General features: G+C 67.9%; 41 protein-coding genes (1 of these 41 cut by a window edge). 14 read left to right on the top strand and 27 right to left on the bottom strand.

Annotated features, from left to right (window positions below):
• The 3 genes from BCL79_RS02040 to BCL79_RS02055 form a co-directional block, all read right to left on the bottom strand.
• The coding region (locus tag BCL79_RS02040) for a leukotoxin LktA family filamentous adhesin (protein ID WP_183073639.1) at positions 1-15,172 on the bottom strand (15,172 nt) is incomplete at its 3' end.
• 99 nt (positions 15,173-15,271) lie between these two features.
• Positions 15,272-16,027: a SapC family protein gene (locus BCL79_RS02045; RefSeq protein ID WP_121036942.1), complete on the bottom strand. Its 756-nt coding sequence runs from the start codon at positions 16,025-16,027 to the stop codon at positions 15,272-15,274.
• A gap of 291 nt (positions 16,028-16,318) precedes the next feature.
• On the bottom strand, positions 16,319-17,080 hold the full coding sequence (locus BCL79_RS02055; protein WP_121036943.1) for an SDR family NAD(P)-dependent oxidoreductase: 762 nt from the start codon (positions 17,078-17,080) through the stop codon (positions 16,319-16,321).
• Positions 17,081-17,183: 103 nt separating this feature from the next.
• Between BCL79_RS02055 and BCL79_RS02060 the strand changes: the two genes are divergently transcribed.
• The 3 genes from BCL79_RS02060 to BCL79_RS02070 all read left to right on the top strand — a co-directional run bounded on the left by BCL79_RS02060 (position 17,184) and on the right by BCL79_RS02070 (position 20,209).
• Positions 17,184-18,092 (top strand): LysR family transcriptional regulator, encoded by a 909-nt coding sequence (locus BCL79_RS02060; RefSeq protein ID WP_121036944.1) that lies wholly within the window; start codon positions 17,184-17,186, stop codon positions 18,090-18,092.
• A 177-nt stretch (positions 18,093-18,269) separates the two neighbouring features.
• The gene (locus BCL79_RS02065) at positions 18,270-19,049 is read left to right on the top strand and encodes a DeoR/GlpR family DNA-binding transcription regulator (RefSeq protein ID WP_121036945.1); all 780 of its coding nucleotides are present in this window, start codon (positions 18,270-18,272) and stop codon (positions 19,047-19,049) included.
• An 11-nt stretch (positions 19,050-19,060) separates the two neighbouring features.
• A complete protein-coding gene (locus BCL79_RS02070; RefSeq protein WP_121036946.1) occupies positions 19,061-20,209 on the top strand; it encodes an MFS transporter in 1,149 nt (382 codons plus the stop codon).
• 22 nt (positions 20,210-20,231) lie between these two features.
• On the opposite strand, the gene BCL79_RS02075 is transcribed toward BCL79_RS02070, so the two are convergent.
• Entirely contained in the window at positions 20,232-20,432 is a 201-nt protein-coding gene (locus tag BCL79_RS02075; protein WP_121036947.1) for a hypothetical protein, read from the bottom strand.
• 174 nt (positions 20,433-20,606) lie between these two features.
• Between BCL79_RS02075 and BCL79_RS02080 the strand changes: the two genes are divergently transcribed.
• Positions 20,607-22,784 carry a TonB-dependent receptor family protein gene (locus BCL79_RS02080; RefSeq protein ID WP_121036948.1) on the top strand — a complete coding sequence of 726 codons (2,178 nt, stop codon included), beginning with the start codon at positions 20,607-20,609 and terminating at the stop codon, positions 22,782-22,784.
• Positions 22,785-22,883: 99 nt separating this feature from the next.
• Positions 22,884-23,708 carry an isocitrate lyase/PEP mutase family protein gene (locus BCL79_RS02085; protein ID WP_121036949.1) on the top strand — a complete coding sequence of 275 codons (825 nt, stop codon included), beginning with the start codon at positions 22,884-22,886 and terminating at the stop codon, positions 23,706-23,708.
• Positions 23,709-23,714: 6 nt separating this feature from the next.
• Here BCL79_RS02085 and BCL79_RS02090 read toward each other — a convergent pair whose 3' ends face one another.
• Positions 23,715-24,035 (bottom strand): DMT family transporter, encoded by a 321-nt coding sequence (locus tag BCL79_RS02090; protein WP_121036950.1) that lies wholly within the window; start codon positions 24,033-24,035, stop codon positions 23,715-23,717.
• A complete protein-coding gene (locus BCL79_RS02095; protein ID WP_121041074.1) occupies positions 24,032-24,403 on the bottom strand; it encodes a DMT family transporter in 372 nt (123 codons plus the stop codon). The genes BCL79_RS02090 and BCL79_RS02095 overlap by 4 nt, the downstream gene beginning before the upstream one ends.
• A 109-nt stretch (positions 24,404-24,512) precedes the next feature.
• On the opposite strand from BCL79_RS02095, the gene BCL79_RS02100 reads away from it, so the two are divergent.
• Positions 24,513-25,379: a LysR family transcriptional regulator gene (locus BCL79_RS02100; RefSeq protein WP_121036951.1), complete on the top strand. Its 867-nt coding sequence runs from the start codon at positions 24,513-24,515 to the stop codon at positions 25,377-25,379.
• Here BCL79_RS02100 and BCL79_RS02105 read toward each other — a convergent pair.
• The 3 genes from BCL79_RS02105 to BCL79_RS02115 form a co-directional block, all read right to left on the bottom strand.
• Complete coding sequence (locus BCL79_RS02105; RefSeq protein ID WP_121036952.1) at positions 25,352-26,278, bottom strand: M14 family metallopeptidase; 927 nt, start codon at positions 26,276-26,278, stop codon at positions 25,352-25,354. The two genes, BCL79_RS02100 and BCL79_RS02105, sit on opposite strands and share 28 nt — an antisense overlap.
• A gap of 86 nt (positions 26,279-26,364) precedes the next feature.
• Positions 26,365-27,021 carry an SDR family oxidoreductase gene (locus BCL79_RS02110; RefSeq protein WP_121036953.1) on the bottom strand — a complete coding sequence of 219 codons (657 nt, stop codon included), beginning with the start codon at positions 27,019-27,021 and terminating at the stop codon, positions 26,365-26,367.
• Between the two features lie 78 nt (positions 27,022-27,099).
• On the bottom strand, positions 27,100-27,564 hold the full coding sequence (locus BCL79_RS02115) for a (R)-mandelonitrile lyase (protein WP_121036954.1): 465 nt from the start codon (positions 27,562-27,564) through the stop codon (positions 27,100-27,102).
• A 202-nt stretch (positions 27,565-27,766) separates the two neighbouring features.
• On the opposite strand from BCL79_RS02115, the gene BCL79_RS02120 reads away from it, so the two are divergent.
• On the top strand, positions 27,767-28,660 hold the full coding sequence (locus tag BCL79_RS02120) for a LysR family transcriptional regulator (RefSeq protein WP_121036955.1): 894 nt from the start codon (positions 27,767-27,769) through the stop codon (positions 28,658-28,660).
• 15 nt (positions 28,661-28,675) lie between these two features.
• Here BCL79_RS02120 and BCL79_RS02125 read toward each other — a convergent pair whose 3' ends face one another.
• Positions 28,676-29,653, bottom strand: a complete 978-nt coding sequence (locus BCL79_RS02125; RefSeq protein ID WP_121036956.1) for a zinc-binding dehydrogenase — start codon at positions 29,651-29,653, stop codon at positions 28,676-28,678.
• A gap of 52 nt (positions 29,654-29,705) precedes the next feature.
• Complete coding sequence (locus BCL79_RS02130) at positions 29,706-30,476, bottom strand: hypothetical protein (protein ID WP_121036957.1); 771 nt, start codon at positions 30,474-30,476, stop codon at positions 29,706-29,708.
• Between the two features lie 110 nt (positions 30,477-30,586).
• Between BCL79_RS02130 and BCL79_RS02135 the strand changes: the two genes are divergently transcribed.
• Together BCL79_RS02135 and BCL79_RS02140 are read left to right on the top strand one after the other, a co-directional pair.
• Positions 30,587-31,933, top strand: a complete 1,347-nt coding sequence (locus BCL79_RS02135; RefSeq protein WP_121036958.1) for an Nramp family divalent metal transporter — start codon at positions 30,587-30,589, stop codon at positions 31,931-31,933.
• Between the two features lie 84 nt (positions 31,934-32,017).
• On the top strand, positions 32,018-32,851 hold the full coding sequence (locus BCL79_RS02140; protein WP_121036959.1) for a class I SAM-dependent methyltransferase: 834 nt from the start codon (positions 32,018-32,020) through the stop codon (positions 32,849-32,851).
• A 46-nt stretch (positions 32,852-32,897) separates the two neighbouring features.
• On the opposite strand, the gene BCL79_RS02145 is transcribed toward BCL79_RS02140, so the two are convergent.
• The 7 genes from BCL79_RS02145 to cyoA are packed head-to-tail and all read right to left on the bottom strand — an operon-like array spanning position 32,898 to position 39,350.
• Positions 32,898-34,385, bottom strand: a complete 1,488-nt coding sequence (locus BCL79_RS02145; protein WP_121036960.1) for an MFS transporter — start codon at positions 34,383-34,385, stop codon at positions 32,898-32,900.
• Positions 34,382-34,963 (bottom strand): SCO family protein, encoded by a 582-nt coding sequence (locus BCL79_RS02150; RefSeq protein ID WP_121036961.1) that lies wholly within the window; start codon positions 34,961-34,963, stop codon positions 34,382-34,384. Before BCL79_RS02150 ends, BCL79_RS02145 begins: the two co-directional genes overlap by 4 nt.
• Complete coding sequence (locus BCL79_RS02155) at positions 34,960-35,442, bottom strand: copper chaperone PCu(A)C (protein ID WP_121036962.1); 483 nt, start codon at positions 35,440-35,442, stop codon at positions 34,960-34,962. Before BCL79_RS02155 ends, BCL79_RS02150 begins: the two co-directional genes overlap by 4 nt.
• Positions 35,439-35,762 carry a cytochrome o ubiquinol oxidase subunit IV gene (gene cyoD, locus BCL79_RS02160; protein WP_121036963.1) on the bottom strand — a complete coding sequence of 108 codons (324 nt, stop codon included), beginning with the start codon at positions 35,760-35,762 and terminating at the stop codon, positions 35,439-35,441. The genes BCL79_RS02155 and cyoD overlap by 4 nt, the downstream gene beginning before the upstream one ends.
• Positions 35,759-36,397, bottom strand: coding sequence for a cytochrome o ubiquinol oxidase subunit III (cyoC, locus tag BCL79_RS02165; protein ID WP_121036964.1), 639 nt, complete (start codon positions 36,395-36,397; stop codon positions 35,759-35,761). The genes cyoD and cyoC overlap by 4 nt, the downstream gene beginning before the upstream one ends.
• Positions 36,394-38,373, bottom strand: coding sequence for a cytochrome o ubiquinol oxidase subunit I (cyoB, locus tag BCL79_RS02170; RefSeq protein ID WP_121036965.1), 1,980 nt, complete (start codon positions 38,371-38,373; stop codon positions 36,394-36,396). Before cyoB ends, cyoC begins: the two co-directional genes overlap by 4 nt.
• A gap of 2 nt (positions 38,374-38,375) precedes the next feature.
• Positions 38,376-39,350 (bottom strand): ubiquinol oxidase subunit II, encoded by a 975-nt coding sequence (cyoA, locus tag BCL79_RS02175; RefSeq protein WP_121036966.1) that lies wholly within the window; start codon positions 39,348-39,350, stop codon positions 38,376-38,378.
• A gap of 190 nt (positions 39,351-39,540) precedes the next feature.
• Here cyoA and BCL79_RS02180 point away from each other — a divergent pair, with 190 nt between their 5' ends.
• Entirely contained in the window at positions 39,541-40,905 is a 1,365-nt protein-coding gene (locus BCL79_RS02180) for a PLP-dependent aminotransferase family protein (protein WP_121036967.1), read from the top strand.
• 19 nt (positions 40,906-40,924) lie between these two features.
• On the opposite strand, the gene BCL79_RS02185 is transcribed toward BCL79_RS02180, so the two are convergent.
• Positions 40,925-41,194, bottom strand: a complete 270-nt coding sequence (locus BCL79_RS02185; RefSeq protein ID WP_121036968.1) for a hypothetical protein — start codon at positions 41,192-41,194, stop codon at positions 40,925-40,927.
• A gap of 173 nt (positions 41,195-41,367) precedes the next feature.
• Between BCL79_RS02185 and BCL79_RS02190 the strand changes: the two genes are divergently transcribed.
• Positions 41,368-41,967 (top strand): TetR/AcrR family transcriptional regulator, encoded by a 600-nt coding sequence (locus BCL79_RS02190; protein WP_121036969.1) that lies wholly within the window; start codon positions 41,368-41,370, stop codon positions 41,965-41,967.
• Positions 41,968-42,062: 95 nt separating this feature from the next.
• Positions 42,063-42,755, top strand: coding sequence for a type 1 glutamine amidotransferase domain-containing protein (locus BCL79_RS02195; protein ID WP_121036970.1), 693 nt, complete (start codon positions 42,063-42,065; stop codon positions 42,753-42,755).
• Positions 42,756-42,869: 114 nt separating this feature from the next.
• Here the strand turns inward: BCL79_RS02195 and BCL79_RS02200 are convergent, their stop codons facing one another.
• The 6 genes from BCL79_RS02200 to BCL79_RS02225 all read right to left on the bottom strand — a co-directional run bounded on the left by BCL79_RS02200 (position 42,870) and on the right by BCL79_RS02225 (position 49,073).
• Positions 42,870-43,064 (bottom strand): heavy-metal-associated domain-containing protein, encoded by a 195-nt coding sequence (locus BCL79_RS02200; protein ID WP_070473916.1) that lies wholly within the window; start codon positions 43,062-43,064, stop codon positions 42,870-42,872.
• A 114-nt stretch (positions 43,065-43,178) separates the two neighbouring features.
• Positions 43,179-43,679, bottom strand: coding sequence for a Cu(I)-responsive transcriptional regulator (gene cueR, locus BCL79_RS02205; protein WP_121036971.1), 501 nt, complete (start codon positions 43,677-43,679; stop codon positions 43,179-43,181).
• Positions 43,676-46,216 (bottom strand): heavy metal translocating P-type ATPase, encoded by a 2,541-nt coding sequence (locus BCL79_RS02210; protein WP_121036972.1) that lies wholly within the window; start codon positions 46,214-46,216, stop codon positions 43,676-43,678. The genes cueR and BCL79_RS02210 overlap by 4 nt, the downstream gene beginning before the upstream one ends.
• A 117-nt stretch (positions 46,217-46,333) precedes the next feature.
• Positions 46,334-47,650, bottom strand: a complete 1,317-nt coding sequence (locus BCL79_RS02215; protein WP_121036973.1) for a PQQ-dependent sugar dehydrogenase — start codon at positions 47,648-47,650, stop codon at positions 46,334-46,336.
• Positions 47,647-48,063 carry a DUF2231 domain-containing protein gene (locus BCL79_RS02220; protein WP_121036974.1) on the bottom strand — a complete coding sequence of 139 codons (417 nt, stop codon included), beginning with the start codon at positions 48,061-48,063 and terminating at the stop codon, positions 47,647-47,649. The genes BCL79_RS02215 and BCL79_RS02220 overlap by 4 nt, the downstream gene beginning before the upstream one ends.
• A gap of 80 nt (positions 48,064-48,143) precedes the next feature.
• The gene (locus BCL79_RS02225; protein WP_121036975.1) at positions 48,144-49,073 is read right to left on the bottom strand and encodes a LysR substrate-binding domain-containing protein; all 930 of its coding nucleotides are present in this window, start codon (positions 49,071-49,073) and stop codon (positions 48,144-48,146) included.
• Between the two features lie 148 nt (positions 49,074-49,221).
• Here BCL79_RS02225 and BCL79_RS02230 point away from each other — a divergent pair, with 148 nt between their 5' ends.
• Entirely contained in the window at positions 49,222-50,379 is a 1,158-nt protein-coding gene (locus BCL79_RS02230; protein WP_121036976.1) for an alkene reductase, read from the top strand.
• A gap of 73 nt (positions 50,380-50,452) precedes the next feature.
• Here BCL79_RS02230 and BCL79_RS02235 read toward each other — a convergent pair whose 3' ends face one another.
• Positions 50,453-52,024, bottom strand: a complete 1,572-nt coding sequence (locus tag BCL79_RS02235) for an arylsulfatase (RefSeq protein WP_121036977.1) — start codon at positions 52,022-52,024, stop codon at positions 50,453-50,455.
• 102 nt (positions 52,025-52,126) lie between these two features.
• Positions 52,127-56,905 (bottom strand): ATP-dependent helicase, encoded by a 4,779-nt coding sequence (locus BCL79_RS02240; RefSeq protein WP_121036978.1) that lies wholly within the window; start codon positions 56,903-56,905, stop codon positions 52,127-52,129.
• A gap of 249 nt (positions 56,906-57,154) precedes the next feature.
• Between BCL79_RS02240 and BCL79_RS02245 the strand changes: the two genes are divergently transcribed.
• Positions 57,155-57,671: the start of an FAD-dependent oxidoreductase gene (locus tag BCL79_RS02245; RefSeq protein ID WP_121036979.1), read on the top strand. It continues 1,271 nt past the right edge of the window; the window shows 517 of its 1,788 coding nt (coding positions 1-517); it begins with the start codon at positions 57,155-57,157; its stop codon lies off the right edge, out of view.

Here is a 57,671-nt window from a genome sequence, read left to right on the forward strand (position 1 = left end):
CGCCGATGGCGAGCAGCCCACCTGCCGTGGCGGCCAGATCGCCCCCGCTGCGCAGCTGCTGCACATCCATCGCACCCGACGCCTCCAACTGCATCGCCGCGCCGGAAGACAGCGTCTGCGCTACCAGCGCAGCACCGCTAGCCGCGTTTATTGCGCCCTGCGCCTGCAGTTCACCAATGCCCATCGCCCCGGTACTGCGAAGCTGCGCATCGCCACCGATCCTGCCTTGGCCCAGGGTAAGTCCGCCGGCGCTGGTCACGACGGCATCCGCGCCAGCCTCCAGGTAACCGATGTCGGCGGAGGCCGTCGCCAGCCGGACATCGGTTGCCGCATCCAGCAGATCCGCCTGCAGGTGCGCGTCACTGTGCAGCAACAGCGCACCCGATGCGGCAACCACGTCACCCACAGCACCCCCGTTGGGGAGGCGCAGGTGGATGTCACCGTGATCGCTGCGTGCCACGACAAGCCGGCCGACATCGACCGTGAGGGCCTGCGCGTCACTGCCGATTCCGTCGCCCGCCTGCAGGCTGGCCAGCACGTGACTGCCGCCACCGATATTGACCGCGGCATCCCCATTGGAGTGGATACGACCGTCCGCCTCGAGCATCACGTTGCCGGTGGCCGCGGTACCGGTCACGGCCATCTGGCCCACGCTGATATCCGCGCTGGAACGCACCGCGACCACCCGGCCAGCACTCAACTGGCTTCCGGCGCCCATCGCGAAGCCGCCCGCGTCGATCTGCACGCTGTCGCCGGCGCTGACCTGCGCGCCTGCCGCCAGCGATGTGGCCTGCAGCGAGAGCAGCTGCAGGACCTGGTCAATGGCGGCGTCCCCCAACTGCAGGCCGCCACCGGCGGCGACATTGGCGGAGGCAGCGCGCAGGTTGCCGATGCGGACATCCCCCATCGGGGCGCTGACAATCGCGTCGCCCGCCGCCTGCACCGAACCCAGGTCGGCACCGTTGTACCCGGTGGCGCCCAGATCGCCACCGGCCTGCAAACGCACTGCGCTCAGCTTGCCCGCCGTGCTCAAAAGCTGCAGGTCGCCCCCTGCGGTAAGCGTGCCGATCGGCATATCCACGTCGCTGGAAAGACGCACCTCGCCCCCTGCCGCGCCATCCAGCCGACCGCCGGCAACGATGCGCAAGGCCAGCGAACCGCCGTCCTCGTCGCGGATGTCGTCGCGCACGGCGAGCTGGATGTCGCGCCCGGTCAGCGTGCTCACGCCCTTCAGGTACGACAGCAGGCTGCCGCCGCCGACGTCCAGTACGACGTCCTGGTTCGCCCTCACCAGGCCGATACGCAGGTTCCCGTTCTGCTGGGCCAAGCGCACGTGTTCACCGGCGTTGGCCAGCAGCAGGCGGCCGTTGATCTGCACACGCAGCGGCTGACCATCGTGGCCCATGATGCTGCGCAGGGCGCTCAGGCTGAGGTCCTTGCCGACCCTCAGAGTCGCACCGGCCGCACTGCCACCGGTATCGGTGATATCGCCGTCACTGCCGATACGTACATCGCCACCGGCGTCGAAGCTGTTCAGCGCCAGTGACGTGCTGCCATGCAGGTAGGCATCGCCCCCCACATCGGCCTCGATCCCGCCCGTGGCTGCCAGCACCACCGGAGCCGTGCTGCGGATGCGCAGCGAGACCACCACGGCACCGCCGCGCACCTGATCGGGCGTGAGCACATTGCCGGCCGCGTCGAGCATCTGCACATCGCCCGGCGTGGTCGCAAGCCGCATGGCCAGCATCGCCTCGGCACTGAGGTTGCCGCTGTTCACGTCGGCCAGGCTGACCGTGTATTCCTTGTCCAGGCGGCCCAGGTCATCGCGGGCATGCAGGCTGACATTGCGCCCGATGATCACCGGTTCGGCATTCAGGGCTGAACCGGTGGAGGGTTCCAGCGCATTGGCGTTGAACACGTAGCGCAGCTGGTCCTGGCTCCACTGAGAGTCAGCCGTCATGCCATCAAGAAGTGCCGCCTTGCGTGCCGCGACCATCGCGCTGTCGCCACCGCTGGCAGCCAGCTCATAGCGGTACCCCGCGTTGAAGGACGCGAAGATCGCTTCCTGCTGCCAGCCGCTGCCGAAGGCGTCGGTGAACACCGTCCCCAGACGGTTGAAGCGCTCGGCGAGGTAGTCACTTACCCCTGCATCGTCCAGGCTGCCGCCCCGCGCGGCTTCTGCCATGGAGCGGAACAGGTTGATGGCAGTGCCACCGGCCAGGTAGCGCCCATCGACGACACTGCCCAGCGCGTGGAGCTGGAAGTACTCGGCGTAGCTGGCGTCGACCTGGCTCTGGTAGCTGACGATCGACTGCTGGCCGCCGCCCTGGAACAGCTTGAGGTTGTCGCGCAGGCTGGCCAGCTGTGCTTCGTTGAGGAAGCTGGACGAGGCGCGCTGGGCACCGCTGTAGATCGAGCCCGAGGGGGCCTCGATCAGCACGTCACCGGCCAGCGACTCGATGCGCTGTACCCAGAAGTCGCCGCCGAGGTCGCGCAGCGCGATGTCACCGGTCGCCCGCGCCGAGATGAGCCCACCCTCCAGCGCGCCGTCGCTGCGGGTACGCTCGCCGGCATCGACCACCAGGGGCCGGGAGAGCGAGCCGATGGCGCCGTAGACGCTGTCCAGGGTGATGTCGGCACCGATGATCGACGCAGCATTGCCGGTGGCCGCACCTTCGATGTCGTACTTGGCGCGCAGCCACACATCGCCACGGCCGGTGCCACTGCCGGCGCTGATCAGCACCTTGGCTGCCGAATCCACGTCCAGTGCAATGTCACCGCCCGCACGGGCCACCAGGTTGCCGGCAGCCACGGTAGCGCCGTTGGCATTGGTGTAAGACACCATCTGGACATCCAGCGGGTTGGCGGCTTCGCCGGCCTGTGCGCCGACAATGCTGCCGATGCTGCCGGCCGCGTCGAGGGTAAGCTGGTTCGTGATGATCCTGGCGTCACGCGATGCGCTGACGATGCTCCCGTTCTCGCTGGTCAGGAAGGTCCGGCCATCGGTGTTCTTCAGAACACCATTGATACGGATGGTCTGGCCGGAGTCGACGTCGAGCAGGCCTGCATCGTTGGCGCTGAAGCTGATGCCGATCCGGTTGTCGGCCTTGGCCGTGTTGGTGACGACCAGCGTGCCACTGCGCGGGGCGCGCTGGTACCAGCTCGTGCGCCACGTGCCGCCGTCATCGAACTCATTACTGCCGGGGAAGCCGTAGTTGTAGCGGCAGCCACTTTCGTTCTTCTTTTCGCAGCGGTAGTTGACGCGCGAATTGAGGTTGCTGCCGAAGTCGCCGGTCAACTGTGACTCGAACACCGCCACGCCGCCTGCCTTGTTGCCGTACGTGACGCTGGACGTTTCCCACTGCTGGCCGTTGAAGACGGTGTTGTTGTCCCTGTCCACCCAGCGCCAGTTCTCAGCAGTAAGCACGCCGTTGTCGGACTGGATGTTGCGCGCGATGCGGGCCGTCTGTGTCCAACTCGCAAACATGCCGGCGCGCGGGTCATACGCGGTCGTGTTGCTGAGGGCCGATACTCCGGGGGCATCCCAGTTCAGGGCATTCACTCCGCCCTGATAGCCCTTCACGTTGCCGTTGCCGTCGCGCAGATACCACGACGCGGTATTGAGCTCACGGTCGCGGATGGTGATCTGCCCGGGCGCCCCGTTGCCGACCAGGATGTTGCCAAGCTGCAGGCCCACATCGGCCAGGCCATTGTTGATGACCACCGAGCCCTTGCCACTGACCACATTGAGCGAGCCGGCGGTGGATGTGCTGACGATGCGGCCATCGAGGTAGATCGAACCGCCACCGTTGGCCGAAATGTCCGGCACGATGAACTGGCGGTTGAGCGAATCGTATTTCAGGGCGATGCGGGAAGAACCTGCGCCGGATTTCGCCACGAACATGGCAGGCACATCGAAGATGCCCTTGCTGGCCTGGTTGTCCTTGCCGTCGATCCAGGCGCGCAACGCGCTGCTTTCGACCAGGATTGCCGAGTAATCCACCGGCCGGCCGGCCTTCAGCGCGACATTGACGTCGATGTAGTTGGCCGTGATCTTGATGCCACTGCCGGCGTTCACACCGCTGCCCGTGCTGGGCACCTGGCCAAGGCTGGCGTTGCTGACGTCGTCGGGCTGCGTGGTGAGAAGGGTGCGCAGATTCCGGGCATTCACCTTTGGCAGGTAATTGGTGTCCTTGTGGCTGTACCGCGATACCACGCCACCGTCGTAATACTGCCCACCCAGCGCTGAAGCGGTGCAGTCCTTGTCGCCGATGCGATAGCGGCATGCACCAAACACCAGGATGCTGGGGTTGTTGACGTCGTTACCGGTGCCATACAGCAGATAGTCGGTCAAGCTCATGCCAGCGGCGGCGGCCGCTGCGCCGTACTTCGCGTTGGCGATGTACGCCGCGGCATCGTCGGCATTGGTGATGCCAGATGCCACGCTGTGGCGTGCCCACAGCGCGCTCACCACACTGCCGTACCAGTTTTCCGAGCCCCGGTTGTAGCCGACCTCACCGTTGGGCGCATTGATCGTCACGCTTTCGGCGAGCTGCTCGCCCCAGCTCTGGATGTTGCCGAGCGCGTTGTACATGTCCAGCTCGCCGCCCGTGACCGAGATCAGCCCGCCCGCACCGATCGCAGCGGTGCCGGTGGTCGCCTCGTTGCGGATGCTCACCAGCGCATTGCTCTGGCCCGGGTTCTGGCTGACGCCGATGCCCAAGGCCTGGTTGCTGTTGCCGGTGAACAGCACGTTGCCGCCGCTGTACTCCGGTACCAGGATGTCCCCGGCCAGCAGCAGGTTGTCGGTACTGCGGTTGGTGATGGTGATCTTCGGCGCGCCCTTGGCGGTGACCGAGCCGCCACCGCGGATGTTGCGGCCATACAGGATCACATCGCCGCCGGCCGCATACAGGTCGCCGATGGTGTGCGTGTAGAGCGCGTTGCCGGCGATGGCATCGAAATCGTGGATGCCCGACGCGTTCAGTCGCGCCTTCAGCGCGCTGCTGAGCTCGCGCTGGGTATCGAACGGCAGCACATCGCCGCCCGCGCCGCTGCTGGTCAGCTTGCCATTGGCATCGATCAGGATATCCAGCACGTTGTAGCGCCCGGCAACGACGCGGCCATCGATCAGCACATCACCGCGGGTGCTGCCACCACTGCGGCTGTCGCGCACGGTGACGGGAATGAACCCCAACTGGTAGCCGGTGGCGGCGCCATCGGCGTTGCGGAAGACATTTTCACCGTAGGCACCGAGCGACACGAATGCGCCGCTGAGCAGCTCACTGCCCGCGGCCAGAGCGGTGCTCGCGTTGCTGTCCACCGTGGAGGACGCCGAGGAATCCGGCACCGCGATCAGCCCGCGGCTGTACCCCTGCGAGACCGCATTGGCGGCCAGGCGTGAGGTCCAGCCATTCATGCCGTCCTGGCCAGCGGAGACGAAAGCGTTGTGCAGCGATTCCAGCTTCGCGCCGCGGCCGACATTGACCTGCTGGTCCATTGCCAGCGCCACGTCCGCGTCGGAGATGCCGACCGCGGCCAGCACACCCCAGGTGTTCACCAGCGCGGTGGCGCCGATGTCGGTCGCGGCGTAGGTGCCGACGTTGAGCATGTAGCTGCTCTGCAGGCGCGCATCATCGCCGATGTTCACGCGGTTGCCGAGCACCGCATTGGTGCGGGCTTTGACCACGGCGGCATTGATCGCCCCGCCGGTGGTCAGCCCCGCCCGGTCATCGGTGTTCGCACGGGTGTTTGCCACGATGTCCAGCGCGCCACCATCGCCCGGCGTCGGTGCGACACCGGCACGCAGCAGGGCGCCCTTGCCGATATCGATGGTGCTGCTGCCATCCAGCCGGGTGACCACCTGTGCGGCACTGCCACTGAGGACACCGCCGCCGGCCGCGCTGGCGGCAAGCTCGCTGCCCAGCGTGCCGGTGTAGTTGTTGTCGGTGCGCAGCACCAGCGATCCGGCCGAGACAATCTGGGCATCCTCGTCCACCAGCAGCCCGACGGTCGCGTCCGCACGGTTGCTCACGTTGGCGCCACTGGCGTTGAGGACGCCTGCGCTGGTGCTGTTCGCGCTGCCCGCGTAGTGGCTGTCGTGCAGCGCCCGGGCGTCAAGGCGACTGACATCCAGCACGGCGTTGCGGCCGATGGACAATTGCGTGGTGCTGCCGGTGTGCGTCGCTGCCAGCGCCGCGTTGCCCGCAATGAGCCCGCCGGTGCCCGCCGTGGCGTTGGCGCGATTCTCGTCCTTGCCGCTGGCGGCGAGCGTGGTGTTGCCTGCGTACAGCAGGCTCCCGGCCCCCACGGTGACGCCGGTGGTCGCCGCGGAACGCGCGTTGGCATCGACGACGCCAGCGGCCAGCAGCCCCGCCACGCTCAACCCGGTGGCATCGGCATGCTGATTGCTGTTGTTGACTGCGCGCATCGCGATCGTGCCGCCGCGCGCGTAGTCGGTGATGTTGTTGATGGAATAGGCCTCACCCTGCACCACCACGTTGGACCCAAGCGCTGCCTGCACCGCGTTGGTACTGGCAGCGGTGGCGAAGGCGCCGGCGCCGGCCAGATACAGGCCACCGGAACCGGCGACCGCGCGTGCATCCACGCTCCCGCCGTGGACGCTGGCCAGGACATCCAGCCCACCGCGGTTGGACAGCACCACACCATTGCCTACATGGGCGTCCACCTTGGCACGGGAGGTGGCATCAGCGACCGCCGCACCGACCGCCAGCCCGCCGGCCAGTGCAGCACCGAAGGCCTCGGCCGAGACCTGCGGGGTGGCCTCGGCATGCACCTCAATGCTGCCGCCCACCCCGGATACGCGTGTCCGCTCGCCCAGCCAGGCGCGCACGTCGGAGCCATCGTCGGCCAGTGCGACGGCGGCGCTGACGCCGGCCAACACGCCACCGGCCGCACCCCACGCGCCCGCATGCGCGCCGCCCAGCGAGCTGGCGGCGAAGGTCACGTTGCCAAAGCCGGCCAAGGTACTGTCGTTGTGCAACCACGCCTGGACGTTGGCGTTGCGTGCCGCGGTTGCAACGACCGCACCGGCCGCGAGTGCACCGGCCGCCATGCCGGTGGCTGTCACATCCAGCGTGCTGGCATCGCTGGCACGGACCGCAAGACCCTGGCCCTGGCTGCCTGCCTGCAGGTCACCGGCCACCGTGGCCGATACCGTCTGTTCCAGGCGCGCCAAGCCGATGGCCGCACCGGCGCCCACCAGGCCGGCACCGCCGGCATAGACGTCCAGACCTGCGGCCTTGCCTGCGCTGCCGTCGCCGGCGTTGGCGAGCACCGCGATGGAACCGGCCCGCGTGGTGTTCGCCGCCAGCACTGCCTCGGTTCTGCCATACAGGCCGGTCATGCCGAATGCGCCGCCCACCCCGAGGCCACCGGCGCCGAGGCCACCGACCGTGTTGCGGCTGCTCATCAGGGTCTGCGCGCTCACCTCAAGCGCGCGTGCCTGCACGCTGCCGCCACGGATGCTGGCGCTCACCAGGTCCCCACGACCCTGCAGACTGCCGATGTCCACCTGGGCGCGGCTGTTCAGCGCGCCCGCGCCCTGCCCCCCCAGGGTGCCGTCCAGCGCGGCGGCGTCGATCTTCTGGCCATTGCCCAGCTGCTTCAGGCTGGCAAAGGTGCCACCCAGTTCCGTATCACTGTCACCGCGGTCGCCAATGCCGGCCAGCAGCAGCCCGGCAGCGCCGCCGATGCCGGTGGTGGCGCCCACGCCAGCCGTCACGGTGACCATGTCCACCGCACGATCGGAGACGGCATTCACATCGATGCTGCCCGTGGTCGACAGCGTGCTGTCTTCCACGGTGGCCTTGACGGTGCTGCCAAGAATGGCCACCGAGGCGCCCGCACCTACACCGCTGCCGGCGATGCCCACGCCCACCGCACCGGAGTACGCGGACAGCCGCAGAATATCCTCGGCCACCACCGCCATATCGGTGGCATCCACCGAGGCCTGGGTGACCAGCGCACGGGTGTCGTTCTGCAGCAGGTGCACCTGTGCCATGCCGGCGATGCCGGCGGCGCCGGCACCCGCGCCGCTCACCGCCACGCCGTTGAAATCGGAGCGGCTGCGCGCGTTCACGTCGAGGTCGCGTGACACGAAAATGTTGGTCGCGCGCCCACGTTCGCCCACCTGCGCCAGCGTGGTTGCGGTGCCCATGTTGACCAGCGCGGTGCCGGCCACCGCCGCGCCACCCCCGACGGCGCCTGCGCCGCCCACCAGCGAGGCGGCGTTGTCGCTGTTGGCGTTGACCGCCAGGGAGCCCGCCCGCAGGGTGCCGCCCAGCACGCTTGCGCGGGTATCGGTGGTGAAACTGTTGACCACGCCGGTGGCGGCGCCGCCGGTCAGGCCTGCGGCCGCGCCGACCACGATCGCCAGCGCGTTCTGGCTTGCATTGGCCTCCACGGTCACCGCGTCGGCGGCCGACAGGGTGGCGCCCTCGATGCTGGCGCTGGCATGGCTGTCGAACAGGTTGGTCGAGAGCGCGCCCGCCCCCGAGAAGACGCCCGCGCTGGCAGCGATGCCGGCCACATAATTGGCCGAGGCCACGTGATGGCTGGCGCGCACATCCACGCTCTGCTCCGCTGCGGCGAGACCTGCGCTGTCCTGGTCGGGGTCGCTGCTGGTGCCCAGCCCATGCTGGTTGATCCGTGCGTCCTTGATGATCGCGGTGGTACTGCCGGCGATGTCGTTGACGGCCGCCATCACCGCCACCGCACCACTGGCGATCGGGGTGGTACCCAGCGCGCCACTGACGCCGATGGTCCTGACCTGCTGGCGCGTGGCCGCATTGACCGCGATGCCATGCACGTCGATATGGCCGGTGCCCAGGTCCACGGTGTCGAAGGCCATGCCGGCGGCGTCGGTACGGGTGCTGTGGGTATTGCCCGCCGTGCGCCGGCCACTGTCCACGCCTGCCAGCGCATCTCCCAGGCCCAGCGCGGTCACGGCAGTTCCGGCACCGGTGATCGCCGCCTCGGTGCTGCCATCCACCAGGTTGACGACGGTCCCCAGGCCGATGCCCGCGTTGACGCCCCCGCCGACGCTGCCGGCGTACACGTCAATCTGCTGCGCCTGCGCGGCGAGCACGCCGACGTTGTCCTGTGCGAGGACATTGGCGCCTGCTTCAATCCGTGCCGAGACGGCGCCCTTCATCCGGTTGACCGCCACCGAGGCTGCGCCACCGACCGCGCCGCCGCCGCCCAGGCCAGCGGCCACGGTGCGGATGCGGTTGCCCTGTCCGCCGGCCGCACCGGACGCATCTGCCTGCACCAGTAGATTGCGGACATCCAGCTCCAGCGCGCTACCGGACACCACCGCCGAGGTAGTGCCGCCGATATCGTTGTAGGCCACTGCCGCGCCCACGCCCACGCTGCCGCCGACCGCTGCGCCACCCGCCAGCGAATCGATGCTGCGCTCGTCACGGGCGCTCACCTTCACATCGGCCAACGCGTTGTGCAGGCTGCTGTCAGTAAGGCTGGCCTGGGTATCGGAATGGATCAGGTTGGTGGTGACACTGCCGGCCACCGCGGCCGTGCCCGCCCCCGCACCGGACACGGCCGCGGTACGCACCAGGCTGCGGTTGGCCGCATCGATGCTCAGCGCACTGGCGCCGCCCAGCGTGGCATTGTCCACCACGGCACGGGTACGGCCGCCGATGTCGTTGACGCTGCTGGCTGCGCCGATGCCTGCCGTCCCCCCGGCCGACAGCGCGCCCCCCAACGAATAGGCCGCACCCGAGGTGTCGGCGCTGACGGACACTGCACCGGTGATGCCACTTCCCTGCCCGGTGACACCCCGCAGGCGGGCCTCGGTGAGGGTGTCGATCAGGTTGGTGGTGTTGCTGCCGGCAATGGACGCGGTGCCCCCCAGCGCACCGGCGATGGCCAGTGTCTTGGTGGTGGCGGCCGACGCCGCACTGACATCCAGCGCAGTACTCACCTCCAGCGCGGTTCCATCCACCTCGCCCAGCGTGGTATCGCCGATGGTGGCCACGTTGATCGCCGCGCCGATGGCGGCGGTGCCGCTGCCGGCGACCGCACCGGCCAATGTGTGGATACGCGATTCGTTGCTGGCGGCCACCTGCACGATGCCTGCCTGCACGCTGCCTTCCCGCAATGCGGCCTCGGCATGGTTGTCGATCATGCTCCAGCCCACCGAGCCTTGAATGGCGACATTGTTGGCTGCGCCTGCGGCAACCGCACCGGACAGGATCCTGGCGGCATTGGCGGCCTCGACATCGACCCGGCCAGTGCCAGCGGTCAGCTGCGCATCATCGACCAGCGCCAGCGTGGTGTTGCCGATGTCATTGATGGTCAGCGCCGCACCCACGGCGACCTTGGAGCCCAGCGTTGCCGCCCCCGCCAACGAGCCGATGAAGGATTCGTCGCGTGCCTGCAGCTGGATGCTGCCTGCGTTGAGCTGTGCGCCATCCCGCGGGACCTGGCCCTGCGCGTCCGCCAGGCCACGGCCGACCAGCACCGAGGTGGTGTTGCCGATGGCGTTGTAGGACGCACTGCCCACCCCGGTGAAGTTGCCGGTGCTGCCGCCGATACCGGCACTCACTGCCAGGATGTCGGACTGGTCGGTGGCCGTGAGCGCAATGCGCCCGGCATTGAGCGTGGCATCGTTGACCGAGACGGTATGCGTGTTGTTGATGGTGTTGTAGGCGAAGGCCACACCGGCATTGTTGCCACCCACCTGGACCATGCCGGCAACGGCGATGATCGAGCTGCGGGCATTGTTGCGACCCGCCGCATCTACCCGCGTATCGTCAGTGCTGGCGGTATCGGCATTGGGGTCGACCTCGATGGGGCCGATCCCGGCGCCACAGTAATCGACCGCAAAGCCCGAGCCGCAGCCGTCGCTGGTGCCACGCAGGTCGTCGATCGTCGCCGTCCCGGCGAAGGCTTCGATGTCACCACTGGCAGTGATGCGGCTGCCGCCGTCAATGCTGGCGGCGGTCTGGCTGGCGATCTGGTTGACCAGCACCGAACCGGCGATCGCCACGCCGTCGCTGCGCGTGGACGCGCCCCCACTGGCAGCCGCCGCCACGATCCGCGATGCATCGGCCGCACGCACGCGCACGTCCTGTACGCCCTCGATGTCGGCACCACTGACTGACGCGCGGGTGCTGTCGCCCACTTCGGCATACGTCACTGCCGCCCCCAGGCCGGCCTTGCCACCCGCATACAGTGCACCACCCCCGTTGGCGATCTTCGAGGCGTTCACGGCCTTGACATCGACATCGGCGGCCGCGCCGCTCATGCCGCGGATGGTGCCCCCGACGATGCTGGCGGCCGTGTCGTTGTGGGACATCGCCACGGTCGCCGAGATCGCGCCGGCACCGGCCGAGCTCTGGTTGGAGGAGGCATTCACGCCCACGCTCAGCCCGACGTTGACCTGTTCGCTTTCGTTGCGTGCGGTCACCGTGACGGTGCCGGCATCCTCCACGGTACTGTCGCGCAACTGCGCGGTGGTCGTGTTCTGGATGTCACCATAGGCCACGCCACCGGCCAGCGATGCGCTGCCCTGGGTGTTGTCCGACCCGGCCGCGGCCACCGACAACGCGCCGCTGACGCTGACCAGCAGCGTCTGGTTGGTCGCGGCAAGATCCAGCTTCAGGCCCTTGCCGCTGTTGTCCTTGACCACGGCCGAGCTGATGTCCGCCTTGGTGTTCTGCCGGGCACGATTCACCGTCGCACTGCCGGACAGGGCGATGCCGAACTTGGGTTGCGGCGTCTGCGCGCCCTGCCCCTGCCCCGGTGCTGCATTCCCACTGCCCAGCAGGCCCTTGGCCTTGTCGAAGTACGCGGTCAGCCCGGCGCTGCCGTTGCTGTCTGCCTTGTTGGCCATGCCTTCCAGCGCCGTGACCTTGCCGAGCGCACGGGTCTTGAGTGAATCCAGGAAGCCAGGATTCTCCGCATTCTGCTTCGCCGCCAGCTCATCCTGGGCCTTCTGCAGCTGCTCGGACGAGCTCTTGGCGACTGCGCCGGCTGCGGCCACTGCACCGGCCAGCCCGCCGCTGGTGGCGTTGACCGCCAGCTCACCCGTGGTGACCGCGCCTACCGGCCCCGTGCTGCTGCCGGTGGCGAAGGCTGCAGGCACCGCACCGATGAAGGCGCGGGTATCGGTGTCCAGCTGCTGGTAGGCAACGCTGGCCCCCACCGACACACTGTCGCTCATCGCAACCGCGCCGGCCACGGACCACACGAACAGGTCTTCATCGGCACGCACGCCAACCGTGGCGGCACGGATGTCGGCACGGTTGCTGATACCGGCCAGCGTGGTGCTGTCCAGGTCGAGCGCGGTGGCCGTTCCGCTGACACCGATGCTGCCGCCCTGGCCTGACTGCAGCGCCAGCGCCACCACGGTTTCTTTGTTGTCGGCCTGCACTGCCAGGCTGCCTGCACCGGCATCGACGCGGACGCCATCATGGATGATCGCCGCCGCCGTGTTCTGGTAGTCGATATAGCCGACGCTGCCGCCCAGGGCAGTTCCACCCTTGCCGACGTTGCTGTCCTTGAGGTTCTTCAGGGCAAGATCACCGGCCGCGTGCAGCCCGGTGACGTCGGTGTTGGCGCGCACGGTGGTGGTGGCGTCAAACGTCCGGCTGCGCGCAGCGCCGGCATGGTCCTCACCCTCCAGCGCGGCGCTCCACGCCGCGGTGCTGGTGTCGCGGGTGGTCAGCGAGGCACCAGCGGCGACATCGGTACGTGCGCTGTTGGTGGCCTTGAACCAGCTGACCGCGCCCCCGATGGCCACTTCCTCGGCCGAGCCCCGCGCCGCCGCGTACGAGGCGAACAGCTCCGATGGGTCGGTGATCAGGTCCTTGGCGGCGGAGATCGAGGCCTTGAACGCGTCGAAGCTGCTGAAATCCGGGACGGCACCGGTGAGCGCACTGAAATCACGCGGCAGGCGTACGTCCGACGACAACCCGATGCGTTGCGCCGCGAGCTCGGCCGAACTGCCCACCAGGGTCCGTGCCTCATGGGTGAGGTTGGCGATATTGACCGCCCCGGACAACGCGAACGCTGAACCATCCGCGCTCTTGCCCTTGGCCAGCACATTGCTCATCGCATGGTTGCCGATCTGTGCATCGGTTACCTGGCTGTCGACCACGATCGCGCCGGCGCTGTCGACCTTGGTGCCCGCGCCGATGCTGGCGGTGGCCGCATGGTCGCCGTCGACAACGCTGATCGCCCCGCCGAGGCGGAAGGGCGACGCCGTGGTCGGGGTCGTCGCCGGCGGCGTGCTGCCACCGTCCTCGCTGCCGCTCAGCTTGGCGATGGCGCCGCCAATGCCGGCGCCGGCCAGCGACTGCGCCACACTCATCAGCCCATCGCTGCCGCTGCTGATCGCTTCCACCTGTTCCTGGCCGGGCAACGGCTCGCTCTTCGGGCCGGTAATCAGCGTGCTGGTCTTGTTGAGGCGGGTGATGCTGGCCGCCTGCACGGTGACGTCGCCCGCCGTGGTGCGGGTATCACGGTCCAGGCGTGCTTCGGCCGCGATATCCTGCAGGCTGATCGCGCCGGCCAGGCCGACCGCGCCATTCTTGTCGGCGCGCGCCGTGGCGGAGGTGTCCAGAGAGACTGCGTTGACCGCCGAAACGTTGACCCTGCCGGCCTGCAGCAGTGGCCCACCGGCTTCAATCACCGCGCGGGTGTCAACGTTGACGTTGCTGATCGCCGCCGTGAACGCAGCGGTCGTGTTGTTCACCGCGAACGATTCGGCCGCAAGCTTCAGCGTCGTATCGGCATCGGCCTTCACCGCCACATCGCCGCCCGCCACCAGCGTTGCGCCCGAGCGCACGATGGCTTCCGTGGTGGCGTTGATCTGCGCGTATGCCGCGCCCAGGCTGAGCAGGTGCTTTTTCGGAATGGGGTTGCCATTGGCATCCTTCACCGGGTCGCCGTTGGCATCGGTCACCACATCGCCCTTCTCGTACGTCTTTCCGGCGGCCGAATTGTCGATGGCCTGCCGGGTGCTGGCGTGCAGCGTGATGTCATCGCGCGCGGTCAGCGCCGCGCTGTCCTTCACTTCCACCCGCGCCGTGGTGGCGCCGTGCAGGAACGAGATCTGTTCCCCCAGCAGCTTGTCCGCCCCCAGGTTCACCAGCGCATCGCCGAGGTCCGTGAGGTTGCTGGAGTCGGTGACGCTGTTGACGAGGTCGGCCTTGATCTCGTCGAATACCGCACCGTCCTTGTCGTAGCCGGAATCAATGACCGCAAGCGCGGTCAACTCGATATCGTCCGCCTCCAGACGTGCGTTGCCGCCCACCGTCACCGAAGCATCGGCACTGCGCACGCCCAGCCCGGTATCGGAGATCGCCGCCGCGCGCAGCTGAATCCGGCCGCCCTCGTTGACCAGGACCAGCGGCTGCGAGGCGCCGGTATTGACGGCCGCCTCGATGCCCTGCAGATCGCCATTGGCATCGCGCGGGCCGGCCGGCACGTACAGCGTACCGGTGACATCAATGGCCTTGGCCTGTACGCGGATGCCGTTGCGTGCGTTCACCGTCCCGTGCAGCTCCACCGTCTTGTCGGTGAGCTGTCCCGGCGTCAGCGTGCCGTACATCAGGGCATCCAGGCTCTCTCCGGCGCCGAGGATGTCGCTGGCCGTGGCGCGGTTGGCCGTGGCCACCGACAGCGAGCCGACATTGAGCACGCCACCGTTGCCGACCACCAGGCCATCCGGGGCGACGAAGAACACCTTGCCGCCCACCGCATTGGTCGATTCCAGCACGCTGTTGAGGTTGCCGTTGATGTACGCACGCGCGTCGGTGACCAGGTTGACCAGGTTGTGCACCTGTTGCTGACCCTGGGTGGGTAGCACAAGATCAACGGTCTGGCCGAGTTCCACGCCGAACTGCCGGAAGGAGTTGAAGGCGACCTGATTGCCGGCCGCGCCCTTCACTGTGCCGGTGGTCACCTTCCAGTGCGGATCGTTGCCCTGCCGCGTCACGTGGGTGTCGGTGCGACCATCGGTGACCATCGCACTGCCGTCATCGCCGGCGATCACGCTGCCTGGCAACGCCAGCCCCAGCACGGAGCCGATGGCCACGGCCAGTCCGGCAGGGCGCAGGCGATGGGGACCCAGCTGCGCGTTACGCACGGCGGAGGACAGGCAGGACGAAGGGTCGCGATGGTTCATGGCAGGCTCCGGGCAGTGGCTGGCGGGGCAACCGCGGGCCAGCAAGGGTCGCGGCAAGGCATGCATGCCTTGCCGCTCGGTGGCGTTACTGGGAAGGGATCAGTGCGTTGCGGCAGCGGCTGGACGGCTGTCCAGCGCGCGGCTGAGCAGCTCGACATTGCCCAGCGAAAGCAGATGGGCGTAGATCAGCCCAAGATCGCCCGAACGCGCCAGATCCTGGAGCGCCTTGCCCTTCAATTCGCGCAGCTTCTGCTCATCGACCACAAAGAAGCCATCCAGCGAGAAGCCCTCGCCCAGCGCGGTCTGCACGTTCACCTGCCGCGGCACCAGCAGCCCATGGCTGGCCAGCGCCGTACTGAAGGCACGCGTGCGCGCCAGGTGTACCTGGTATTCCTCCAGGAACTGCAGTGCGTTGCTCAGCAGCGGGCTGTCCTTGCCCTCGTCATCGAACAGCGGCGCACCTTCCTCACCACCTTCGCGGATACCCGCATAGGCCTCATCCAGGCACACGGTGAAGTCGCTGCCCTTCTCATCGCGTTCGGCAAGCACGAAGGGATAGCGGCGCAGGAACGCCGGGACATAGGCCCCTTCGGCCCAGCTGCCCTGCTCATCGACCATCAGGTTCTGGCCGACACGCAGGCCCAGCAGTGCGGCCGGCACCACCGCGTCGGCGCTGTTGCCGGCGAACAGGATCGGGTATTCGCGGGCGACCGGCGCGAATTCCACGCAGGCCAGCGGCACGGAGTTGAGCGCGGCGGCGAAGGCGAAATCGCCCGGAGTGGCCACCACCCGGTGGTGGCGATGGGCGACGCGGTTGAGCTGGATCGGACGTTCGTAGATGAGCAGCTGCTTCATGGTGGTTCCCCCTGGAGTGCAAAAAGTGCCCCTTTGCCTAACAACCGTGGAAAGCAGCGCCGTCCCGTCAGTCAGCAGGCAATTCGTCACACTTTTTTAATGAACGCGTTCACAAACCCCCAGGCGCCACGCGCCATCGGACCTATGCGCCTTCCCGCCCCATGAGACCCATCCCCATCCCCATCCCCATCCCCATCCCCATCCATCGCAGCGCGCGCCGTCGTGGCGCGCGCCTTCTTCCGGCCCGCCGCTGCCGGCACGGCCACGGCGCGTCATCCTGGTGATGCGCCCTCAGACGAACATGCCGCCCGACGCCTCCACCCGCTGCGCATTGATCCATGCCGTCTGCGGCGACAGCAGCGCCACCGCCACCGGGCCGATGTCATCGGGCTTGCCGGGACGGCCCATCGCGGTCACCGAGGACACCATCGCGTTGACCTGCGCATCGTCGCGCACCCGGCCGCCGCCGAAGTCGGTCTCGATCGCGCCGGGGGCCAGGGTGTTGGCACTGATGCCACGGGCGCCCAGCTCCTTGGCCAGGTAACGGGTAAACACTTCGATGCCACCTTTCATCATCGCGTAGGCCGAACTGCCCGGCAGCGAGAACCGCGCCAGCCCGCTGGACACGTTGAGGATGCGACCGCCGTCGGCGATCAGCGGCAGCACCGCCTGGGTCAGGAAGTACGGCCCCTTCAGATGCACGGCGACCAGTGCATCGAACTGCGCGACCGTGGTGTCGGCGATCATCGCGTGCAGGCCTTCGCCGGCGTTGTTGAGCAGCCCCTGCAGATGGGACTCGCCCCAGCCCTCCAGCACGCTGCGAACCTGGCCGGCGAAGGCACCGAAGCCGGCGCTGTCGGCCATGTCCAACGGAATCGCGGCGGCACGGCGCCCCAACGCGTTGATGCGGGCGACCGCCTCCTGAGCGGCCTCGGCCTGGCTGCGGTAGGTGAGGATGATGTCGGCGCCATCGGCCGCCAGTGCGAGGGCGGCGTTGCGGCCGAGGCCACGGCTGCCGCCGGTGATCAGAACGACTCGTGTTGTCTTGCTCATGTCAGTGCACCTGCCTGGGGAATGGGAGACCAGCGTATTGGTGTTGCAGGGCTGCATAAATCGGCAGATGCTGATTTGACTGTCCATACATCACGAACAATCAATGGATCGCCTCGATCAACTGCGCTGCTTCCTGCGGGTCGCCGAACTGGGCTCGTTCACCGGCGCGGCCGACAGCCTCGGCCTGCCCAAGGCCAGCGTATCGCTGGCGGTGCAACGTCTGGAGGCGGAGGTCGGCGTACAGCTGCTGCACCGGACCACGCGCCGGGTGCAGCTCACCGCCGATGGTGCCCAGTTCCAGACCCGCGCCCACGATCTGCTGCATGACATGGACGACCTGCAGGGCATGTTCCGGGTCGATACCAGCCAGTTGAAGGGCCGCCTGCGGGTGGACATGTCCAGTGGGCTGGCCCGGCAGCTGGTGATCCCACGGCTGCCGGGCTTCCTCGCGCAGCATCCGGGGGTGGAGATCGAGCTGAGCGGTACCGACCGCCGGGTCGATCTGATCCGCGAGGGGTTCGACTGTGTGCTGCGGGTCGGGCCGCTGGATGACAACACGCTGGTGGCCCGCCCGCTGGGACGGCTGCTGATCGTCAACTGCGCCAGTCCCGCGTACCTGGCCGCGCGCGGTATACCGGTCACGCTGGATGATCTGGCCGGCCATGCCCTGGTGCACTACGTGGGCACACTAGGCCAGCGCTCGCCCGGCTTCGAGTACCACGATGGCGAGGGCTATCGCAGCCTGCCGATGCGCGGCGCGGTAACGGTCAACAGTGGCGACGGATATACCGCTGCGGCGCTGGCCGGGCTGGGGATCATCCAGGTCCCCCGGCTGGGCGTCCGACGCGCGCTGGCGGACGGCACTCTGGTGGAGATCCTGCCGGACTGTCTGGCCGAGCCGATGCCGGTCTCCCTTCTGTACGCCCAGCGCCGCCATCTGCCGCGCCGGGTCGCGGCGTTCATGGAATGGGCGGCCACAGTGATCCGGCCGGAGCTGCTGCCGCAGGCGTGAGAGCGTGGTGCGCACCCGATCTGAATGAACCCGCGCATTCGCGCACATTCGTGCACACATTCGCACGCGAATCGTCGTTTCATGCTAAGGTTCGCTCCAGATACAGGCGCATACGTGCACTTTCGTGCATGTTCAGGCAAGCCGCCGCCGCGCCTCCGCCCTGACCCGAGGTTACCCATGACTACCCAGGACGCCCTGCCGGGCGAGCGCCAACAGACCATCCTTCGCCTGCTGCGCGAACACGGCCGCGTGATGTCGGCCCAGCTGGCCGTCGAACTGCAGGTCTCGGAGGATTCGATCCGCCGTGACCTGCGTGAGCTGGCCGCGCAGGGTCTGTGCCGCAAGGTGCATGGCGGCGCACTGCCGGCGGCCCCGGCGTTTCCGGCGCTGGCCGAGCGCCACGAAAAGAACCATGACCGCAAGCTCGCGTTGGCCCGGATCGCCGCCGCGCAGGTGCTGCCCGGTGAGCTGGTGTTTCTCGACGCCGGTTCGACCAACAGCGTGATTGCCAGTTGCCTGCCCGCGGATCAGGGCGTGCGCGTGGTGACCAACGCCCCGGATATCGCGCTGGCCTTGATGGCGCGTCCGGGCATCGAGGTCAGCCTGGTCGGCGGCCGCATGGACCCGCGCATCGGCGCGACGGTGGGCGCGCAGGCGCTGGAAGCGGTCGCCGCGCTGCGCGTGGACGTGTGCTTTGTCGGCACCTGCGCGGTGGATGCCGACGCTGGCATCTGGGCGGTGGATGGCGAGGAAGCAACGCTCAAGCGCGCCCTGCTCGCCGCGAGCAGCCGCTGCGTGGTGGTGGCCACGAACGACAAGCTGGGTGCGCAGGCCTCGCACCGGATCGGTGATGTGGACCAGATCGATCTGCTGGTCGTCGAGGCCGACGCGCCGCCTGCACAGGTCGCCGCGTTCGAGCGTCGTGGCGTTGCTCTCCAGCGCGCCGCGCAGCACTGAGGTCCGGACCCATGTCGACACTTTCCGCGCCCTCGTCCCTCCTCGCCCGCGGCCAGCAGCACGCCACCCGCGCCGCCTTCTTCCTGCCCGGCTTCGCCACCGCCGCCTGGGCGCCGCTGGTCCCGTTCGCCAAGAACCGCACCGGTCTGGATGAAGGCTCACTCGGCCTGGTGCTGCTGTGCCTGGGCGCCGGTTCGCTGCTGGCGATGCCGATCGCGGGCATGCTCGCCGCACGCCACGGCTGCCGCGCCGTCATGATCGCCACGCTGGTGATGGTGATCGCCACCCTGCCCCTGCTGGCCATCGCGCCCTCGCCAGTGACCCTGGGCCTGGTGCTGTTCGTGTTCGGTGCCGGCGTCGGCGCCTGCGACTGCGTGATGAACATGCAGGCGATCATGGTGGAGCGCGACAGCGGCCGGCCGATGATGTCCGGCTTCCATGCCTTCTACAGCATCGGCGGTGCGGTCGGCGCCGGTGCGATGACCGCCCTGCTGGCGCTTCACCTGCCGCCGTGGCTGGTGTGCCTGCTGGCCTCGGCGGTGATGGCCGGGCTGCTGGCCATCTCGCTGCCGTACTGGCGGACCGACAAGGCACCCAGCGATGCGCCGATGTTCGCGGTGCCGCACGGCGTGGTGCTGGCGATCGGCGTGCTGTGTTTCGTGGCGTTCCTGGCCGAAGGCTCGGTGCTGGACTGGAGCGCGGTGTTCCTGCATGAAGTGCAGCACGTAGATCCCTCCCGCGCCGGCCTCGGTTATCTGGCCTTTGCCATCGCGATGACGATCACCCGGCTGGTCGGCGATGGCGTGGTGGCCAAGCTCGGCCGCCATCGTTCGATCCTGATCGGCAGCCTGGTGGCGGCATCCGGCTTCGCCCTGGCAACGTTCGCCACCTGGATGCCACTGGCACTGTGCGGCTATGCGCTGGTCGGCCTGGGCTGCGCCAACATCGTTCCGGCGCTGTTCTCGATGGCCGGCAACCAGAAGGTCATGCCAGAGAGCCTGGCCATCCCGGCGATCACCACACTCGGCTATGCCGGTGTGTTGGCCGGCCCGGCACTGATCGGTTTCGTTGCGCAGGCCAGCAGCCTGGTGTTCGCGTTCAGCGCGGTGGCGGTGACCCTGGTGTTGGTGGGGCTGTGCGCGCGGTGGGTGCGCGCCTGAGGCTGCCCACGCCGCTCAGACGCTAGCGCCCGTAACGCGCGAGGATCACCAGCGCCAGCAGCATGATCGCGCTCAGTACCAGCACCGTCAGGAAGATCATGCGCCAGCGCGCGGCCTTGCCCTGTTCGCGGCGCAGGCGCTGGCGGTAGGCCGGGTCACGCAGATAACGGATGGGGCTGACCCTGAACAGCGGCGCCAACAGCAGATCGATCACCTCGAGCATGCCTGCCTCCTTGGCCCGGGCTGCGGGCGCTGCGCCAGCGTTGCATGTGGCGCGGGCCCGGGCAATGCCCCGGCCGCGATAACGCACATGATTCCCATTTGCTGTACGATCCGCCGGCTTTTTCCCAGGCGCGCACGCGCGACCTGCCCCTGCCCGCTCCGGACCGCCGTACGCATGCACCCCCTTCCCGCACGCCCCTCTCTCGCCGCGATCGCGGCCGCCGTCGGTTTGGCGCTGGCCAGCGCGCCGCACTTGGCAGCAGCCCAGGTCACCCCGCCCAGCGCCACGGACCTGGACACGGTCAAGGTCACCGGCAACTGGCTGGACAACCCCACCGAAGCCAAGCTGCTCGACCACCCGGGTGCGCGCAGCATCGTCGAAGCGCAGCGCATCGCCGAGAGTGGCTCGACCAGCGTGCGTGACGTGCTGCGCCAGATCCCGGGCGTGCAGGTGCAGGAAAGCAACGGCACCGGCGGCAGCGATGTGTCGCTCAATGTGGGCGTGCGTGGCCTGACCTCGCGCCTGTCGCCGCGCTCCTACGTGCTGATGGACGGCGTGCCGATGTCCTACGCGCCCTATGGCCAGCCGCAGCTGTCGCTGGCCCCGATCGCGCTGGGCAATCTGGAATCGGTGGACGTGGTGCGCGGCGCCGGCTCGGTCCGCTACGGGCCACAGAACGTGGGCGGCATCATCAACTTCGTGACGCGCGCGATTCCGAAGGACTTCGCCGGCTCGCTGGGCTTCGCGTCGGAGATGTACGGCCAGGGTGGCAACCTGAAGACCGTCCCCAGCCTGTTCCTGGGCGGAACCACCGACGGTGGCCTCGGCGCGGCGCTGCTGTACTCCGGCACCCATGGCGACGGCTGGCGCAGCAGCAACGACAAGACCGACATCGACGATGTCCTGCTCAAGGCGTCCTATGCGCTGGGCAACGCGGGCGACCTGGCGATGTCGTTGCATCACTTCGAAGGCAGCGGGCGCATGCCCGGAGGCCTGACCACCGCCGAGTACGCGGCCGATCCGTTCCAGTCCACCCGGCCCTATGACGTGTTCAACGGGCGCCGCAGCGATGGCTCGCTGAAGTACAGCTACAGCGATGGCAGCAACAACCTCGAGGTGCTGGGCTACTACGTGGATTCCTTCCGCGGCAGCTACATCGAGCAGGACGGTAGCGGTGCCAGCAACGGCCAGCGCCGGCTCACCGCTGCCCCGCGCAGCTACCACTATCTGGGCGTGGAGCCGCGCTATTCGCGCCTGTTCACCACCGGCACCGTGGTGCAGGAAGTGAGCGTGGGCTACCGCTACCTGAAGGAAGCCAGCAGCGAGGTGGCCTCGCGGACCAGCTACTACCGCCCGAACGCTGCGGCGGCCGGCGTCGATCTGCCGCTGCTGCCCTACCAGACCAGCCGCGGCGGCACGACCGCCAACGCGTTCTACATCGATGACCGCATCGACATCGGCAACTGGACCATCACCCCGGGCGTGCGCGTGGAAGACATCCGCACCTTCAACACCGTCACCAACCTGGCCACCAGTGGCGCGGTCACCAGCGTGCTGACCCCAAGCATCGACTCGCGCGAGACCCTGCCGATGCTGTCGGTGCTGTACCGCCTGACCGATCACTGGTCGCTGTTCGCCAATGGCGGCAAGTCATTCGGCCCGCAGCAGTACAGCCAGCTGGCCTCGACCACCGAAGGCCTGCACCCGGAGTCGGCGACCACGTATGAGCTGGGCACGCACTACACCGGCAACGGCCTGAGCGGTGAGTTCACCCTGTTCAACGTCGACTTCGACAAGGAACTGCAGCTGGCCCGCTCGATCGTCGGCGAAGGCATGTGGACCGACCTGGGCGCGACCCGTCACCGCGGCGCGGAATCGGCGCTGCGCTACGAGATGGGCCAGTTCAACGACGCACTGGCCGGCCTCCAGCTCTCGATGACCTACACCTGGACCGAGGCCACCGCCCGTGCCGGCGCGTTTGCCGGCAAGGACCTGCCGCTGTACTCACGCAATGTGGGCTCGTTCGGCGCGCGCTATGCGATCGACCGCTGGACCTTCAACGCCGATGTGTTCGCCCAGTCCGGCCAGCGCTCGCCGGGCACCCCGAACCCGGGCGCCACCTATGTGACCGAGGAAGACCCGACCGGCCGCCTCGGCGACATCCCCGGCTACGCCACCGTGGCCGTGCGCGCCGGCTACGACTTCGGGCCGGAGCTGCACGATCTGAAGCTGGCGATCGGGGTCAAGAACCTGTCCGACCGCCGTTACTACACGCGCTCCACCGACAACAACGGCGGCAAGTTCGTCGGCCAGCCGCGCACGCTGTACCTGCAGGGCACGATCGCGTTCTGAGGTGCCTGCACACTGCGCGGCCCACGTGGTCGCGCAGCGCAACAAGGGCGCGGCGGCCGCTGGCGTTACCATCGGGTGACTGCTTAACGGATGCGTACCATGACGGCCCTGTCCTTCGATCCCCGCCCGCGCCGCGCGGCCTTCCGTGCACTACATGACACGGGCTGCTTCGTGCTGCCCAATCCGTGGGATGCGGGCAGCGCACGTTACCTGCACAGTCTCGGCTTCCAGGCGCTGGCGTCGACCAGTTCCGGCTATGCGTGGAGCCAGGCCCAGGCCGATGGCACGCTGACGCTGGATGAAACACTCGCCCATCTCCATTCCCTCGCCGCTGCGACCCCGCTGCCGTTGAACGCCGATTTCGGCGATGGCTTCGGCACGCTGGACGCGGTGGGCGGCAACGTCACCCGCGCCATCGCCACCGGTGTGGCCGGCATCTCCATTGAAGACGCCAGCCTGGACCCTGCGCATCCGCTGCGCCCGCTGGACGATGCGGTAGCACGGGTCCGTGCCGCGCGCCGTGCGATCGACGCGTCTGGCCAGGACGTGCTGCTGATCGGCCGCGCCGAGAACTTCTTCGTCGGCCGCCCCGACCTGGACGATGCGATCACCCGTCTGCGTGCCTATGCAGAAGCCGGTGCGGATTGCCTGTATGCGCCGGGCATCACCACCCGCGAGCAGATCGAAGCGGTGGTGGCCGCGGTGGCGCCGCGGCCGGTCAACCTGCTGGTCGGGAGCGCATCGCCGTTCACCCTGCAGGACATCGCCGGTATGGGCGTGCGCCGGGTCAGTGTCGGAGGTGCGATGGCGCGCACCGCCTGGGGCGGGATGATGCGGGCCTCGCAGCTGCTGATGGACGAAGGCCGCTTCGACGGGTTCGCCGATGCGGCCTCCGGGGCAGTGCTGAACCAGCTGTTCCGTTGATCGGAATCAATGGCTGGACAGCACTACCACCGCACCGGTGACCAGCGCGATCCCCACCCAGCCGATCGGGCGCAGGCGGTTGCCGAACAGCGCGCGCCCGCAGAGGGCCGTGCCGATCACGCCGATGGCACCCCACATCGCATAGGCCGTGGCCAGGTCCATGGTTTTGACCGCCTGGCCGAGCAGCGCGAAGGCGATCCAGACCAGCACGATCGCGGCCAAACCCCAGGCGGGCTTACGGAAGCCATCGGACTTGGCCACCATCATGTTGGCCGCGATATCGATCAGTGCCGAGCACAGCACGAAAAGGAAGGCAGGGAGGTTCATGGCGTGTGCGCCTCGCCGAGGGTGACGCAGACGATGCCGACCGCCGCCATCACCAGTCCGATCATCTGCTGCACGGACAGACTGTCCTTGAACACGACAATGCCGACCACCGTCAGCAGCGTCAGGCCCAGGCCTTCCCACACGGCGTAGGCCACGCCGACCGCAATGCCACGCACGGACAGCGCCAGGAAGTAATACGAAATGGCCAGGGCGACGGCCATCACGACATAGCCCAGATAGCCGCCATGACGGGCGGCATCGGCCATGAATGAGGTGCCGACCACTTCAGCGACGATCGCCACGGTCAGGCAGGCCCAGGCGATCAGACCGCCACGGGCACGCGGTTGTGGATGCACCTGTGTGTGCATGGAAAACTCCTTGATTGCGGCCGGGGCATGACACCCAAGCGACGCGGCCAGTATCATCGGCATTTCCATCAGGCCAAAGATGGAATCCATCGATAAAGGCGATACATCCATGCGCTACGGCCCCGAATCCCTCCACGCTTTTGTCGAAGCGGCCGCCCTCGGCTCTTTCTCGGCCGCCGCACGCCGCCTGAAAAAGACCCAGTCGACCATCAGCACCGCGATCGCGACGCTGGAAGCCGACCTGGGCCTGACCCTGTTCGACCGCAGCGGCCGCTATCCGGTGCTGACCGAAGACGGCCGTAAAGTGCTCGGCCATGCACAGGAAATCCTCGCTGCCGCCGACCGCCTCGAACAGCTGAGCATCCGCCTTGCCGACGAGGTCGAGCCTCGCCTGAGCCTGGTGTTTTCGGATATCTACCAGCTCAACCCGGACCAGCACCTGCTGCGCCGGTTCGAGCAGCGCTTCCCGGATATCGAGCTGGAATGGCTGGATGCCGAAGGCAGCGATGTGCTCGATGTCGTGCAGCGCGGGCGTGCCCATCTCGGGCTGATGCCGCATCAGCCGGCCTACCCGTCCGAACTGGCGGTGCGCGCCCTGCCCCTGCGCGCGGAGATGGCGGTGTTCGTTGCGACCGGTCACCCGCTTGCCACGCTGCACGCGCCGGACGAATCCCACCTGGCCAGCCACCGTCAGATCTGCCTGAGCGGCGACGCGGCGCGCGAGGGCCATGCACGCGGGCGAACGTGGTCGGCCTCGGACTATCTGATGGTGCTGGAGATGGCCGAAGACGGCTTCGGCTGGGCCGAACTGCCGCGCGCCCTGGTGGCGCGGTACGGCAGGGGCCTGCTGGTGGAGCTGCCCCTGCCCGGCTGGCCGCGGCTGGTCTCCACCGATGCGGTATGGCGCAAAGGCGCGCCGCTGGGGCCAGCGGCGCTGTGGTTGCTGGATCAGTTTCTGGGGGCAGCCAACGCGTAATCGATCGCCGCGCAGATCGCCGCTACCTGGGCGTCATTGCACTGCTGTGGGGTAGCGCGGGTGCTGTCCGGATACACCTCGGTGGTGGTCGTGTATCTGGCGCCGCTGACGCTGGCGCACAGGCCCAGCTTTTCCAGCGGGTACTCGATCACCCCGGGGGCGACCACCGGGGAACCGATGATCTCGCCCTTCTCATCCGCCGGGGCGATGTGGGTGACCTGCTCGACCGCTGCGTTCACTGCGGTCTGGAACGCAGGCTGCGGGTTCTCGCTGTCATCGACCAGATAGAAACCATCGGGAATCAGCCCCGGTTCGAACGCCTTGCCGTCGCGTGCGGCCAGGGCCGGGCGGAATTCGGTCTCATCCGTGTCGGTGGTTTCGTGCAGGTCGATATGCATCGCGATGCTGCCGCGCAGCGGCGCGACGAGGGCCATCAGCGCCGCGGACTCGGCCGCCGGGCTGTTGGCCATGAACGAGCGGTTCGGATCGATCGCATCGGCGTTCCAGCGCTGGATGCGTTCGTAACCCCAAGGGCTGACGCAGGGCACCACCAGCAGATTGGCGCGGCCTGCATACTCCGCTGCGCGGGTCTGCAGGAACTGCAGTGCGCCCTGCACGCCACTGGTTTCGTAACCGTGGATGCCACCGGTGACCAGCATCGTCGGCAACGCCGGATTCCAGTCGCGGCTGCGCACCGCGAACAGCGGGTACTGGTCCGGCGCGTAATCCAGCGTGCCGTACTGGCTCACATCGAACCCATCGCGCAGCGCGTCGACCGCTGGCAGGACATCATCGGCATAACGCCGTTGCGGCACCTGGCGGGCACGCCACTGCGCCTTCTCCGCTGCGCCCCAGGGCTGGCCGGGGGTGCCGATGGGATAGAAGGGGGCATTGGTCATGGCGTGCTCGTCTGTGTTGCGGGTGGAAAGGTGATTTTACCATTGCCGCCCACCCGGACTCCCACCTCCCACCTCCCGCTTACCGCTTACCCTCGGCCAAGCTGCGCGATCGCCTCATCGACCGGCTGATCGCCGTCGGTCAACTCGATGATCGTGTGCCGCAGCTTCGGATGTTCCACCAGCGCCACCAACGCGGCAGCCACATCCGCGCGCGGGATATCGCCATAGGCGATCGCCGGGCCGGCCGTGACGCGGCCCGTGCCTGCTGCATCTTTCAAGGTGCCCGGGCGCAGGATCACCCAGTCCAGATCGGTCGCGGCCAGATACACATCGGCGCGCTTCTTGACCGTCATGTAATTCTCGAAGCCCTCACCCATGCCCTTGTTGCGGCCCGCTTCCGGGAATGCCGAGACCAGCAGGAAGCGGCGCACGCCCGCCTGCCGGGCGGCATCGACGGCAAGTTCAAGGCCGCGGCCATCGATGGCGTTGGTCACGTCCACCCCTGCGCCACCGGCACCGGCCGTGAACACCACCACGTCACTGCCGCGCATCTGGCCGGCCAGCGTGTCCACGTCGGTGGCGGTGAGATCACCGGTGACCGGCGTTGCGCCCAGGTCGCTCAGTTCAGCGGCCTGCTCGGCGCGGCGATGCAGCGCACGTACGTCATGCTGCTTGTCGGCCAACTGCTTGACCAGATGACGGCCGACCTTGCCGGCCGCGCCAACGATGAAGACAGTGCTCAAGACGGTTCTCCTGTTTCAATCCGCCTGTCAGGGTACGCAGGTGGATGTGACACAGCCGTCCCCATCGCGGGGCGTGGTTCAGTTGCCGCTGTACTGCGCGTCGCTGACCTGCTCCATCCACGTCACCGGTGAGCCATCGACTGCTTCGGCGATCGCGATATGGGTCATTGCGGTGGCCGCTTTCGCGCCATGCCAATGCTTGACGCCCGGCGGGATCCAGACGATGTCGCCCGGGCGGATCTCCCGCACGGGTTTGCCCCATTCCTGCACGCTGCCCACCCCTGCGGTGACGATCAGGGTCTGACCCAGTGGATGGGTATGCCACGCGGTGCGTGCGCCGGGCTCGAAGGTGACCGTGGCCCCGCCGACGCGCGCAGGCGCATCGGTCTGGAACGGTGCATCGATGCGCACACGACCGGTGAAGTAGTCCGCCGGGCCGGCCGCCGAAGGGGCGGTACCGGCACTGGTGATGCGGATGGGCGCGGTCTCGGCGGGTACGGTGGCCACCATGGAAAGCGACAGTGCTGCGGTGAACAGGTCCATGAAGCGATCTCCTGTGGGGAGCGGCGGTTCGCGCCGCCGGGAGGGTCACTGTAGGCCTGCCCCCGCACGGGCACTAGCCGCCCCGATCGACATGCAGCCATGACCGCAGCTCATCAATCACGAAAGAAAGCCGCTTGAGTTCATCAGTCCGCCGCCCTCATCATGGGCGCACATGACTGCCATGCGCTCTTGGCCCCGCCTCATGGCCCGCGAGAACTTCAACGATCTGCAGGTGTTCGTCACCGTCGCGCGCGAGCGCAGCTTCACCCGTGCGGCGGCGCAGTTGGGTGTCTCGCAATCCGCACTCAGCCACACGGTGCGCGGGCTGGAAGAGCGCCTCGGGGTGCGTCTGCTGACCCGCACCACGCGCAGCGTCTCCATGACCGAGGCCGGTGAACGTCTGTATGACACTGTCGCACCGCGCATGCAGGAGATCGAGGCCGAGGTCGCCGCGATCAGCGAGTACCGTGACCGGCCCGCTGGCACGATCCGCATCACCACGGCCGAGCATGCCGCCAACACGCTCGTGTGGCCCCGGCTGTCCGCCGTGCTGCCCGCCTACCCCGACCTGCATGTGGAACTGACCATCGACTATGGCCTGGCCGATATCGTCGCCCAGCGCTACGACATCGGCATCCGCCTGGGCGGCCGCGTGGCCAAGGACATGATTGCCGTGCCGATCAGCCCGCCGCTGCGCATGGCGATCGTGGCCAGCCCGGCCTACTTCGCCACGCATGCCGCGCCGCAGCTGCCGGCCGACCTGGCCGCGCACAACTGCATCGGGCTGCGCCTGCCCACCCACGGCGGGCTGATGGTGTGGGATCTGGAGAAGGACGGCGAGGAAGTGAACGTGCGCGTGGATGGTCAGTGGACCTTCAACGGCAGCAGCGCGATCCATCGTGCCGCACTCGTTGGTGCGGGCCTGGCCTATCTGCCCGAGGACATGGTGCGCGATGACATCGCCGCCGGTACGTTGCGGCGTGTCATGGAGGACTGGTGCGATCCCTTCGACGGGTACTACGCCTACTATCCCAGCCGCCGGCAATCCTCGAGCGCGATGAAGGTCGTGATCGAGGCGTTGCGCGCAGGCCGGTAGAACCGACCGTGTACATCAGGGACGCAGCAGCACCTTGCCGTTGCGGCCCGGCTCCAGGCTGGCCTTGGCGGCAGCGGCCACCTCGTCCAGACCGAACACGCCGTCCACCGGCAGGCTCAATCCACCGCGCGCGGCCAGCTGCAGCAGTTCGCCAACGAGGCGACGCTTGTCCTCCGGCGCCATGGCCTGGCTGACCCTGCTGCCCCAGAAGCCCTTCACCGTGGCCTGCTTGAAGATCACATCGCCCGAACTGAGCTGCATCGGCTCCCCGGTCATGGAGCCGAACGAGACCAGCGTGCCGCCATCGCCCAGCAGCGTCATCAGCTCGCTGCTGGCGCGTCCGCCAACCGAATCCACGGCGGCGGCGATCGAGGCCTTGCCGACCTTGGCCTGCACCTGGGCCATCCAGTCCGACTGCGCGGTGGAGATGGTGTGGTCGATGCCGAGCTCAGCCATTTCTGCCACGCCGGCATCGCGCCGCACCAGGTTGATGCAGTGCACCCCACGCGCCTTGGCCAGCATCGCCAAGGCCTTGCCGACCGCGCCATTGGCCGCGTTCTGGAGGATCCACTGGCCCTCCTTCACCTGCAGGAATTCCAGCAGCATCAGGGCACTGAGCGGCATGGCGATGAGCTGCGCGGCGGTGTTGTCATCGATGCTGTCCGGCATGGGGATGACCATGCGCGCCGGCGCGATGAAGGACTCGGCCCAGGTCCCATGCACCGAGGCAGCGCTGACCCGCTGGCCGATCTTCAGGCCCTCGACGCCCTCGCCCAGCGCCTCGATCACGCCGGTGCCTTCGCTGCCGCCGACCGCAGGCAGCTCGGGCTTGTAGCCGTACTGGCCACGCACGGTCCACAGGTCGTGGTTGTGGATGGGCGCCAGCACGGTGCGGATCCGCACCTCACCGGCCGCGGGGGTCGGCTGCGGCACATCGCCGCCGTGCAGGACCTGGGTCGGATCGCCAAAGGCGGTATGGATGGCAGCGCGCATCAGCCGCGCTCCTTCATCACGATGTTCATGGGGGTGTCTCCTGCAGAAGGAATCAACGGCGATGACGGTGGGCGGCGGCGATCGCGCGCGGCTGGCGGTATGCGCGTACGCGCAGCCAGACCGTCTGGATCACCACGATGATGATCAGCACCAGCGCCAGGGTGGCGATGTTGGCCGCGCCCGGCAGGTCCCAGCCGGACTGTTTGACGTACATGCCGGCCAGCGCCCAGATGACGGCGGCTGGATAGGCGAAATGCCCGCGAAGCAGCTGGTTGACCACCAGCACCAGCAGCGTGGCCAGGACCAGCAGCACCAGGCTCCAGCCGAGCATGTTGTCGGTCGGCAGCCAGCCGTAGGCGACGATCACCTGGGCGGTATTGAGGTAGGCCGCCAACGACAGCCAGCCGGCGTGCAGCCCGAGCGGGTACGCCGCCCAGGCACGCTGCCCGCCCGGGGCGGTGATCGGCGAGGCGCGGTAGGCGGCCACGATCAGGCAGAGCAAGGCAGCCCAGATGATGGCCAGCGACGGCAGGAACCACTGGTTGGAGAACACCGGCATCCAGGCGGCGGTCAGCGCGAAGCCGGCCGCGGCCCAGGGGCGGACCCCGATGATGTCCGGCTTGCGCAGGCGCAGCTGCCAGAACCCGAACAGCACATCCCACAGGAAGATCAGGCCCCAGATCGCGAAGGCGTACCCGGCAGCGACCAGCAACGTGGGGTACTGGTCGGAGACTGCACCGTTGGTCGGGCCGAACATGCCGGTCTGTGAGAACCACGCCACCACGGGCATGGCCAAGGCGGCCAACAACACGATCCAACGCATGCACCCACTCCAGCTGAAAAGAGCGGTGACGATACGCGGTTCAGGGTTAAGGCGTTGGGATGCCTCAGATTGCAAAGCCTTACTAACATAGCCTCTGCTATATTGCGGCCGTGGACAGTCAACGCCGCCCCGAGAGCTCCCCCGCCTGGCCGTCGTCGGCCGGGCATACGCCCAGCCTGGGCGAGATGAACGCCAGCGTCGCGGTGCCTACGGGTGGACATTGGTGGTTCCGCCTGCTGGCCTTCCTCGGCCCGGGCTACATGATTTCGGTCGGCTACATGGACCCCGGCAACTGGGCCACCGATATCGCGGGCGGTGCGCAGTTCGGCTATCTGCTGCTCTCGGTGATCCTGCTCTCCAACCTGATGGCCATCGTGCTGCAGGGGCTCTCGGCACGCCTGGGCATCGCGACCGGGCGTGATCTGGCGCAGGCCTGCCGCGATCATTACTCGCGTCCGGTCAACCTGGGGCTGTGGCTGCTGTGCGAGATCGCGATCATCGCCTGCGACCTGGCCGAGGTGATCGGCACCGCGATCGCATTGAAGCTGCTGTTCGGCATCCCGCTGCTGGCCGGCGCGATCATCACGGCGGTAGACGTGGTGCTGGTGCTGCTGCTGATGAACCGCGGCTTCCGCGCCCTGGAGGCGTTCGTGATCGCGCTGCTGCTGGTGATTTTCGGTTGCTTTGCGATCCAGATGATCATCGCTGCGCCGCCGCTGCAGGCGGTGCTCGCCGGGTTCATTCCGCACGCGCAGGTGGTGACCGACCCCAAGGCGCTGTACCTGGCGATCGGCATCATCGGTGCCACCGTGATGCCGCACAATCTGTACCTGCACTCCTCCATCGTGCAGACCCGCGCTTATCCGCGCACCGATGCCGGACGCCGCAGTGCGCTGCGATGGGCGGTGACGGACAGCACCATCGCGTTGATGCTCGCGCTGTTCATCAATGCCTCGATCCTGATCCTGGCCGCCGCCGTGTTCCATGCGCAGGGCCGTACCGACGTGCAGGAGATCGAGCAGGCGTATGAGCTGCTGGCGCCGATGCTCGGCGTCGGGCTGGCCTCGACCCTGTTCGCGGTCGCCCTGCTCGCCTCGGGCATCAACTCCACCGTGACGGCGACGCTGGCCGGCCAGATCGTGATGGAGGGTTTCCTGCGCCTGCGGATCGCCCCGTGGGCACGGCGCTTGATCACCCGCGGCATCGCGATCGTGCCGGTGGTGGTGGTCACCGCGATCTATGGCGAGCAAGGCACCGCGCGATTGCTGGTGCTGAGCCAGGTACTGCTCTCGATGCAGCTGCCGTTCGCGGTGGTGCCGCTGGTGCGGTTCGTCTCGGACAAGGCCAAGATGGGGGCGCTGGTGGCGCCACGCTGGCTGATCGTGCTGTCGTGGCTGATCGGCGGGTTGATCATCGTGTTGAACGTGAAACTTCTCGTGGATGTGTGGCGGGGCTGAGCGGTGGCACTTGACCTCAACGTTGGTTGAGGTGGCACAGTGCAGCCTCCTTATTCCACTGGCAACGCCAGATCGAGCCCTGCAATGACCGACACCTCGCAGCACGCGTTATGGAATGGCCCGGCCGGTGAGGCCTGGGTGGAGGCGCAGCGCATCCTCGATCAGATGTTCGCACCGCTGGCCACTCACCTGCTCGATGCCATCGCGCCGGGTACCGATGCCCAGGTGCTGGATGTGGGCTGCGGGACCGGCGCGGTGGCGCTGGCCATTGCCGGGCGGCTGGGTCCGGAGGCACACGTCACCGGGGTCGACATCTCGGCCCCGATGCTCGCCTTGGCGCGTGAACGCGCGCAGCGCGCCGGGCTGGCAGTGGACTTCATCGTCGCCGATGCGCAGCAGCATGCGTTCGCACCCGGGAGTCTGGACCGGATCGTGTCGCGCTTTGGCGTGATGTTCTTCGATGACCCGGTGCAGGCCTTCGGTCAGTTGCAGCGCGCCGCCAAACGCGGCGGCGTGCTGCAGGCGCTGGCCTGGCGCGGTCCGGACGAGAACGCGTTCATGACCACCGCCGAGCGCGCCGCGGCACCCTGGCTGAGCTTGCCACCTCGCCAGCCCGGGGCACCGGGTCAGTTTGCGTTTGCCGACCAGGCCCGGGTCGAGCAGATCCTGAGGGACGGCGGCTGGGAGGATATCGAGCTGCTGCAGCTGGATGTGGTGTGCCGCATCGACCGTTCGGATCTGGCGACCTACGTCTCGCTGCTCGGACCGGTCGGGAGCGCGCTGCGCAATGACGACCTTGCTGCGGACGTCCGAACGCAGGTGATCGACGCGGTGCTGCGTGCGTTCGAGCCGTTCGTCGACGCCGATTCAGTGACGTTCACTGCTGCCTGCTGGGACGTGCGCGCCCGCGCGTGGTGACGGCCGGCCGGATCCACGCCCTGCGCGGACGCCAGCTTCGGACTGTCTAGCGCCTGGCCATCAGCGTGCTGGTCAGCAGCATCGCTACCAGCGCCATCGCCGCTGCGGTCACGAATGCATACGCGGCACCATCGGCATACGCCTGGCGCGCCAGCAGTGTCAGGGTGTCGTGTGCCGCCCCGGACACGGACAGCTCGCCGACCACCACGCGCTCGATCAGCGCCGGCGACCCTGTCTGCCCTGCCTCGCTCAGCGCCCCGCGGGCGGCGTCGCGTACGTGGCTGGACAACACCGCGCCCAGCGTGGCGAACCCGATCAGGATGCCGGAGAAGCGCGCGGTGGTGCTGATGCCGGAGGCCATGCCGGCGCGGTCCGGCGGGATCACGCTCATGATGGCCTTCTGTGTTTCGCCGTTGAGCAGGCCACCGCCACTGCCGAGCACGGCCATCGCCAACAGCAGACCGGAATCGCTGTGTTGCCACAGCGCCAACGCGATGCCCAGGTTGCCGATCACGGCAACGCCCAGGCCCAGCGCCAGGATCCGACCGGGCGCCCACCGCGTCCCCAGCCGGCGCCCCGCGAACGGGAGCAGCAGCATCGCCAGCGCGAACGGCAGCATGTGCATGCCGGCCTGCAGCACGCTGTCACCGCGGGCGTTCTGCAGCAACAACGGCAGCAACGAGGCCATCACCTGCACGCAGGCGGCGTAGGCGAACATCGCCAGCACCGCGCCCACCAGTGCAGGCGCACGGAACAGGCGCAGATCCAGCATGGGCTGGGCACGGCGCTGCTCGACCACGATGAAGCCCGCGCCCAACGCGGTGCCGGCCAGCAGCCACGGCAGCACCGCGGCACTGCCCCAGCCCTCCACGGGGCCACGGATCAGCGCCCAGGTCCAGGACAGCATGCTGCCGGCGAACAGCAGCACGCCCGGCACATCGATGCGGCGGCTGACCGGATCGCGCGACTCGGGCACGAAGGCCCAGCTCAGGCTCGCCAGCAGCAGGCACAGCGGAAGATTGATATGGAAGGCCCAGCGCCAGCCAAACCAGGTGGCGATAGCGCCGCCGATCAGTGGTGCGAGCACCATGGTCAGGCCCATGATCGCGCCCCAGATCGCCCACGCGCGCGCGCGTGATGTCGGGGTCTGGTGCGCATGGCCGATCAGCGACAGCGCTGGCGCCAGCATGAAGGCTGCGGCCGCCCCCTGCCCGGCCCGTGCCAGGTACAAGGCCATGGCGGTGCCGGCGATACCGCACGCGACCGAGGTCAGCGCGAACAGGCTCAGGCCGATCAGGAACAGGCGTCGACGCCCGATCCGGTCGGCCAGGGTGCCGGCGGGCAGCAGCAGCGAGGCGAAGCACAGCACATAGGCACTGACCACCCATTCGATGTCTGCGAACGAGGCCGACAGATCGCGGGCGATGGTCGGCAGGACCACGCCGACCACGTTGGTATCGAGCACGGTGAGCGCACAGCCAGCCGAGCCGAGCAGCAGGACGAAGTCCGCGCGGTCCGCGCCGGCCCGGCTCATGGCCGCGCGATCCCTCCCGCCACCGCCAGCCGCACGCGCAGCTTCTCGACGATGTCCCGTTCGTTCATTGCATAGCCGTAGACATCCTGCAGCTGCCCGTCAGCGCCGAGCAGGAACCACGAGGCGGTGTGCTCGAAGGTGGCCATGTCGCCCTCACCCACGCGCCGGTAGCTCACGCCCAGGCTTTCGGCAATGGCGCGGGTACCGGGTTCGTCAGCGGCGAGGCCCAGGAACGTGGTATCGAAGGCCGCCAGATACTCGCGCAGGTGCGCAGGCGTATCGCGCTGCGGATCGACGGTGACGAAGGCCACCTGCAGCTGCGCTGCCGCCGGGCCCAGCAGCTGCTTGATCTGAACCGCCTTGACCAGGCTCAGCGGGCACACTTCGGGGCAATGGGTGAAGCCGAAGAACAGCAGGGTCGGCTTGCCCTGCAGATCGCGAATGGCGAGCGTGCGCCCGTCGCTGCTCTCAAACTTGACCGCCCCCAGTGCCGCCTGGCCCATCACCGGCGCCTGGCCGTCGGCGCAGCCGCCCAGCAGCGCCAGCGTGAGCAGGCCCGCCGCTGCCCAGCGCGTCACTTCACCGCCCCGTGCGACACCAGGCCATCGCGCACACTGAACTCCACCACCTGCGCCGCGCTGCGGGCAAACTGCAGCGTCACCCGCACCGTCTGGCCGGCCGACACCGGCCGCTTCGGCTTCAGCAGCATCAGGTGGTAGCCACCGGGCTGCAGCGCGACGGTCTGGCCCTCCGGCAAGGCCAGGCCATCGGGCAGCGCTTCCATGCGCATCACTTCCCCGTCCATGCGCATGGCATGGATCTGCACCTCGGCAAACGCCGGGGACGCGGCCGACAGCAGCCGGTCCTCGCCGCCGCCGTTATGCAGCTGCACATACCCGGCCGCCACGTGCGCCGCCGGCGGTGGCAGGCGCACCCACGCATCGCTGACCGACACCGTTGCCGCGGTGTGGGCCTGCGCGGCCGCAGCCACCACCGGCATCACGGAACACGTCAACAGCAGCCCGGCAGCCAGGACACCCGAGCGTGACCAGCTCATGGCGCGGCCGACATCTGCATCGGCATCATGTTGAGGTTGGCGTTGTGCATCACCCACAGCGAACCGGCCACCACGATGGCGATCAGGAACGCGGTGCACAGGAAGATGCCGGTGTTCTCGCGCTGGCTGCGCCCTGCCCCGATATGCAGGAACAGCACCAACTGGGCGACCAGCTGCACCACGCACAGCACCACGATGGCGGTCAGCCGCAGCGGCTGCGGCACCAGATCGGTCATGACCACGCCGAACGAGGCGCCGGTGAGCACCAGGCACAGCAGCAGGCCGAGGATGTAGCCCTTCAGAGTGGCGTGGCCGCTCATACAAACTCCCTCAGGTAGACGAAGGTGAACACACAGATCCAGATCAGATCCAGGAAGTGCCAGAACTGGCTCAGGCAGGCCAGGCGGCGCCGCACGATGCCGTCCAGGCCGAACGTCAGCACCTGGTGGATCATGATCGCGAGCCACAGCAGGCCGAAGGTGACGTGCAGGCCGTGGGTGGCCACCAGCGTGAAGTACGCCGAGAGGTAGGCACTCACATCCGGGGTGGCGCCTTCATGGATCAGCTCGGCGAACTCATACAGCTCCATGCCGATGAAGACCGCACCGAGCACGCCGGTCACGGCCAGCCAGCCCACCACCTGGTTGCGTTTGCCGGCCTGCATGCCGAGCATCGCCAGGCCGAAGGTGAAGCTGCTCAGCAGCAGCACCACCGTTTCGGAGAGCACGAAGCCGAGCTTGAACAGTTCCTTGCCGCTGGGGCCATCGGCCGTTCCGTTGAGCAGCACGCCGAAGGTGGCGAACAGCACCGCGAAGATCAGGCAGTCGCCCATCAGGTACATCCAGAACCCGACGACGGTCTTGTTGCCGTCGTCGTGGTGCTCGTGGGCGTGGTCGTGATGACCGGCCGCGAGCTGCCCGTGCTGCGTGGCAGCGGTCAGGGTATCGCCGCTCATGCCTTGGCTCCTTCCATCTGCGCGAAGTGCGCCTCTTCGATGCGCTTCACCTCGGCGGCGGGCACGTAATAGTCCACATCACGGTCATACGAGCGCAGCACGAAGGTCGCGATCACACCGATCAGGCCGATGCCGGCCAGCGCCCACATGTGCCAGACCAGGGCGAAGCACAGCACCAGGCTGAACACCGAGATCACCACACCCGACGCGGTATTGCGCGGCATGTGGATGTCCTCGTAGGTGTCCTGGCGTTGCCAGGCCCGGCCGTGCTGCTTGTCGTCCCAATGCTGCTCCAGCGAGGTGATCGCCGGCAGCGTGGCGAAGTTGTAGAACGGCGGTGGCGAGGACGTGGCCCACTCCAGGCTGCGCGCGTTCCACGGGTCGCCGGTGAGGTCCATGTTGGCCTTGCGGTCACGCACGCTGACATAGAACTGGATGAACATCGCGGCGATACCGGCGGCGATCACCAGCGCACCGATGGCGGCCACGATCAGCCACGGCTGGTAACCCTCCACCCCGTAGTGGTTCATGCGGCGGGTCATGCCCTTGAAGCCCAGCACGTACAGCGGCATGAAGGCCAGATAGAAGCCGACCAGCCAGCACCAGAACGAAATCTTGCCCCAGCGCTCGTTGAGGGTGAAACCAAACGCCTTCGGGAACCAGAAGCTGATGCCGGCCAGGCAGCCGAACACCACGCCGCCGATGATCACGTTATGGAAGTGCGCGATCAGGAACAGGCTGTTGTGCAGCACGAAATCCGCACCCGGGATCGCCAGCATCACGCCGGTCATGCCACCCAGCGCGAAGGTGACCATGAAGCCGATGGTCCACATCGTCGAGGAGTGGTAACGGATCCTGCCGCGGTACATGGTGAACAGCCAGTTGAACAGCTTCACCCCGGTGGGGATCGAGATGATGGAGGTCATGATGCCGAAGAAGGCATTGACGTTCGCACCCGAGCCCATGGTGAAGAAGTGGTGCAGCCACACGAAGAACGACAGGATGCCGATCGACGAGGTGGCATAGACCATCGAGCGGTAGCCGAACAGCGGCTTGCCCGAGAACGTGGCGATGATCTCCGAGAACGCGCCGAAGCACGGCAGGATCAGCACGTAGACTTCCGGGTGGCCCCAGATCCAGATCAGGTTGACGTACATCATGGCGTTGCCGCCGGCGTCATTGGTGAAGAAATGCATCCCGAAATAGCGATCCATGGTCAGCAGCGCCAGGGTCGCGGTCAGCACCGGGAAGATCGCCACGATCAGGATGTTGGTGATCAATGCGGTCCAGGTGAACACCGGCATCTTCATCAGGTCCATGCCCGGCGCACGCATCTTGAGGATGGTGACGATGAAGTTCAGGCCGGTCAGCGTGGTGCCGATGCCGGAGACCTGCAATGACCAGATGTAGTAGTCCACGCCCACCGTGGGGCTGTACTCGATGCCGGACAGCGGCGGATACGCCACCCAGCCGGTCGCGGCGAAATCGCCGACGAACATCGACAGCATCACCAGCACCGCGCCCACCGCCGACAGCCAGAAGCTGAGCGAGTTGACGAATGGGAATGCCACGTCGCGCGCGCCGATCTGCAGCGGCACCACGATGTTCATCAGGCCCACGATGAGCGGCGTGGCCACGAAGAAGATCATGATCACGCCGTGCGCGGTGAAGATCTGGTCGTAGTGTTCCGGCGGCAGGTAGCCGGCGCTGTCATTGGCGGCGATGGCCTGCTGGGCACGCATCATCAGCGCATCGGCGAAGCCGCGCACCAGCATGACCAGGGCCAGGATGATGTACATCACGCCGATTTTCTTATGGTCCACCGAGGTGATCCACTCGGTCCAGAGGTAGCCCCACTTCTTGTAATACGTGATGGCCGCGACGATCGCCACACCCAGCAGCAGCGAGCCCACCAGCGCCGACATGATGATCGGGTCGTGGTAGGGAATCGCTTCGAGGTTCAACTTTCCAAGCACAATCAGTTCTCCGCGGTACGGCTGGCAGACGCGGCCAGGCTTACGAGTTGGGATGTCGCGCCGGGTTCTTCGCCGGGCAGGCAGATTTCGTCGTCGGGCATGCCGCCATAGCGGCGCAGGATGCTGTCGAACAGGCCGGTATCCACGCTGGCGAAGCGCTGCATCGGCGCGCCGTGGGTCGGCTTCTCCAGCTCGGCCAGGCGGGCCTGGTTCAGATGGACGGCGGTGCCGCGCGACTGCGCCAGCCACTGGTCGAAGTCCGCCGCCGTCACCACCCGCGCATCGAACTTCATGTCCGAGAAACCCGAGCCGCTGTAGGCCGATGACATCCCGGCATAGGTGCCCGGCGTGTGCCCGATCAGGTGCAGGCGGGTCTGCATCGCCGGCATGGTGTAGACCATGCTGCCCAGCTGCGGCACGAAGAAGGCATTCATCATCGACTCGGAGGTCAGCTTGAAGGCGACCGGCGTATCGACCGGCATCACGAGCTCATTGACCGTGGCCACGTTGTGGTCCGGATAGATGAACAACCACTTCCAGTTGAGCGAGACCACTTCCACGCGCAGCGCGGGCGTGTCCGATTCGATCGGGCGGTAGGGATCCAGCGCGTGGGTGCTCTTCCAGATCAATACACCCAGAACGACCACGATCAGGCACGGAATCGTCCACACCACCACTTCGATCGCGGTGGAGTGCGACCAGTTGGGTGCGTAGGTGGCCTTCTTGTTCGACTCGCGGTAGTGCCACGCGAAGTACAGCGTGAGGATGATCACCGGGATCACCACCAGCAGCATCAGGCCGGTGCAGACCAGGATCAGCTGCATTTCCTGCTCGGCGATGCTGCCCATGGGATTGAACAGCTCCAGGTTCTTGCAGCCTGTGAGCAGCGGCAGCAGCGCTGCCAGGCCGAACCAGCGTCCGGCGCGGGCTCGACCGGCCAGCGTGGCGCGGCGAGCGGAGTGTGTAGCGGGGTTCATGCGTGACGGCCCTTCCAACGCAGTGCCGGGCCGGGCGGCCCGGATCATGAAAAGTGGCGAACACCCCCCTGCATGACCGATATGCATGGGGGGTGCCCGCCGCAGCCGCGTACGTTAGGCAACGACATGATCCATACATGATGCGACACACTGTCGCAGCCGCTCGCCCTGGCGCGCGTACCATGCGCGCATGGAATGGAGCCCCCTCATCGCCGATGGCCACGGGCCGGTGTACCTGCGCATCGTGCAGGCGCTGGAACGTGCGGTGTGGTCCGGTGCGTTACGTCCCGGCCAGCGCCTGCCTGCACAGCGTGCGCTGGCCACCGAGCTGAAGGTGGACCTCACCACCATCACCCGTGCTTTCACCGAGGCACGCAAGCGCGGGCTGATCGATGCGCGTGGCCCGCTGGGGTCGTTCGTCGCGCCGCCGCAGGTGGAACTTGCCCAGCTGGTGGACCTGAGCATGAACCTGCCGCCCAGCCCCGGCGGCGGCCAGGTCGCGGACATGCTGCAGCGTGGCCTGTCATCGGTGCTGACCCGCAGCGACGTCGGCAACCTGATGACCTATCACGTGGGCGGCGGAAGCCGGGCGGATCATCGGGCTGCACAACAGTGGCTCAAGCCGATCCTCGGCAAGCTGGATGCCGACACCTTGATCGTCACGGAAGGCGCGCAGGCTGCGCTTTCCGCCCTGTTGCTGGCGCTGACCGACGCCGGTGACACGATTCTGTGCGAGGCGCTGGTCTATCCCGGGCTGCTGCATGCCGCGCGGGTGCTGCAGCGGCACCTTCAGGTGGTCGAGTGCGACGAGCACGGGATGCGCCCGGATGCGCTGGCCCGTACCGCGAAAGAACGGGGTGCGCGCGTGGTCTATCTCAACCCGACCGCGCAGAACCCCACCGCCCACACGATGCCGCAGGCACGCCGCGAAGCGTTGGCGGAGGTGATCCGCGCGCAGCACCTGCAGCTGATCGAAGACGACCCCTACTGGCTGCTGCTGGAGGACGCCCCTGCCCCGCTCGCGCTGCTGGCGCCACGGCACGCCTGCTACATCTCCACGCTCTCCAAGTGCCTCAGTCCAGGCCTGCACACCGGCTTCGTGCGCCTTCCCGAAGGCATGGACCGGCAGCCGATGCTGGATGCGCTGCGCGCGGTGAACCTGATGGCACCGCCACTGATGAACGCCCTGGTGACGCAGCTGATCCTGGACGGCTCCGCCCAGGCCATGCTGACACTGGTGCAGGACGAAGCGGCCGAACGACGCTATCTGGCGCGGTCGGCGTTGTCGCCGCGGTTCCTGCAGCATTGCGCGGGCGTGCACGCCTGGTGCCGTCTTCCCGCGCACTGGACCGATGCCAGCCTCACCCACGCCGCGCGCCTGCAGGGGCTGGGCATCGCACCGTCATCGGCGTTCACGCCCGAAGGGGTGGCGATCAACGATGCGGTGCGGATCTCATTGGGTGCCGCCGCCAACCGGCAGGAACTGCACCGGGCGCTGCGCCAGCTGGATCAGCTGATGCATGTGGCGGCGGAAAGGCCCGGCTGGACGGTGTGACGCCAGCCTTTCGGCCCGCTCAGCCGGAAACGGCTTTGGCCTGCTTCCAGACGGCTTCAAACTGGCTGGCGGTGATGGCGTCATCCGAATCCAGATCCAGCCAGGACAGCGGCTGATCGGACAGCGGGAAGCGCTCATCGGCCTGCCCGGTTTTGTCGGCCCAGACCAGCACACTGCGGTAGCTCTCCACCTGCCGGACGATCACATCGCCCTGCGCCTCGAGGTAGATCGTGCCGTTGCCGATCTCGGATTCTGCGGGGTGTTTGTAATGCTTGCGGGGCGTGCTCATGGCGGGGCGCTATCTGGCAATGAAAATGGGGCCGGGGAATATACCCTGATCCGGCCGTTCCGAGTCTGCGATCGCCGCCCGCGAACGAGGGAGTGCCGGCCGCTGGCCGGCTTCCCGTAGACCACGCAAGCAGGCACTAGACGACCGGTCTAATCACGCGTACAGTGGCGTCCATGAACTCGCCCACCACCGCCTCCCCTGTCCGTGACACGATCTTGGCCACCGGCCAGCGGATCATGGGCGCCAAAGGTTTCTCCGCCGTCGGCCTCAACGAGGTCCTTTCCGCGGCAGGGGTTCCCAAGGGCTCGTTCTACCACTACTTCGCCTCGAAGGAAGCCTTCGGCGAGGCATTGCTGGAGGACTACTTCAGCGCCTATCTCGCCGATATGGACCGCATCTTCCGCCAGCCGGGCCAGACCAAGGCCGAGCAACTGGCGGTGTACTTCCGCGCCTGGCAGGACAGCCAGTCCTTCGAGGACTGCCAGGGCAAGTGCCTGGCCGTCAAGCTCGGTGCCGAAGTGGCGGACCTTTCCGAACCCATGCGGGCCGCACTCCAACGGGGGACCACGGGGATCACCGATCAGCTGGCGCGTGCGATTGCAGCGGGTCTGGCCGACGGATCGGTGGCGACCCGGGAGCCACCCGAGGCGGTCGCCCGAAGCCTGTATCAGCTGTGGCTGGGGACCAGCATCATGGTCAAGATCGCCCGCACCACCAGCCCGTTCGACGACGCCGTGGCGTTGACCGCCCGCCTTCTGCATACCGCCCCCTGACAAAAGCCTGTCTCACGCACGCCGGCATCGGCGTGTTTCTCTCGGCCCCATCACTAGACGACCAGTCTAATCAAGCACCCACAGGAGCATCATCCATGAAAGTCCTCATCGTTCTGACCTCGCACGACGAACTCGGCGCCACCGGCAAGAAGACCGGCTTCTGGCTGGAAGAGCTGGCCGCGCCCTACTACACCTTCAAGGATGCGGGCGCCGAGATCGTGCTGGCCTCGCCCAAGGGTGGGCGGCCGCCGCTGGATCCCAAAAGCAACGAACCGGACTTCAAGACCGACGCCACCCGCCGTTTCGAAGCAGACGCGGATGCCAACGCGCAGCTGGCCAACACCGTGCGGCTGGACAGCGTTTCGCAGGCCGAGTTCGATACCGTGTTCTATCCCGGCGGCCACGGCCCGCTGTGGGACCTCGCCGAAGACACCCACTCCATCGCGCTGATCGAAGCCTTCATCGCCGCCGGCAAGCCGGTCGCGCTGGTCTGCCATGCGCCGGGCGTGCTGCGTCACGTCACGACTGCCGAGGGTGCCCCGCTGGTGCAGGGCAAGAAGGTCACGGGCTTCACCAACACCGAAGAAGATGCCGTCGGCCTGACCGAGGTGGTGCCGTTCCTGGTCGAGGACATGCTCAAGGCGGCGGGCGGCCACTATTCCAAGGGACCGGACTGGGGCTCGTATGTGGTCAGCGATGGCTTGCTGATCACCGGCCAGAATCCGGCCTCGTCGGCCGAAGCGGCTGAGGTGCTGGTGAAGCGACTCGCGTCCGCCACCAAGGCCTGAGCCGCCGCGACGGCATCGGATTTCACGGTGCCCCACGCCGCCAGGGACGGCAGCAGCGGCAGAAGATGTTTCATGCACATGCGTTGTCCTCCGGGATGGCGTGGGACCGCCAACTCATGGCGTGGCAGGGAATCCAGCATCGGCCAGCGCGGCCAGGAAGGCGGCCCGCTCGCGGTCGCTCTCCACGCGTACTTCGCGCGCGGGCGGATCGGTCTCGATGCGTGCGTGTGGATCAACGCCCTGCAGGGCCTTGGTGACGGAGCGGGCGCAGCCGCCGCAGGTCATGGTGGGAAGGGTGAAACGATGCATCGGGCGACCTCGCCGTGGTGGGTGTCAGCCCACTGTCGGGGATGACAACGTGGCAAGGTCAAGGCCTTAACGCGTCCGCGCCCTTTGTGCAGGGCATGAACGCCACCGGGTCGATCAGGACTGTGGCGTGCGGGCCGCGCGCCCGCGCGAGGACACCGGCGTATCCGCACCGAACAACGGGGTTTTGCGAGGCTTGCCGGCTGATGCGGTCTCCGCCGGCGCGGAAACGGGCTGGGCCAGGCCGGCGATGATCGGGCAATCCGGCCGGTCATTGCCGTGGCAGTGCGCGGCCAGATGCTCCAGCGTCTGCACCATCGCCTGCAGCTCAGCGATCTTCGCCTTCAGCCCACCCACGTGCGACAGCGCCACCGCCTTGACGTCGGCACTGGCACGCTCGCGGTCCTGCCACAGCACCAGCAGTTCGCCGATCTGTTCGACTGAAAAACCGAGATCGCGCGCGCGGCGGATGAAGCGCAGGCTGTGTGCGTCCTGCGGGCTGTAGTGCCGGTAGCCCGCCTCCGAGCGCGCCGGCGGCGGGATCAGGCCGATCTGCTCGTAATAGCGGATCATCTTTGCCGACACGCCCGAAAACGTCGCGGCTTCACCGATATTCATCGTCCGGTCCTCATCTCACTTTCCACCATGCCGGTGCCCAGCGTATCGGCCTGCATCGGTGCATGGAAGCGCTTGAGCCGCAGCGCATTGCCGAGCACGAATACACTGGACAATGCCATCGCCGCCGCAGCGAAGATCGGCGAGAGCAGCGTGCCGTTTAACGGGTACAGCAGGCCAGCGGCCACCGGGATCAGCACCGCGTTGTAGGCGAAGGCCCAGAACAGGTTCTGCTTGATGTTGCGGATCGTCGCCTGGCTCAGGGCGATCGCGTTGGGCACGCCGCGCAGGTCGCCGGACATCAGCACCACGTCGGCCGCCTCGATCGCCACATCGGTGCCGGTACCGATGGCCAGGCCGACATCGGCCTCGGCCAGCGCCGGTGCGTCATTGATCCCGTCACCGACGAAGGCCACCTTGGCGCCACCCGCACGGAAACGCTTGAGCGCGGCGACCTTGCCATCGGGCAGCACCTCGGCGGCCACTTCATCGATGCCCAGCTGGCGCGCGATGGCCGCCGCCGTGGCCGCGTTGTCACCGGTGATCATCGCCACCTTCAGGCCCAGCGCGTGCAGGGCCTGGATCGCCGCGGGGGTGCTTTCCTTGATCGGGTCGGCCACGGCGATCACCGCCGCCAGACGCCCATCGATGGTGGCATACAGCGGGCTCCTGCCCTGCTCGCCGAGCCGCTGCGCGGTGGGCCGGAAGGCGGTCACATCCAGACCCAGCCGGGTCATGTAGCGGTCCGCGCCGACGGCCACGGTGCGGCCACCGACCTGCGCGGACACACCGAAGCCGGGCACCGCCTCGAAGCGCTCGAGGGGCGCCAGTGCCAGCCCACGCGTTTTGGCGGCAGCCACGATGGCCTCGGCGATGGGATGCTCCGAGCGGGTTTCCACCGCAGCGACCAGCGCCAGCACCTCATCGGCCTGGAAACCATCGGCCGGCTCCAGGTCGGTCAGTTCGGGACGGCCCTTGGTCAGCGTGCCGGTCTTGTCCAGCGCGATCACGCTCACATCGCGCAGTGCCTGCAGCGCCTCGCCCTTGCGGAACAGCACGCCCAGCTCCGCCGCGCGGCCGGTGCCGACCATGATCGAGGTCGGCGTGGCCAGGCCCATCGCACAAGGGCAGGCAATGATCAGCACCGCCACCGCATTGACCAGCGCAAAGGTCAGCGCCGGTGCCGGACCGAACACCAGCCACACCAGGAAGGTCAGCGCGGCTGCAGCCATCACCGCCGGCACGAACCACATGGTGACCCGGTCGACCAGCGCCTGGATCGGCAGCTTGGAGCCCTGTGCCTGCTCGACCAGACGGATGATCTGGGCCAGCACGGTATCCCCGCCCACCTTGGTGACACGGAAGCTGAAGGCACCGGTGGTGTTGAGGGTGCCCCCGACCACCTCGGCGCCCACGGCCTTGGCCACCGGTACCGGCTCGCCGGTGATCATGCTCTCATCCACATAGGACGCCCCCTCCACCACCGCGCCGTCCACCGGCACCTTCTCGCCCGGGCGGACCAGTACGACATCGCCGAGCGTGACCTCGTCCAGCGGCACCTCGACGTTCTCACCGCCACGTTGCACGCGTGCAGTCCGCGCCTGCAGCCCGACCAGGCGCTTGATCGCCTGCGAGGTACGGCCCTTGGCCCGCGCCTCGAGCGTTCGCCCGAGCAGGATCAGGGTCACGATGACGACCGCCGCTTCAAAGTAGACGTTGGCGGTACCCGGCGGCAGCACGCCCGGGGCGAAGGTGGCGACCACCGAGTAGCCATAGGCCGCCGCGGTGCCGAGCGAGACCAGCGAGTTCATGTCCGGGGCGCCGCGCAGCAGTGCCGGCACGCCCTTGCGGAAGAAGCGCAGGCCCGGCCCGAACAGCACCAGCGTGGCCAGCGCGAACTGCAGGTACCAGCTGGTCTGCAGGCCAACGGTATGCATCACCCAGTGGTGCATGGCCGGGACAAGGTGCGAGCCCATTTCCAGAATGAACACCGGCAAGGTCAGCAGCGCCGCCAGCAGCAGGGAGCGGCGCAGCGCGCGGGCTTCGCCTTCGCGGCGTTCCTCCTCCTGGTCACCGGCCTTGGCCGTGCTCACGCTGACCGGGCGCGCGGTGTAGCCGGCGTTCTCCACGGCGGCCTGAAGATCGGCGACGGACACCGTGCCGGCCAGATGGCGAACCTGCGCCCGCTCCGTGGCCAGGTTGACGCTGGCGGCGATCACGCCCGGCAGCTGCGCAAGACTCTTTTCCACGCGACCGACGCAGGACGCACACGTCATCCCCTCGATGCTCAGCTCGGTGGTCTCTTCGCGGACGTTGTAGCCCGCGCTTTCGATGGCGCGCACCGCAGCCTGCGGGTCGGGCGCCCCGATGAAGCTGAGATCGGCCCGCTCGGTGGCAAGGTTGACCGAGGCGCTCTGCACGCCGGGGACGGCGGTCAGCGCGCGCTCCACCCGGCCCACGCAGGAGGCGCAGGTCATGCCCTCGATGGGCAGGCTCAGGCGGCTGAGCGGCGCGCCGGACCGGGAAGCAACGGAAGACATGGGGCAGTCCTTGGGGTGAGGTTACCTGCCACCCTAAAGATTCCCATCATGGGAAGGTCAAGCCCCCTCTTAACGGGGACGGGGGTAATTATTAATCCCCTCCGTCCCCGTTAAGGATTATGGCTGGGCGGGCGTCCCGTCGTGGGTGACCCGCCAGATCGTGTTGGAGAGGTCATCGGCAACGATCAGTGCACCACGCGGGTCGACCGTGACACCTACCGGGCGGCCGCGCGTCTTGCCGTCCTCGCCGAAGAAACCGCTCACGAAATCGATCGGCTCGCCGGCCGGGCGGCCATTGCTGAAGGGCACGAACACGACTTTGTAGCCGACCGGGGGATTGCGATTCCAGCTGCCGTGCTCGCCCACAAACACGCCATCGGCAAACTGCGTACCCATCACTTCGGACGAGAAGGCCACGCCCAGTGCGGCCACATGCGAGCCCAGTGCGTAATCCGGGGCGATCGCCGAGGCGACCTTCTCCGGGTTCTGCGGCATCACCCGGCGATCCACATTCTTGCCCCAGTAGCTGTAAGGCCAGCCATAGAAGCCGCCCTCCTTCACCGAGGTGAGGTAATCGGGCACGAGGTTCGGGCCGATCTCATCGCGCTCGTTGACCACCGCCCACAGCGTGCCGGTGCCCGGCTGGATCGCCAGCGCGGTGGGATTGCGGATACCGGTGGCGTAATCCTTGTGCGCGCCGGTGGCCACATCGATCTGCCAGATCCGCGCGCGATCGATCTCCACCGCCATGCCGCGTTCGGTGATGTTGCTGTTGGAGCCGATACCCACGTACAGATAGCGGCCATCGGCACTGGCGGTCATCGCCTTGGTCCAGTGATGGTTGATCGCCGCGGGCAGATCGGTCAGCTTCACCGGTGCGCCGCTCGCCTTGGTCTGGCCTTCCTGGTAGTCAAAGCGCACCACCGCATCCTGGTTGGCCACGTAGATCGCATTGCCGATCATCGCCAGGCCATACGGCGCGTTGAGCTTGTCGGCAAAGACTGTTTTCAGTTCGTAGGTGCCGTCGCCATCAGCGTCGCGCAGCAGGGTCAGGCGGTTGCCGCTCTTGACTGACGTGTTGCCCTTGGCCTTGATCTTGCCGGCAATGACATCCTTCGGCTTCAGGGCAGGCGCACTGCCGCCACGACCTTCAGCGACCAGAATATCGCCGTTGGGCAGCACCAGGGTCTGCCGCGGAATGCCCAGATCGGTGGCGATCGCCGAGATGCGGTAGCCCTTCGGCACCGTCGGCAACATGTCGCCCCACTGCGCCGGCTTGGCGATGGTCATGTCCGGCATCAACCCGCGATGCGGCTTGGGCATCTCCGGGTTGCCGCCATACTGCTCCAGCTCGGGCGCCTTGCCGCTGCAGGCAGCGAGTGCGACCGCAAGCGCGGACACCGAAAGAAGGCGGAACGTCGTCTGGCGGCTCATCGCACACCTCCCACGCGCAGGCTGGACAGGCCCACCCAGGTGGCGACCAGCGCCAGCACCGTCAGGATCACCGAGAGCACCAGCCCCGCCGGCATCACTGCCCAAGCGTCGCGCGCATGGTGCAGGCAGTTGATGAGGCCCACGCCCCATATCACCGCCAGAATCACCACGTAAGCGAGGTTGCGACTGCCACGGACCAGACCAACGATCCCGCACAGCAGGGCCAGCGTGGTCATCACCATCGCACCGATCAGCAGCCAGGACGCAAAGTTGGCCCACTGGATCTCGTACGAACTCCAGTATGCGTAGTCCGCCAGCAGTGCGCCGAGGAACAGCGGCAGCACGCCGCCCAGTACAGCGGCGTGGAACGGATGGATGACCCATGATCGGGTCAGGACAACGGTCGAAGCCATGGTGGTCTCCTGGTGAGGGGGCGAATCTCTTCCGATCCTGCCATCCCCGGCGTGACGGGGGTGCCGATGGTCCGATGGACTCAGGGATCGGCCAGGTCCCAATACGGCGGCGACCCGATCGCATCGGTCAGGAACGCCGAGACCTCGCGGACCTTGCGCGAGCGCAGCTTGTTTTCCGGTGAGAGCAGCTGCAGGTGCACGCGCTCGGACTGCGGGGAAAACTCCCACTCGCCGAGCAGCTTGACCATGCCGCCGCCCTGGAGGGTTTCCGCGTTGAACAGCCAGGTCGGGAACAGCACTACACCGCGCCCGGCGATGGCCGCGGCCAGCAGCGCTTCGGCATTGTTGCTGCGCAGCGGTCCGGTCACGTTCAAGGCCTTGAACGGTGCCTCCGGCGTAGCGCGGAAGTACCACTTCTGGATGCCCAGCTGCCCCTTGTAGACCAGGCACTGATGCTGCAGCAGATCCTCGGGGCGCTGCGGCGTGCCATGCGCGGCCAGATAGACCGGGCTGGCGGCGAGGATGTTCCGGTGCGGGGCGATGACTTTGCCGATCAGCCCGGAGTCCACCAGCGGCCCGACCCGGATGGTGATGTCCACGCCCTCCTGCACCGGATCGATCAGCGTGTCGGTGAGCGTGAGTTCCACGATCAGCTCGGGGTATCTGGCCTGCAGCGTGTTGACGATATGCGCGATGTGCAGCCGCCCCAGCGATTCGGGCGCGTTGATGCGGATCAGGCCGCGCAGTTCCGCGTCGCGGCCTTCCAGCTGTTCGACCGCTTCATCCAGCAGATCCACGGCATCGCGCACCTGCAGATGGAACTGCTCGCCGGCTTCGGTCAGCCGCACCGCGCGCGTGCTGCGGTAGAACAACTGCTGCCCCACGTCCTGCTCCAGCGCGGCGATGAAGCGCGACACCGACGAGGCCGGAACGCGGTAGTGCCGCGCCGTGGCCAGGAAGCTGCCGGTGGCGGCGACGGTAAGGAAATAGCGGAGCGCTTTGAGTTGCATGGGGAAGGCCTCGGCATCTGAATTCCGATTCCAGCAATAGTTATTTGCCGGATGGCCCGATTGTGACGGATATCGCACGCCCATAGGATGAGGTCAGGCGTCTGGCGTTCCCGCCATGCCCTCCCCCTTCCCCTCTCCCGGACCCATCATGAGCTCCCTTTTCAATACGTTCGACCTCGCGGGCATCCCGCTGCGCAACCGCGTGGTCATGGCCCCGCTGACCCGTGCACGCGCCCCGCAGGATGCCGCCGATGAACGAACGGCGCTGTACTACGCCCAGCGTGCCACCGCCGGCCTGATCGTAAGCGAGGGCACCCCCATTTCCCGCGAGGGCCAAGGCTATCTGTTCAATCCCGGCATCTTCACGGCCGAGCAGATCGCCGGCTGGCGCCTGACCACCGATTCGGTCCATGCCCTGGGCAGCCGCATGTTCGCCCAGCTCTGGCATGTCGGTCGCGTCTCCCACCCGACCATCCAGGCCGACGCTGCGCGTCCGGTCAGCGCCAGTTCGAAGCTGCCGGTCGGCGCGCAGGCGTTCGGCTATGACGACACCGGCACGCCCGCGCTGGTCGCCTCACCGGCGCCTCGCCAGCTTCAGACCGATGAGATCCCGCGCATCGTGGCCGACTTCGCACAGGCGGCCGCCAATGCCATCGAGGCCGGCTTCGACGGCGTGGAGATCCACGGCGCCAACGGCTACCTGCATGAGCAGTTCATCAACCCGCTCGTGAATGATCGGACCGACGCGTATGGTCCGCAGACGCTCGACAACCGCCTGCGCTTCACGCTGGAGGTGATCGACGCGGTGGTCGCCCGCATCGGCGCGTCGCGCACCGCGATCCGTCTGTCGCCCTATGGCCAGCTGTTCGACATGCCGCTGTACCCGGAGATCGACGCGACCTACACCGCCCTGATCCAGGCCATCGGGCAGCGCGGCCTGGCGTATGTGCACCTGATGGACCAGTCCGGCTTCAAGGTCGGCCAGAAGTCGGTCGATGGTGCCGGTGACTCGGGCTTCAGTGGCCTGTTGCGCACGCTGAAGCCGCATCTGCCCGGCACCGCGCTCATCCTCGCCGGTGGCATGACCCGCGAGCGCGCCGAGCAGCTGATCGATGCGGGCCTGATCGACCTGGCGGCCTTCGGCACTGCCTTCATCAGCAACCCGGACCTGGTGGCACGCCTGCAGCATGGCTGGCCGTTGGCCCCTGCCGATCGCGAAACGTTCTATGGCGGCGGCGCGGCCGGCTACGTCGATTACCCGGCGTACGCCCCGGCCCACGAACAGGCAGCCTCCGAGGCCGCCTGACGGAACGGGCACGCGAACGGGGGGACATTTCGTCCCCCCGTTCGTCGATCCTTCCACGCGATGGCCGCAGCCGCTACTTGCCCGTCACTGCTTCCTGCAGCTTCTCGACGGCCTGGTCGGCCGTGAACGTGTTCGGCTTCTGGATCTTGGGGAAGTCCACGAACGTCTCGTTGAATTTCGTGAGCAGCGCGATCGCCCCGTACACGATGTAGACGTGGTTGATGTACCAGTCCCAATAGGTATTGGAGGTCACATCCGCGAACTCGTACGGATCGGTGCGCAGGTTGTAGATCTTGGGAATGCGCATGACCGTGAACGGTTCGCCCCACAGCTGCATGGTGCCCTTGCAGCGCTGCTCGATGAAGGTCACCTTCCAGTTGTCGTAGCGGATACCGAGCATGTCGCCATCATCGGAGATGTAGACGAACAGCTTGCGCGGCGACTTTTCCTCCTTGCCGGTGAGATACGGCAGCAGGCTGACGCCGTCGATGTGGTTCTTGTAGGTGCGCCCGATCGCCTTGACCCCTTTCTTGAGGTCGTTGACCACGCCCTTGTTGCCCGCCAGTTCCAGGAAGGTCGGCAGCCAGTCATGGTGCTGGACGATCTCGTTGGACACCGAGCCCGGCTTGATCCTGCCCGGGTAACGCACCACCAGTGGAATCCGGAACGCGCCTTCCCAGTTGGTGTCCTTCTCACTGCGGAACGGCGTCATGCCGCCATCCGGCCACGAATTGCGGTGCGGCCCGTTGTCGGTGGAGTACACCACCAGGGTGTCTTCGGCGATGCCCAGTTCGTCGAGGTAATCGAGCAGCGAGCCCACGTTCTTGTCGTGGTCGACCATGGTGTCGTGGTACGGCGACTGCCAACGCCCGGCCTGGCCCTTGCTCTCTTCCTTGGTGTGCGTATACAGGTGCATGTGGGTGAAGTTGACCCAGACGAAGAACGGCGTGTCGTCGTCGTTCGCCTTCTTGATGAAGCCCTTGGCGCGCTCGGCGAAGTCGTCATCGCAGGTCAGCATGCGCTTGCGGTCCAGCGGGCCGGTATCCTCGATCTTCTGCTTGCCTACCTTGCCCCAGCGCTTCTGGTCGGTGCTGTCATCTTTGTCGGTGGCGAAACTGTGGATCACCCCGCGCGGCTTGATGGTCTCGATGAAATCCCCGAACTCGTCCTTGGGGAAGTAGTCGTACATCTCCGGCTCTTCTTCGGCATTAAGGTGGTAGAGGTTGCCGTAGAACTCATCGAACCCATGGTTGGTGGGCAGCATGTGGTTCAGATCGCCAAGATGGTTCTTGCCGAACTGCCCGGTGGTATAGCCCTCGTTCTTCAGCAGCGCGGCAATGGTGACGATCTTCTCGTTCATCCCGACCGGCGCACCGGGAATGCCCACCTTCGACAGACCGGTACGCAGCACGCTCTGCCCGGTGATGAAGGAGGACCGGCCGGCGGTACAGGACTGCTCACCGTACGAGTCGGTGAACAGCATGCCCTCATTGGCCAGCCGGTCGATGTTCGGGGTCTGGTAGCCCATCAACCCGCGCGAGTAGCAGCTCAGGTTGGAGATGCCGATGTCGTCTCCCCAGATGACGAGGATGTTGGGCTTCTTTGCGGATGAACCGGGCTTCTTCTTTGCGGATGAGCTGGCCATGCACTTCTCCGACGACGGTGGTGCTCAATAGTCGGTGTGGGTCGCGATGGCGGCCAGCGTGTTTCTACTTAGATCGCATCAGTAAGTCTTCGCCTCCCCTGCTCATCCTTCCCAGCCGATGCCTTTTGGCGCACTGGAGAAACCGGCGGCCCGCAGCGCGTCCATCAGGCCATCGCGTCGGGCCGGCGCATCGTCGATCAGCTCCACGGTGAACGAGGTGCGCCGGCCCCGCCGCAGTGCGCTGGCCAGCGCCTGCGCCGCGGCAGCCGTCGTACCGGCCAGGGACACATCGTCCGCGTCGAAGAACGTCAGTAGCTGGCGCCCCCCTTGGGCCAGATACATCAGCAGCCGCCCGCCGCCGATCACCACCACGGCGCCGGCACGTCGCACCGGCCGGACCGCCGAGCCGTGCACCGGCCAGGGCACCACGCTGCCAAACGGATTGGCCGGGTCCACCGCAGACAACCCGATCGCCACCTCGGCAGCACCGGGCCGCAGGGCCTCGGCGACGCCACGCAGCCGATCCACGATCAGCCGGTCGGCGAACTGGGCCCCGCCCAGCCCGTCCACGAAGCGCCCGCGCAGCACCCGTCCCGCATCTTCCATGCCGCGATACACCTGTTGCAGCGCCGGGAAGCCGCCGGCGATCCCTTCGGCCATCGCGGCCCCGCGGGTCACGATGCCGTGCCGGTCCAGCAGCCCCTCGGCCAGCGCCACCGCGCGCGCCGTGTCACTGATCGCCTCACGCTGCAACAGCGACCAGCGCCCGGCCAGCGCGGGGGCCGCAAAGCTGGCGATCACCGCCGGCGCGCCGTCGGCCAAGGGCGTGTCGTGCATCGGGATGCCACGGACGCGTCGACCGCGCCGCGAGGCGCGCGCGACCCGCGGCCGTAGCGCGCGGCCACCGGCCATGCCACGCAGCGGCGCCCACAGATCCGTGGTCAGGTGCCCCGACCAGGCCAGGCCCCACAAGGCATCGTGCAGCTGCGCGGCGGTGATCTCCATGGGCGGGCTGCCGGCCCGCGCCCCGTGCGTGCCCACCGCAGTGACCAGCTGGCGCGCGAAGTAAGCGCCACCGTCGGCCAGCGCCTGCAGCAGCGCGTCCTGCAGCGGCGACAGCGCGGTTGCCACCGCCATCGCGGGCAGCGTTTCTGCCGCGAATTCCTGCAGGTGCAGCGAGACCAGTCCGTCCTCCTCGCCGAGCCGCCCGTGCCCGGCCCACACCACGGTGCCCGTAGCGAGCAGCTCATCGAGCATCGCCGGCGCGTAATCGACCACGCGCGCAGGCAGGATCTGCTGTTCCCACACCGACGCCGGCAGCGCCACGCCCGCCAGCAGGTCCACCACGCGCAGCACGCCGTCGATGCCCTCCAGCGCACCCGGCCCGCGGTGAGTGATGCCACGTGCAGCCTGTTCGGCATCGGCCAGCAGCCCATGCCGCTCCAGCAACAACAGGGCATAGGCGTCGCGCGTGACCGGCCGGGTCGCCTCGCGTGCCGCCTGCAGCGAGCGCACCCGCAGCCGACGGAACACCGCCTCACCCACCCATTCGTGACGGGCCAGCGGCGCCGGCTCGGCGGCCGCGCCGACGGCCTCGGCATCGCGACGCGCCACACCGAAACGACCCTTGAGCAGCTTGCCCTGCGTCTCCAGCTGCGTGAGTGCCGCATCGGCCACGGCCACGCCCACTCCGAACGCGGCCGCCACCTCGGCCGTGGTGAACGGCGCATGGGTACGCGCATATCGGCCCAGCAGCTCGCCCAGCGGGTCCGATGAGGCCTGCAGGAAGGTCTCGGGGATGCCGCGCGGAAGGGTGACCCCCAGCGCATCGCGAAGGCGCGCGGCATCTTCGATGGCCGCCCAGTGCAGGCGGCCGGCGATCTGGACCTGGATCGCACGCCGCTCGGCGGCGAGATCGTGCAGATGCCCGGCAGGATCGTCGTCGACCCGCCGCAGCGCCATCGCTTCATCGGTGAGCGGGCCCAGTTCGCGCAGCAGATCGGCCGCCCCTTCCTTGCCGCGTGCCTGGCGGTCGGGCGCCAGGCGCTGCAGCTCGCTGCCCACCTGCTCCACCACGCCCGCATCCAGCAGTTCGCCCAGATCGACCTGGCCGAGCAGATCCCCCAGCAAGCCGCTGTCCAGTGACAGCACCGACGCGCGTCGCTCGGCCAGTGGCACATCGGTGCCGTACATGAACTCGGCGACGTAGCCGAACAGCAGGTTCGCCGCGAACGGCGACGGCACCTCGGTGGTGACATCGGCGATCGCCACGCGGCCGTCGGTGAGCCGTTGCATCAGCGCCCCCAGCGCATCGAGATCGTAGACGTCCTGCAGGCACTCACGTGCGGTCTCGATCAGGATCGGGAACCCGGGGTAGCCCTGCGCGATGGCCAGCAGTTCACCAGCGCGCAGGCGCTGCTGCCACAGCGGCGAGCGACGACCCGGCGTGCGCCGCGGCAATAACAGTGCGCGTGCGGCACATTCGCGGAAGCGCGCGGCGAACAGGGCCGAGCCGCCCACGGCGCGCGTCACGTCGCTGCGCAGCCGCTCCGGCTCGAACAGGAACAGCTCCGCGCCCGGCAGGCGCCCCTCCGCGTCGGGCAGCCGCGCGATGATGCCGTCGTCGCTGGCCACCACCGCCGGATCCACGCCCCAGCGTTCGCGGATGCGCGCGGCCACCGCCAGCGCCCAGGGATCGTGTACGCGCCGCCCATAGGGGGAATGCAGCATCAGCCGCCAGTCACCGGCCTCATCGCGGCAGCGCTCCAGCACCAGCGTGCGGTCGGTGGGCAGCACGCCGGTGGCCTCACGCTGTTCGGCCAGCAGGCCGGCGATGTTGGTGATCGCGTTGTCCGCCAATCCGCAGGCCTGCAGCCGCTCCCGCAGCCCGGCCGGCATGCCCGCTTCCGCGACACTGGCATCCAGCGCGCCGATGAAGGCACCCACCGCCTCGCCCAGTTCGGCCGGGCGGCCGACGCCCTCACCGCGCCAGAACGGCAAGCGGGCCGAACGCCCCGGTGCGGGAGTCACCACGACCTGGTCATGGGTGATCTGCTCGATCCGCCACGAGGTAGCGCCCAGGGTGATCACATCGTTGACCCGTGATTCGTGGACCATCTCCTCATCCAGTTCACCGACCCGGCGCGACCCGGCACGTTCCTCGCCTTCCGGAAGCACCACACCGAACATGCCACGGTCCGGGATGGTGCCCCCGCTGGTGACCGCCAGCTGTTTCGCGCCCGGCCGCGCGCTCAGCGCACCGGTGTCCCGGTTCCAGACCAGCCGCGGGCGGAAGCCGGCGAAATCATCGGAGGGATAGCGCCCGGCCAGCATGTCCAGGGTGGCATCGAACGCGCTGCGCGGCAGCGAACGGTACGGCGCGGCACGCCGTACGCGCGCATACCAGGCGTCCACGTCCAGTGTCTCCATCGCCGCCGCGGCCACTGTCTGCTGGGCCAGTACGTCCAGCGGGTTGCGCGGCGGATCGATCGCTTCGATCTCTCCGGCCAGCATGCGCTCCACCGCCACGGACGCATCGATCAGATCGCGCCGCGTGCGCGGGTAGACCAGGCCGGTGGAGATGCCCCCGACCTGGTGGCTGGCCCGCCCCACCCGCTGCAGCGCGCTGGCGACCGACGGCGGCGCGGCGACCTGGATCACCAGATCGACCAGCCCCATGTCGATGCCCAGCTCCAGGCTGGAGGTGGCCACGACACAGCGCAGCTCGCCGGACTTGAGCGCCTGTTCGATCTCACGGCGCTGTTCCTTGGAGACCGAACCATGGTGCGACCGGGCGATCAGCGCGTCCGCTCCGGCGGCCCGCCCGGCGGTGCCGCCGTTGAACGACCCATAGTGCTCGGGGGCAGCCGCCGCTATCGATGCAAGCGCCGGGAGCTGGCCACGGGCGACACGGTCGGCATGCAGTTCATTCAACCGGGCAGTCAGCTTTTCGGCCACGCCCCGCGAGTTGGCGAACACGATCGTCGAACGTCGCGCCAGCACCTGGTCCAGGATGCTGGCCTCCACATGCGGCCAGATCGAGCCGACCCGGCCGGCGGACGCGGGTGCATCGGCGGCCGCAGGATGCGGCGGAATGTCGGCCATGTCCTCGACCGGCACCACGATCCGGACCTCCAGCGCCCGCTGCGACGGTGGATGAACCACGCTGACCGGCCGGTTGCCACCGAGGAACCGCGCGACCTCCTCCACCGGGCGCACCGTGGCCGAGAGCCCGATGCGCTGCGCAGGCACCTGCAACAGCGCATCCAGCCGTTCCAGACTCAACGCCAGATGGGTGCCGCGCTTGCTGCCGGCCACCGCATGGATTTCATCGATGATGACGGTATGCACCTCGCGCAACGTCTCGCGCGCCTGCGAGGTCAACATCAGGAACAGCGATTCGGGCGTGGTGATCAGGATGTCCGGCGGACGCCGCAGCAGCCGCGCCCGCTCCGCCGGGGTAGTGTCCCCGGTCCGGATCGCGACGGACAGGGTGACCGCTGGATCGCCGCGTCGCTCGCGTTCGGCACTCACCCCCTGCAGGGGCCTCTGCAGGTTGCGCTCGACATCGGCGCCGAGCGCCTTGATCGGCGAGAGATACAGCACACGGGTGCCGCGCCTGCTGGACGTCGCCGTCGCCGGCCGCCCACCGCCCTGCTGCTCACCGCTGCGGAACAGCTGGTCGATCGCGTGCAGGAACGCGGCCAGGGTCTTGCCCGAGCCGGTCGGCGCGATGACCAGGGTGTGCTGGCCGGCGCTGATCGCCGCCCAGGCATGGTCCTGCACTGGCGTGGGCGCAGCGAAGGCTGCCGTGAACCAATCGCGCGTGGCCGGGGTGAAGGTGGCCAGTGCGCCGGAGGCGGGGTCGTTCGAGGTGGGCATGGATCCGGATGTCGTGGGGCACTCGCCCAGCGACGGCCGCGAGCGCAATGGAACCAGCCTAGGGTAAGCCGCGTCGGGCATCCGTCAATCGGCGCGGGACCGACGTGTCTGCGGCTGGCGCCGCCCGCCCCCGAGCCCCCGCCACTCGTCCCTTGATCACCGACATCCGGCCCCAGGCCAGGGCCGGCAGGCCTCTGCGGGAACACACTCGCTGGCATCGACCACGCTGCTGCCGCAGGAACGACCCTCATGAAACGACGCGATTGCCTCAAGGCCGGGCTGACCCTGCCGCTGCTGCCGATGCTGCTCAAGGCCGGCCCTGCCTTCGCAGCGACGCGTGCGAGGGTCCGCCCGGGCGCTGCGGGGTGGCCCGCTGCCGCCGAGTGGGACCGATTGTCGCGTGCCGTCGGCGGTCGGCTGTCGGTGCCGCAGTCCCCCTTCCTCGCTGATGCCGCCACCCGCACCGCGGCGCTGGAGCAGCTGCAGAATCCGTTCTTCCTCGGCGATGCGCCCGCGCTCACCCAGACCAGTGGTTACTTCGGCGCGTGGCGGTCAGTGCCCAGCGCGAAGGTGGTGGCCGCCGCCAACAGCGCCGATGTGGCCGCGGCGGTGAACTTCGCCCGCACCCACCGCCTGCGCCTGGTGGTCAAAGGCGGCGGGCACAGCTATCACGGCACCTCCTGCGCGCCGGATTCGCTGCTGGTCTGGACCCGCGCGATGAACCAAGTCGAGCTGCACGATGCTTTCGTCGCCCACAACGCCCGCG

The sequence above is a fragment of the Stenotrophomonas rhizophila genome (assembly GCF_003651185.1).
Lineage (GTDB): Bacteria > Pseudomonadota > Gammaproteobacteria > Xanthomonadales > Xanthomonadaceae > Stenotrophomonas > Stenotrophomonas maltophilia_Z.

What these genes read in the sequence shown, in the direction of transcription:
- BCL79_RS02225 (WP_121036975.1), bottom strand. Translation starts at nt 49,073, where the DNA reads ATGCAACTCAAAGCGCTCCGCTATTTCCTTACCGTCGCCGCCACCGGC.
- BCL79_RS02115 (WP_121036954.1), bottom strand. Translation starts at nt 27,564, where the DNA reads ATGGACCTGTTCACCGCAGCACTGTCGCTTTCCATGGTGGCCACCGTA.
- BCL79_RS02060 (WP_121036944.1), top strand. Translation starts at nt 17,184, where the DNA reads ATGGATCGCCTCGATCAACTGCGCTGCTTCCTGCGGGTCGCCGAACTG.
- BCL79_RS02065 (WP_121036945.1), top strand. Translation starts at nt 18,270, where the DNA reads ATGACTACCCAGGACGCCCTGCCGGGCGAGCGCCAACAGACCATCCTT.
- BCL79_RS02085 (WP_121036949.1), top strand. Translation starts at nt 22,884, where the DNA reads ATGACGGCCCTGTCCTTCGATCCCCGCCCGCGCCGCGCGGCCTTCCGT.
- BCL79_RS02155 (WP_121036962.1), bottom strand. Translation starts at nt 35,442, where the DNA reads ATGAGCTGGTCACGCTCGGGTGTCCTGGCTGCCGGGCTGCTGTTGACG.
- BCL79_RS02240 (WP_121036978.1), bottom strand. Translation starts at nt 56,905, where the DNA reads ATGCCCACCTCGAACGACCCCGCCTCCGGCGCACTGGCCACCTTCACC.
- BCL79_RS02140 (WP_121036959.1), top strand. Translation starts at nt 32,018, where the DNA reads ATGACCGACACCTCGCAGCACGCGTTATGGAATGGCCCGGCCGGTGAG.
- BCL79_RS02080 (WP_121036948.1), top strand. Translation starts at nt 20,607, where the DNA reads ATGCACCCCCTTCCCGCACGCCCCTCTCTCGCCGCGATCGCGGCCGCC.
- BCL79_RS02045 (WP_121036942.1), bottom strand. Translation starts at nt 16,027, where the DNA reads ATGAAGCAGCTGCTCATCTACGAACGTCCGATCCAGCTCAACCGCGTC.
- BCL79_RS02125 (WP_121036956.1), bottom strand. Translation starts at nt 29,653, where the DNA reads ATGCGCGCTGCCATCCATACCGCCTTTGGCGATCCGACCCAGGTCCTG.
- BCL79_RS02070 (WP_121036946.1), top strand. Translation starts at nt 19,061, where the DNA reads ATGTCGACACTTTCCGCGCCCTCGTCCCTCCTCGCCCGCGGCCAGCAG.
- BCL79_RS02235 (WP_121036977.1), bottom strand. Translation starts at nt 52,024, where the DNA reads ATGGCCAGCTCATCCGCAAAGAAGAAGCCCGGTTCATCCGCAAAGAAG.
- BCL79_RS02200 (WP_070473916.1), bottom strand. Translation starts at nt 43,064, where the DNA reads ATGCATCGTTTCACCCTTCCCACCATGACCTGCGGCGGCTGCGCCCGC.
- BCL79_RS02055 (WP_121036943.1), bottom strand. Translation starts at nt 17,080, where the DNA reads ATGAGCAAGACAACACGAGTCGTTCTGATCACCGGCGGCAGCCGTGGC.
- BCL79_RS02180 (WP_121036967.1), top strand. Translation starts at nt 39,541, where the DNA reads ATGGAATGGAGCCCCCTCATCGCCGATGGCCACGGGCCGGTGTACCTG.
- cyoA (WP_121036966.1), bottom strand. Translation starts at nt 39,350, where the DNA reads ATGAACCCCGCTACACACTCCGCTCGCCGCGCCACGCTGGCCGGTCGA.
- cyoD (WP_121036963.1), bottom strand. Translation starts at nt 35,762, where the DNA reads ATGAGCGGCCACGCCACTCTGAAGGGCTACATCCTCGGCCTGCTGCTG.
- BCL79_RS02095 (WP_121041074.1), bottom strand. Translation starts at nt 24,403, where the DNA reads ATGCACACACAGGTGCATCCACAACCGCGTGCCCGTGGCGGTCTGATC.
- BCL79_RS02220 (WP_121036974.1), bottom strand. Translation starts at nt 48,063, where the DNA reads ATGGCTTCGACCGTTGTCCTGACCCGATCATGGGTCATCCATCCGTTC.
- BCL79_RS02100 (WP_121036951.1), top strand. Translation starts at nt 24,513, where the DNA reads ATGCGCTACGGCCCCGAATCCCTCCACGCTTTTGTCGAAGCGGCCGCC.
- BCL79_RS02210 (WP_121036972.1), bottom strand. Translation starts at nt 46,216, where the DNA reads ATGTCTTCCGTTGCTTCCCGGTCCGGCGCGCCGCTCAGCCGCCTGAGC.
- BCL79_RS02215 (WP_121036973.1), bottom strand. Translation starts at nt 47,650, where the DNA reads ATGAGCCGCCAGACGACGTTCCGCCTTCTTTCGGTGTCCGCGCTTGCG.
- cyoC (WP_121036964.1), bottom strand. Translation starts at nt 36,397, where the DNA reads ATGAGCGGCGATACCCTGACCGCTGCCACGCAGCACGGGCAGCTCGCG.
- BCL79_RS02105 (WP_121036952.1), bottom strand. Translation starts at nt 26,278, where the DNA reads ATGACCAATGCCCCCTTCTATCCCATCGGCACCCCCGGCCAGCCCTGG.
- BCL79_RS02075 (WP_121036947.1), bottom strand. Translation starts at nt 20,432, where the DNA reads ATGCTCGAGGTGATCGATCTGCTGTTGGCGCCGCTGTTCAGGGTCAGC.
- BCL79_RS02230 (WP_121036976.1), top strand. Translation starts at nt 49,222, where the DNA reads ATGAGCTCCCTTTTCAATACGTTCGACCTCGCGGGCATCCCGCTGCGC.
- BCL79_RS02130 (WP_121036957.1), bottom strand. Translation starts at nt 30,476, where the DNA reads ATGCGTTGGATCGTGTTGTTGGCCGCCTTGGCCATGCCCGTGGTGGCG.
- BCL79_RS02195 (WP_121036970.1), top strand. Translation starts at nt 42,063, where the DNA reads ATGAAAGTCCTCATCGTTCTGACCTCGCACGACGAACTCGGCGCCACC.
- BCL79_RS02120 (WP_121036955.1), top strand. Translation starts at nt 27,767, where the DNA reads ATGGCCCGCGAGAACTTCAACGATCTGCAGGTGTTCGTCACCGTCGCG.
- BCL79_RS02090 (WP_121036950.1), bottom strand. Translation starts at nt 24,035, where the DNA reads ATGAACCTCCCTGCCTTCCTTTTCGTGCTGTGCTCGGCACTGATCGAT.
- cueR (WP_121036971.1), bottom strand. Translation starts at nt 43,679, where the DNA reads ATGAATATCGGTGAAGCCGCGACGTTTTCGGGCGTGTCGGCAAAGATG.
- BCL79_RS02145 (WP_121036960.1), bottom strand. Translation starts at nt 34,385, where the DNA reads ATGAGCCGGGCCGGCGCGGACCGCGCGGACTTCGTCCTGCTGCTCGGC.
- BCL79_RS02185 (WP_121036968.1), bottom strand. Translation starts at nt 41,194, where the DNA reads ATGAGCACGCCCCGCAAGCATTACAAACACCCCGCAGAATCCGAGATC.
- BCL79_RS02190 (WP_121036969.1), top strand. Translation starts at nt 41,368, where the DNA reads ATGAACTCGCCCACCACCGCCTCCCCTGTCCGTGACACGATCTTGGCC.